Source organism: Anatilimnocola aggregata (assembly GCF_007747655.1).
In the GTDB taxonomy this organism is placed as follows: domain Bacteria; phylum Planctomycetota; class Planctomycetia; order Pirellulales; family Pirellulaceae; genus Anatilimnocola; species Anatilimnocola aggregata.
Map to the genome: position 1 here is coordinate 1,325,669 of NZ_CP036274.1, position 57,671 is coordinate 1,383,339.

Here is a 57,671-nt window from a genome sequence, read left to right on the forward strand (position 1 = left end):
TAGCGTATTCCTGCTCCCCGTCGCAATTTTCCTGGCCCCCGATTCGACAAATGCGAACGTCGGCGGCTTTCCCGCTTCGGTCTGGTGGATCTACTTTGCCGCGACCGTCTATTGGTTTGCCGGGCTCTCGGGCGGACCATCGTGGAATACTTGGATCGAAACGATCATTCCCAAACGGATCCGCACGAAGTTCTTCGCCTGTCGCACACGTACGGGTCAAGCTTTCACTTTGTTAGGTTTCGCCAGCGGTGGTTTGATTCTGCATTGGGCTAAAAGCCAGGGTCTGGTGCTGCATGCGTTTTGCGCGATCCTGTTTGTCGCCGCCACCTGCCGGCTGATATCCGGCCTGGCGCTGCTTTGTCAAAGCGAGCCGAATCGCGGCCGCATTAGCGATCGCCATGTGCCCATCCGGCAGTTGTTTGCCTCGACCGCCAAAAATGGCGGCACGCTCGTTTGGTATTTGCTGGCGATGCAAGTGGCCGTGCAAATCTCCGGGCCGTATTTCAATTCGTACTTGTTTCTCGATCAGCACATCTCGTACTTCGAATACATGCTGATGATCGGGCTGGGCTTCGCGGGAAAAGTGCTCGCCACTCCGTACTGGGGCCGCGTCGCGCAACAAGCAGGTGCCAAGCGACTCCTGTGGATTGGCGGCATCGCGATCATTCCCATTTCGTCGTTCTGGGTCATCAGCGACTGGTTCTCGGTCTGGCAATGGACTGTTCCCATCACGGTGCCCGGTTCCAGCGGGCACTGGGTCGTTACGGGCGAGTTCCTCTATCTATGCGCCGTGCAGTTGGTCTCCGGTTTCACCTGGGCCGCGTACGAACTGGCGATGCTGCTGATGTTCTTTGAAGCGATCCCGCGCCAAGACCGCACGGGCATGCTCACGTTCTACAACTGGGGGAACTCCGCGGCGATGGTCGTGGGGAGCTTTCTCGGTGCTGCGATTCTCACTTCCATGCACGAGTCCCATGCAGCGTTCCTCACGCTCTTCGGGCTCTCGTCGGTCTTCCGGCTGATGACGGTGGGGCTTCTCTATTGGGCTCCCGACCTTCACCTGCGTGCGGTTCCGCCAGCCGTCGTGCCCCTGGGTGCCGGCTCCACGCGCGCCTTGCTCGATCAACCGGTGCTCGTCACCATGCCCGCTGTGGCCAGCGCGAAAGAGGAGCAGGTGCAAGTGTTTAATCCAACTTCATCGCTGTAAAAAGTAGCAGCAGCCCTAAAATTTGATTGAAAAATGCACGGCCAGCTGGGTATTCTAAAGGCCCCGCTAACTTCCCTCCCCCCTGACTCTCCCCTGGTGGTGTTGCGAATGGATCGTGCTCGCGCGCGAGGCTTTACCCTCGTCGAACTGCTCGTAGTAATTGCAATTATCGGCGTCTTGGTCGCGCTGCTGTTGCCAGCGGTACAGGCCGCTCGAGAAGCGGCCCGCAGGGCCCAGTGCTCGAACAATCTCAAACAACTCGGACTGGCCCTGGCCAATTACGAAGACAGCTTGAAGATTCTTCCCCCCGGTGCCTTCTGGGCCTACGACCCACTGATGAATCCCATCAAGGGCTCGGCCATCTTGCACCTGCTTCCCTATATGGAACAGCAAGCTCTATTCGACAAGTTCGATTTCAAACTCTATCGGATCGAAGACCAGGCCACACCGCAAACGTTTCAAGAACTCGCCGGGACTTACCTCCCTTCGCTCCGCTGCCCCACCGACAACAGCCCCAAACGCTATGGCACTACCGCCCTCACGAATTACGGCGCGTCGCGCGGCCCCACGCGTGTAGAGACCAACCCCGCTTCTTCCTGCTCGCATCCCTACAACACTTTCGCCACCAACACGTCATCGGACCAGATCGACAACATTCCCGGCCCCTTCAGCCGGATGGGCGTCGTCCGCGGCGTGTCGATGCGTCTGAGCGATATCACCGACGGCCTGTCGTCGACGATTTTCTTCGGCGAAGTTCGCCCTGCTTGTTCGACTCACTTCTCGGCAGGGTGGGCCCGCTCCAATAGCGGCAATGGCTACGCCACGACGATCATTCCCATCAACTACGACTCGTGCGATCGAACCGGAACCAGGCCCGCCTGTAATCGGCATAACAACTGGAACACCGAAGTCGGCTTCAAGTCGCTCCATCCCGGCGGGGCGATGTTCCTGTTCGGTGACGGTTCGGTGCGGCTCCTCACCGACCGGATCGATCATCAGAACTATCAGTACCTGGGAAGTCGTTGGGACGGCCAGGTAGCCCAGCTGTAAGCGTGCGCTTTGCGTGAGGTCAGGGGTCGGCAGTCTTTGGCGAAGCAAGACTTCCCATTCGCTGAACCGCCTTTCGCCAAAGACTCCCGACCCCAGACTCCTCTCGCACGAAGCCTCTCGCCATGAACTCTGCCCGCTGCATCGCCGGACTCGTTGCCGGCGCACTCCTGATCTTCGTTGCCGGTTGTGATACCGGTCCACGGATGATTCCCGTTAGCGGCGTGGTTACTCTCGATGGCAAGCCAGTGAAAAATGCGGCCGTCATGTTCCTGTCGACGAGTGGTGGTCGCCCCGCGGAAGGAATTACCGATGCCGAGGGGCGCTACTCGCTCACCACGTTCAAGTTCGGCGATGGTGCCGTGGAAGGCCAGCATTCAGTCAGCGTGACCGGCGTCGAAAGCATTGGCAACCCTGGCAGTTATACGCCCGAAGGAATGATTTCGGGCAGCGGCACGCAACGGGAAATCTGGTTTGTCCCGCAGAAGTACAGCAATCCGGCCACTGCGGGAATTCAATGCGAAGTCAGCCCGTCGCAGAACAAGCACGACTTCGACCTGAAGTCAGTTGAGTGATTTGAGCAGCCAGCGAACTAAATCGCACCGAGCAGAATCATCACGCCCGCCAGCGAAATAGCAGCGCCCGAGAGTCGCACGAACAGCGGATCTTGCTGACCGCGAACGAACAGCAAGCCGGCCCCAACGCCAGCCAGATGCAGCCCGGCCGTGGCCAGGATGAAGCCCATCGCATACATAACAGGTTGCGTACTGCCGGGCATTTCGGTGCCGTGAGCATGACCGTGCAACAGGCCGAACAAGCCAATCACCACAGCTGCCGCGAGCAGCGGATACTTCCGGCCAAAGGCCAGCGCAATGCCTAGCGTCACCACCGTCAACGCGATGGCAATTTCAATTCCCGGCATAGCGAAGCCTGCAATCCCGAGGCCACCGCCGACGATCATCATTCCCAAGAACGCGGCCGGCAAAGCCCACATGGCCCGGCCGCCAATTTGTGTGGCCAGCAGCCCAACGGCGAACATGGCCAGCAAGTGATCGAGCCCGAGCAGCGGATGAAAGAAGCCAGCGTGCAATCCGCTGCCAGTTGGATCTGTGTGCGTATGCCCCGGATGTCCCCAAGCTGCCTGGCAAGTGACAACAATCAACCCTAGCACACTCACGGCGGTTCTCAGGTTCATTTCCGGCTCCGATGCATTCCCATTCGTTCGCCTCACCGACTTCAACAGCTACCAGGATAGCCTTTTTTCGCTCCTCTGGCACTATGAGTTTGTCGTTCGCGCAGTGCTAACGTCCCCGAGTTCTTCAACACCCTAGCTTTGCGCAATTCGCTGGCAAGCATTGTTGCCCCAACAACTTGCGCCACAAGTCGGCGATCGAGATTCATCCTATTCGTTGATAAACCCCCTTCGCCCCAGCTCGCAGTCGCAATTCTTGCATGCTCCACAGCCAAATCGTTCGCCGCGCAAACCTTGCTGACGAGTTCATCACTGCCAGCCCGCTTACTCACCATGCGCGCAGTAGACTCCCCACTTAAAAACAATCATTTATTAAGCTAGTGATGCGCAATTGTCAACTACATTTAGCACAAAAAGCGACTCGCTGAAATCGCGCAATTGTCCTGACAAGCATTGGCGGCGAATTGTGCTCCGAGAGTCGCTTCGGAACTCTGTCGCCACTCATCGCCTCGGCGAGGGCTTTCCTTGTGGGGTACGCTGATCGTCAAATTGCGTTAAGTAAGAGGTGGGTGCAATTCCTATGTGCCGTTCGTTGGTGGTGGTGAGGTAGCTTCCCGAACCCACCACGCTTCGGGTCGAAGCTGGATGTCGATCAGAAAGAGCGGAGCGTACAAAGGTCGCAGCGGCGCGGGACATTGAAAGGAATACGTGTTGTCCCCCTGCCTAACCGCACGCACCAGTGCCAGATAGCTGATCACATAGAGCACCGGCAGCATTAGCAGCACGGCTGCGAAGATCGGCATCGCTGAACGGGTAGTTGGCATGGGTGGATATTCTAAGGCCGACGATTCGACCTCGCGAATCTAGCGGGGCTTTTTCGTGCGCGGGTAGAATGGGGTAATGGATCAGAATGAACTCATCGCACAGATCACAAAGGTCGCCAGCAAGCATCAGGCGGCGGGAACGATCTGCTATCTCAACTATGACGAAGTTGCCGCGCCAGCAATTCGCCGCTGGGCATCATCTAATCGCCGTGGAGTGCCACAAAACAACTTGGAGCTTCGGATTCGCGATTTGGCAAAAGCTCTTACGTTGCCAGAAAAAAGTGGTCGCAGAACGGTTCACAAGTCTACCCTTGAGTTGGCGGCCGCAATCGCTGCGTGTATGCCAGATTATTCTGTCGCGTTACCTCCTTAAGTCCAGCGACCTAGCTAGCCCTCAATTCAACCCGACATCCTCATCTCTCGATTTGAGTTCCCCCTTCGCTCGCGAGTAGACTGTATCCTTCGCTTCTCCCACCGGTGGTCTGTTGCATGGCTACGTTAAATCCATTGAATCCGTTCCCGTCGCTTTTGGCGACGAATCGTCGCGATTGGCTGGCGCATGCGGCGAGTGGATTGGGCGCGATGGCGCTGGCGGCGATGCTGGGCGAAGATGCTGCGGCTGCGGGAGCGAAGGCGTCGACCGGGCTGCATCATGCTGCCCGCGCGAAGCGATGCATCCATATCTTTTCGCCCGGCGGTGTGAGCCAGGTCGATACGTTCGACTATAAGCCAGAACTGGAAAAGCTCGATGGTCAGCCCCTTACCGGCAAGGGAAAACTGGAGCCCTTCTTCGGCAAGATTGGCAAGTTGCAAAAGAGCTTCTATCCGTTCAAACAGTATGGCGAGACCGGCACCTGGGTCAGCGGCCTGCTGCCGCATATTGCCGAGTGCGTCGACGATTTGACGATCGTTCGCAGCCTGGTGGCGAAGAGCAGTTCGCACACGCCAGCCTGCTTTCAGATGAATACCGGCTTCACACTCAATGGCTATCCCAGCTTGGGAGCGTGGCTGTCGTATGGGCTGGGCTCGGAAACGCAGTCGCTGCCGTCGTTCGTGGTGTTGCCTGATCCGCGCGGCATTGTGAACGGCGGAGCCAGTAACTGGGGGAGCGGCTTCCTGCCCGCCCAGCATCAGGGGGTTGCGTTTGAAACCTCAAAGCCCGATCCAGTCACGAACCTGAATACGCCGGCCAACGTTTCGCCCGCGGCCCGTGCCGCTGCGATGCAAGTGCTGGAGCAGATGAATCGGCGGATGGCCGAGCAATATCCGCTCGACAGCGCTTTCGCCGCGCGGCTTCGTTCGTACGAACTGGCCGCGCAAATGCAGGCGAGCATTCCGCAGACCGTGGGCCTGGAAGATGAGTCGGCCGAGACGCACGCGCTGTACGGCCTCGATCAGCCTTTGACGGCCGGCTTTGGCCGCAACTGTCTGCTCGCTCGCCGCTTGATTGAACGAGGCGTGCGGTTCGTGCAACTCTACAACGGCGGCGCGCTCGGTTCGCCCCGCATCAATTGGGATGCGCACGAAGACCTGAAGCAGAATCATGATACGCAGGGAGTCCTGCTCGATAAGCCCGTCGCGGGATTACTCAAAGACTTGAAGCGTCGCGGGCTACTCGACGATACGCTCGTCTTCTGGACCAGCGAATTCGGCCGCACGCCGTTCACCCAGGGAGAGAACGGCAAGGGGCGCGACCACCACAACCTCTGCTTCACCGGCTGGCTCTGCGGCGGCGGCGTCAAGCGCGGCTACGCTTACGGCAGCAGTGACGAAGTCGGCTATCAGCCCGCGAGCGATCCCACCACAGTGTACGATCTGCACTCCACGGTGCTGCACCTGCTCGGCATCGATCACACCAAGCTCACCTGGTACCACAACGGCATCAACCGCCGCCTGACCGACGTGCATGGGCGCGTGGTGTTTGATCTGATTGCGTGAGTTCTATGAAGAAAGCCCTGCTCAAGAGAACAGGGCTTTCAGTTGGATCGATTCATTACTGATCGGGCTGAGCAACCTGACTTACCCCCCGAACCACTTTTTCAGCGTGTGCAGCGTGGTGGCGCGGCCAGCGCGGGCGATGCTGGTGGTGAGTGGGATTCGCTTGGGGCAGACAGCGACGCAGTTCTGGGCATTGCCACAGACTTGAATACCACCTTCGGCAGTGAGTGCTTCGAGGCGATCGCCGGCGTTCATGGCACCGGTGGGATGCATGTTGAAGAGCATCGCCTGGCTGATGGCGTGAGCACCCACAAACTCGCTGTCGAACGTTTTGTTCTTGCGAGCTTGGTAGGCCTCTTCCGTTTCCCCTTCGTCCCGCACAAGCTCGACCTTCAGATACTGCGGGCATGCTTCGAGGCAGCAGCCGCAGCTCATGCATTCGCTCAGCGGATAGGTTTGTTCCTGAATCGACGCGGGCACCTTCGGACCAGGGCCCAGGTCGTAGTAACCGTCGACCGGAATCCAGGCATTCACCTTTTGCAAGGCACGGAACAAGCGGCCGCGGTCGACGACCAGGTCGCGCACCACCGGGAACTTGGTCATGGGCTGGAGTTCGATCTCCGCCGGATGATCGGTGAGCAGCTTGTCGACCAGGGCCGAGCAGCTTTGACGCACCTTACCGTTGATGACCATCGTACAAGCGCCGCAGACTTCTTCCAGGCAGTTGCAGTCCCAGGCGACGGGCGCGACTCGCTTCCCTTCGGACGACGTTGCCTTGGCAGCAATTCGCTGCAGCACGCTGATGACGTTCATGTCCGATTCGTACTTGACCGTGTGACGTTCCCAGTAGCTGGGCTCGCCCGGCGCGTCTTGCCGCAAGATGCGAACTTCGAACGTATCGGGCTTGGCGGCCGGTTCGGCACCGTGGGCGTGACCATTGGAACCGTGACCGTTAGCGTGATGCGAGTCTGCCATGATGATTCTGCAAACCGTTGATGGAGAAAACAATTCAACTGAATTCGACTATCCACACGAACACTTCATTAGGTAGCCCGACGCGTCAGCGAGGGGATTTTCTACTTTTACGTTGTGCCGCAATTCTCCCTCGCTTATGCGTCGGGCTACTTCAGGAATCAACAACCAGTGCTAGTGAGCCCCGGCCAACGCGGGCTTGCCAGCCGCAGCACCGTTGCCATTCTTGGCCGCAGCTTGTTCCTTGGCTACTTGCCGTTCTTTCCACACTTTTTCGATCTCTTCGGCACCGACCAGGCCATACAAGCGAGGCCGCGGCGTGACGATCGAAGTATCGACATCTTCGTAGCTCAGCTTGACTTCCTTCCCATCCCAGGTGGCGATGGTCGACTTGAGCCACTTGCGATTGTTCTCGTCGAAGTTATCGCACCAGGCTTCGGCCTGACGACGACGTTCGGTCGGATCAGTGGCCGTGAGCGCGCTGAACGAGAAATCGGGCTTGTAGTGAGCGCCGCGGCTTTCATCGCGAGCCAACGCGCCCTGCAGGATGGTGAGTGCCAGCGGGAACATATCGATGAGGGACTTGGTGAAGACCACGTTCTGGTTGGTCCAGACACCCGAATCCGACAGCGAGCACTTGTGCGACCGCTCGTGCAGTTCCTTCACCTTGGCGACTGCATCTCGCAGCTGATCGTTGCGACGAACCACGGTCGCCGCCTTGGTCATTACATCGCCCAGTTCCTGGTGAATCAGGTACGGGTTCTCGCCACCAGCAGGACGCTTGAGGAGCCCTTCGTGGCGCGTCTTCTGTTGCTTCATGGCTCGTTCGAAGAGCGACGAAGGAAGCTCGGAAGCTGCCTGCTTAGAACCCTTCAGCAACGTCTCGATGCCCGGTGCCGTGATCAAGCCGCTGAAGATGCAACTGAGGAGCGAGTTCGCGCCGAGGCGATTCGCGCCGTGATATTGATAGTCGCATTCACCCATCGCGTAGAGATTGGGAATGTTCGTGATCTGGTTCTTGGGCGAGCCCTGCTGCAGACCGCCATCGGCACTCTTCTGATAGTCGACCCAGAGGCCGCCCATCGAGTAGTGAACCGCCGGGAAAATCTTCATCGGCGTGCTGCGAGGATCGACACCTTGGAACTTCTCGTAAATCTCGAGAATGCCACCCAACTTGCGATTCAGTTCCGCTCGAGGAATATGAGTCAGGTCGAGATAAACGGCTAGCCGATCCTTTTCGACGCTCAGCCCCTCGTTCACACAGATATCGAAGATTTCGCGGGTCGCGATATCGCGGGGCACGAGGTTCTTGTACTTCGGATAGCGATCTTCCAGAAAGTAGTAACGCTCGTTTTCGGGAATCGTCAACGGATCGCGAGGATCCTGCGGCTTGCGCGGCACCCACACGCGGCCACCTTCACCGCGGGCCGATTCGCTCATCAAGCGGAGCTTGTCGGCACCGGGAATGGCGGTCGGATGAACCTGAATAAATTCGCCGTTGCCGAACTTGGCCCCAGCTTGAAAACAACGGCTGGCTGCGCTGCCGGTGCAAACCATCGACATGGTCGAGCGGCCATAGATCAAACCAGGACCACCCGAAGCGACGATCACCGCGTCGGCGGGGAAGGCCCGCATTTCCATGGTCGTCAGGTCTTGGCCGATCGCGCCACGGCAAACGCCGTTGTCGTCGAGCACCGGGCCGAGGAAATCCCAGAACTCGTACTTCTTAACCTTTCCTTCGGTTTCCCAGCGACGAACTTGTTCGTCGAGACCGTACAGCAGTTGTTGGCCAGTCGTAGCGCCGGCGAAGGCGGTGCGCTTGAAGAGCGTACCACCGAAGCGGCGACGATCAAGAAATCCCTCCGGCGTCCGATTGAACGTCACCCCAAGGCGGTCCATCAGTTCGATGATCTTTGGTCCCCAAACGGTCATTTCTTTAACCGGGGGCTGATGCTGCAGGAAGTCACCGCCATACACGGTATCGTCCAAGTGCAGGTACTCGGTATCTCCCTGCTGGCGGGTCAGGTCGTTCACACTGTTGATGCCACCTTGGGCACACACACTGTGCGAACGCTTGACGGGTGTCAGGCTCATCAGGTCGACCGCGATGTCAAGCTCGGCCAGCTTCATCGCTGCAGCCAGGCCAGCCAAACCACCACCGACGATTAAAACGCGTTGCTTTGCCATGAGGGGGAAGGGGCTAGGGGCTAGGGGCTAGAGGCTAGAGGCTAGGGAACGGTGTGTTTCGCATTTCTTACTCCCTCTCCTCGGTACTCCGGGGAGAGGGCTAGGGTGAGGGGGCAGCCCCTCTTTCGACCCGACTATTTATCTTTCGTCTCTTCCGCTGGTTCAGCAGGCGGATTCACCGGTGCATGAGAACCACCAGCCTTGGCATGCGTTGCATGGTCGTGCCAGCGCTTCTGGTCAGCCGGTGTTACTTCACCGGACGCGACCTTCGAGTCGTACATCTTGTCTTCATCTTTGCGAATCTGTTCGATTTGTTCTTTGGTCTTGGTGGCAAAACCACCCAGCGCGCTCAAACCAACCACCGAGAGCCCTAGCCCGAATACGACGCAGGCGATTGTCGCACGGCGCTGGGCCGCAGGTGTGATCCAGACGCCCCAGGTAATGCCGAAGGTCCAAATGCCGTTCGCCAGGTGAAAGACGCACGACAGGATGCCAATGGCATACAGCAATTGTACGATCAGCGGCGAGAGGGCCTCAGCGGCCGTCGATGTGGCGTTGTATGGGCGGAACATGTGCCCACCCAGCGGAGCAGCCACCCCTTCGGTCCACCACTTCGAGTGGAACCAACCGTGCATGTGAAAAACATGCCACATAATGAACACAAAGGCGATCATGCCCGTGGCCCGTTGCAGGGTGTAACGGACGTTGCTGCCGTACTTATACGTGCTGCTGTTCGGGAGGCCACCGCGAATGATGACCACGCCGAAAATGGCATGGAACAGCAGCGGAATGAAGATGAACACCCATTCCACCACTGGGAGAATCTGACCCAAGCTGTGAATGGTGTAGACGTTTTTCTGGAACGTCAGGGCGCTATCGAGCACGGTCGAATTGGTGAGTAAATGCACCACCATATAAGCGCCGACGGGAATCACGCCGCTCAGCGAGTGGAGTCGCCGGAGCAGGAACTCGTTGCGAGAGAGAAAAGTTGACGGCGGCGCATCGTTCACGGCTGTCCTCGTTTTCCGCGGCTGTCTTGTTTGATTGGCCAGAATTCTCGGGCCAATTTGGTCGGGCTAAATGGTTCTGGCTGGCTTTTTTCGGGCTATCTCGGGGCCAAGTCTTCGGCCGCGAGGCAACTAGCTGGCACGGGCAGGGGGAACGACGAGCCACGAATGGAGCTAGACGTATCTCCAGCTGGGACAAGCGGTGGCGTCACTGCCGAGTGTTTTTCGCTTAGCGCCATCAGTATAGGCGTCCCCTGCACTTTGCCAACAGGGCGAAGGTGAAAGGCCCCCAGCCGGCCAGATTCACCCGACTGGCAACGACGCCGATCAATCGGGACTTGGAATCCCCCCGGAGAAAACCAAATACAGCAAGAACGTGCAGCCGGCGCAAGCGAGCAGGAGAATCGCAGCCAAGATCACGATGAAGACGACCGCCAGCGTGCGGGCCTTGATCGCCGGGGCAAGTTCCAACTCGCGCTGGTTCTGCACAGTCGGCGATTCGTAAGGATTCGGTTCCATTGGGCGGATTCTAGCCGGCCGGCCGCTTCATCGCGTGCGTGACAGGCGGGAGACCGCGGGCCCAGGCTGGCAGGTAGTATCCGGCGACGCAGAATTGCCGTACTCGATTATGCCGTCTAGGTTTATCAACACCCCCCTTTTGCGTGCATCGCATTCAAGCCGTTCTGCAGCAACGCTTTACGCCCAATTTGCCAACTCTGAAATCATCCTGTTTGTTGATTAACTGGTTGCTCTGGCAAATCATCAGCCCCGCGGTCGGGAGGTTTTTCGGGCCAACCGTTTCCGGAAAAAGGACTGCCCGAACTCGCCCGAAAACCAACGCCTGCCCCGGTCGTACTGGCATGACTGGTTACCAGAAACGGATTCTCGCACTGGCGCGAATTCTTCCCGCCGCGCAGCTACGCACCTTCCACCAAGTTGCCAAACAGCCATTTAACTTATGACGACTTAGTGCGCACTTGTCAAGTAACTGACGACGATATTATCGTCGCGCCCAGGATGGAGGTATTCTGCAGCTGGCCACCTTTCGCTTCCTTGGTTAGCCTCCGTCGTCTTACGAAGTAAGGCTCCTCGCCAAGCCTGGCGGGTGTCAACTCAATTTCGCCTCCAACTGCAACGCGGCCTTACCCCAGAACTGCTCGAAGTCCATCAGAGTCGTTCCATCCCTCTCGCACGAGAATGGCCAGCAGACACGGGAAGAACCCGTGCCACCCAACGCCGTGAACCCTTTTTAGGCAGCGGTCGTGAGGTAGCGGGCGCGATGGATTTGGGACTTGGTGGCGAGTAGGAACTCGGGAGAGCCAGCGGGCGGGTCGGGACGTTTTTTGCGAGGATAGTTGCGGCTGGATTTGTTGGCTCGCTCGTAGGTGTCGCGCACTGCTTGAGGGAGTTGGTGGGGGAGCGATTGTTGCCGAGCCAGCGGATGTCGATAGTCGCGCATCAGCCGCCGATACGTGCGCCAGACGCCCGCTAGGCTGAGTTGAGTAGGATCTAGTTGTACGCGCGTCGCTTGGACCTGAGCATCGAGCGCCATGCTCCATAGTCCCAGCAGCGACCACTCCAACTCCAAACGCGCATGCGCGGCATTGGTGCTGCGAAGTTTGCGGCGCTGATACGTTTGCTTCAAGTGGCGAAAGAAGAGTTCCACGCCCCAGCGACGACGGTAAACGTCGAGGACTTGCCCGCGCGATAATTCTTCTTCTCCGACGCTGGTGAGCAAGTAGACCGGATACTTTCCACCAGTGGCCACGACGAGGCGTAACACGAGCGGCGGCTGGCTGCGACGGGCAGCACGATCGGGCCAGAGATACACCGTGCCAACGACTTCGCGGGAGAAGCCCAGCTTGTACAGCAGACGCACATTCGAACCGACTCGCACCAGGAAATGGCGACCACTGTTAACAACGGCGCGCAGACAATCGTAACCCACGAAGCCAGCATCGGCGGTGATCAGGGCATTGCTCGGAAGTTCGTCGAGCATCGCCAACCAATGCTCGCGCTCGCTACTGCCGGTCGGACCGATTCGCCACGACCAAGGCAGTCCTGTGCCGACGTGAAACAGCAGGGTCAACCACATTTGCGGGACGCTTGCCTTGCGCGAGTGAATCGCGGTGCGCGGTTTCTGGCGACGATTGCGTTTGAGTTTTCGTCCCTTACCATCGCGAACCGGAGCATGTGCCGCCTCGTGTGACTTGCTTCGCGGCACGTCGACTCGGCTGCCATCAATGCCGAAGAGGACCAGGCCATGAACTCGCCAAAGGGTGGGTAATGCACGCTGCATCTGCCGTCGAAACGTCACCTGCAATACGCCGACCAGCAGCACCGTCCAACGCAGCAGCAACTTCATGAAGGCTTGCACCGAACTGGCAAACTCCTGTTGCGGCGCAAACAGAAATTGAGCTAATCTGCGGGCAGCAAAGAAGCGGTCCCCCAGCGTGAGTTCATCCGACCAAGCCCAGAGCAACGCCGTGGCCGCCAATTGCCGTGGGCCCCACGTGCAGTCGTCACGAAACCGAATCGCACCCCAGTCCCCCTCGCCGAGCAATCGCTCCAGTGACTGCTTGAGCTGATCCGCTTGGAACTCGGCAACGACAACCTGACTTCGACCTTGCTGACTTCGACTAGGGTCTTGATGCGACATTCCCGAATCCTTTCGGGTGAGCGGTGAACGATCCTTTCGCGGTGAGAAACGAAAGCATCGCCACTAACCTCAATCGCATCAAGACTTTTTCACTCTCGCCAAAAAGGGTTCACGGCGTTGCGTGCCACCCAACGCCGCAAATAGAATCTCATTGCACGATCAGATTAAATTGAATAAGTGAATGTTCAGCACGAATGCATGTCTCAAGTTCTAGATCCCAACGAAAGCGATTCTCGGAAATCTCTGACCATGTGCCGTATCGATTGCGATTTACCCAGTCTATCAGTGTCGTTCCATGTACAGTTCTATTTGCCTGACACTTATTCAGGATATTGAGTTCGTATACCCCCCTGAGCCATCCGTCGTCAAATGCCCGTCCCAAAACTCCACGACTCATCCATCTACCAAGCCTGTCTAGATCGTCTGCAGGCAATTCTGCGCTCGCGTATCCTGATACAACTCCACCGCACCAAAGCGGTGGAACAAACCCATAAGGGATAGTTGTCATCAGCGCATACGAACTCCCTAAACACCTTGCGCAGTCGATTGTTAGCTGACGCATTGTTGCTGCAATGGACTCATCACGCCCTTTCACTACCGAAATGTTTAAACACCCCTGCTGAAAGAAGGTGATTTTCTCGAAATCTCTTTGCAATAACGCTTTCGACGATTGCTCACTAATCGTAAACCCCTCAATTTCATCCTCCATGCAACGGCTGATATTTGCGACTGTAGCTCTGCCGCACCGCTTACTTTTTCCTCCCTTACAGACACTTAACGAAGTATTAGTGCCGTCCGTAAACATTAAGTCAGACCGAGCTCTCAGGAGAAATGTACGGAATAAATCTTTCTGAAATGATAATCCATAGAGACAGCAGCATACAACAGGCTGAGAATCATTCATAAATTACCTCATGGGTATTGCGCGAACACTTGATCTGGAGTTAAAACAAGCGGCATCCGCGTCCGCCCCTCTGGTAAGTCTCCCAAGGCCTTAGAAAACTTTCCCAATAACTCCTCGAAGTCAGTAAGTAGGTCAGGCAGGTACTCCTGCCTGACAGAACCAGAGTTAGATTTGTTCAACGCCGGCACATATGCTCACCCGCGTTCCCTAGCAGGTCAGGAGGCACGTAGTCAGACAAATGCCCGCTGCCGATGGTTGTGGGCGAGAATGGCTTTGTGGCAATTCTCACGAGTCGCTTTGTTTCCACGGTCTCAATGTTCGCACTACATGACTGACTGACCTACATGGCTGAGATGCGAAGTCCATTCGCTCTCCATACACCACGTCAGCACAATCGCCGTCAATTAGTAATCTATTCCAAATCGATTCACATAATTCGACTGGGGTAGCAGTCGCACATGCGTTTGTGAACTGGCTCATTCGCTGGACTCGTTGTTACGATCGAGGGTGGAAGCCAGCAGTCGTCGAACAAGCGCTCAATGTCATCTGGTTAACCCACTCGCTTGCGCGGGTAGACTGCGAATTCACCGGGGTAACAGTTCAACGGCCGCAAGCGGCCCGGTTAACCAGCTTTGGCAACCTAACATCCGTCGATAGTTTAGCTACTACCAGCTGGCATGTTACTTCGTTACCAGCCGTTTCATCACGTGGGTACTGGGCGGGGCGCTGCCGGCCCAGGCTTGAAGGTAGTATTCGACGACGGCCAGCACTTCGTCCTTTTGCGTGCCCCAATGCAGGTAGAGGCCGCGGAGCGGAGCCACGCGCGTCAGCCGATCGTCGGGCAGCAGCAGCAGCCCGTGGCGGCGAACTTCGTAGGAGCGAATGGCCGTCCAGCCAATTCGCCGCTCAAAGCCCAGGCAGCGTTCTTTGATGCCGGTGGCTCCGAGCGAAATCTGCACGGGGAGCCAATTGCGCCAGATGGCGGCGTAGCCAATCAGCCCGACAATCACCCCTGCCCACCATTGATCGAAACGCCAGGCCACCGCCAGGCCGGCCAGCAGCGGAATGAGCATAGCCACCCAAGCACCCAAGCCACGATCGCGCAGCGGCAGATGCCAGACCGTGACTTCCTCCGGCGCGACGCGAATGTGCAGGCTGATGCTGTGCTCACGCATGCGGCGACTCTATTGCCTGGGGAGCAGGCGTGGTTCGGTCAGCGGCCCAGGGGCTGAACCTGAAGTTGGGGCTGGAGCCGGCGCGGGTGGCAAGGGCTCGGGTTGCACGAGCGACCGCATCAGCGCGGGAATGGCGGCGGCTGCATCGGGACCGATGCGACCGAGCGTCCGGGTCGCCACCTTGCGAACTTCGGGATCCGGATCGTCGAGCAACGGTACCAGGTCGTTCACGGCACTCTTCGCATCTGAACCCATCCGGGCCAGCACTTCCGCGGCCTGAATTTTGATCTGCGGATCGGGGCTGCGCAGCGCCTGCTGCAGGTAGGGAATCGCTTGCTGTCCGATGCGGCCCAGCGCGTCAGCAGCGGCCTGCTGTTCGGTCCATTGTTCGAAGGGGATGATTTCGGGAGCCTGCGGCCGATAGACTTCCATCACCGGCGCTGGAACTGTGGGTGCCGCGCCGGTCGTCAGGCTCGTTTCGTACGTGGCCCGCTGGACGCCATCGAGAGAAGATTGAATTCCCGGCGTGCGCACTGGTTTGGGGGTCGGATAGGGATCGTAGCCGCAGCCAGCGTGCAGCAGACCACTGCCAGCCAACAGACTTGCCGCGAACCAGCGGTATTCCCCAGCCGAAATGAAATGCAACTTGAGCATGATTTCGCCTCCGCGACGCCTCTTCTCCAACCGCACGAACTCCACCTTTAAGCATGGTCGTTACGAGCCGCGTTGTCCATTGCCAAAGCCGGTCGCCGCCGGTTCAAATTAACCTCTCCGCAGCTATCGCAGCGGCGCAATCGGCATAATCGTCCGCTTTTCGCAGGGGTAGCCAATGTTTGCTACTTTCGCCGCCAAGGCAGCGGAAGAGTGCAATGCGATTGCAACCCAGTCGAATTCTTTCCAGCGAGTAGTCATCGCCCGCTGTGCTTGTCTCGCCCAAGCTTTCTTCTCGCTGGGCGGAGGATTACACTGGCCGGCGATCCGCTTTGCTTTTCCCCTCCATCAACGTTCACCTCCCCGGAACTTCATCGATGCGATTGCTCATTCAAACCGCGTTGAGCCTGCTGCTGGTCGCAGCGCTCGTTCTGCCCGCTGCCGCTGCAGATGCAAAACTGAAAGCACTGATTGTTGAAGGGCAGAACAATCACGGCAATTGGCCGCAAACAACCAAGATGATGAAGTCGTACCTGGAGAAGTCCGGGCTCTTCACTGTCGATGTGGCGACGACGGCACCGAAAGGGACCGATCCGAGCTTTAAGCCGGAGTTCAAGAAGTACGACGTCGTCGTCTCGAACTACAACGGAGCCGAGTGGCCGGAAGAAACCAAGACCGCGTTCATCGACTATGTAAAGGGTGGCGGCGGCCTGGTGATCGTGCATGCGGCGAACAATTCGTTCGGCAACTGGCGCGAATACAACGAGATGATCGGCATTGGAGGCTGGGGTGGCCGCAACGAGAAGAGCGGTCCGTACGTTTACTTGGACGCGGCCGGCAAACTGGTTCGCGATACTTCCCCGGGCAGCGGCGGACATCACGGCCCGCAGCATCCGTTTCAGATCATCGTCCGCGATGGGGACCATCCCATCACCCGTGGTCTGCCGCGCGAATGGATGCACATGAACGACGAACTCTACGACAAGCTGCGTGGCCCGGGCGAAAACATGCAAGTGCTCGCCACGGCGTTTGCGGACCCGAAGAAAGGTGGCAGCGGTCGCCATGAACCAATGCTGATGACGCTCGAATATGGCAAGGGAAAGATTTTCCACACGCCCATGGGTCACGGCAACGATTCGCAGGAGTGCGTGGGCTTTATCACCACCCTGCAGCGCGGCACCGAATGGGCAGCGACCGGCAAAGTGACCGTCCCTGTTCCCGACGATTTCCCCACCGCCGACAAGACCAGCCAACGGAAGTTTGAGGCAAAGTAATTGCAGATTGCAAATCGAAGATTGCAGATTGAGAAGATGATTCCCTCGCTTGTATTTCAATCTGCAATCTGACATCTAAAATCTGCAATCAATCACTCTCCACGAAAGTTAACACCCATGTTCTGCCGTTTGTTGTTCTCGTGCTTGTTGATTCTGCCTCTCGCCGCTTCCGCCGCGGGCGTTGTTTACGAAGGGACAGAAGGGCTCGGCAAGGGAAAGCATGTCGTCCTCGTCGCTGGCGACGAAGAATACCGCAGCGAGGAAGCCCTGCCGCAATTGGGGCAGATCCTGGCCAAGCATCATGGTTTCAAATGCACGGTGCTGTTTCCCATTGCCGAAGACGGCACGATCAATCCCGATGTCAGCAACATTCCGGGGCTCGAAGCGCTCGAGACTGCCGACCTGATGATCGTCGGCCTCCGCTTTCGCGACTTGCCCGATGACCAGATGAAGTACATGGCCGAGTACATCGAGTCGGGCAAGCCAATCATCGGGCTGCGGACGTCGACGCACGCCTTCAACATCCCGAAGGGAAAGACCTACGAGAAGTACAGCTTCAACTTTGGCGGCCAGGACTACACCAAGGGCTTCGGCCGGCAAGTGCTGGGAGAGACTTGGGTGAACCATCACGGCAAGCACGGCAGTCAGGCGACTCGCGGCATTTTTGCCAAGGGTCAGGAATCGCACCCGATCCTGATGGGAATTGCCGACGGCCAGATCTTTGGGCCAACCGACGTCTATACCGTCAACCTGCCCTTGCCGGGCGACAGCGTGCCGCTGGTGCTGGGACAAGTGGTCGACGGCATGAAGGAAGAAGACAAGGCCCTGGAAGGTCCGAAGAATGACCCCATGATGCCCGTCGCCTGGACCAAGACTTACACCACCAGCAGCGGCAAGAAGGCCCGCGTCTTCACGACCACCATGGGAGCCTCGCAAGACCTGCTCAACGAAGGTGTGCGGCGCATGATCGTCAACGCCAGCTTTTGGGCACTCGGCCTGGAAGGCAAGATTCCCGATAAGACCGTCGTCGACATAGTCGGCGATTACAAGCCCACCCGCTTCAGCTTCAAGGGATACACCAAAGGCGTGAAGCCAGAAGACCACGCTTGGAAGAAGTAGGGGAAATGCAGAAGTAAGAACGCAGAATGCAGAACGAAGATACCTTTGCATTTATTCTGCATTCTGCATTTTGCGTTCTGCATTCGAAGAACACCAATCGCCAGAGTTCATTGTTCCTCTCACTGCCAACTTCGTGGTCCCCACTGTCGGTTCGTCAAACAGCACGAGATTGGCTGGGCAGCCGACGTCGAGGCGGTGATTGGTCACGCCGATCAATGCAGCAGGCTGAGTGGAGGCCATTTCAACAGCAGTGGCGAGGTTCACACCTGCGAAGCGCATAACCTGTGCGACGCAGGTGTCCAGCAAAAGCGAAGCGCCGGCGAGAATATCGCGCTGGCCAGCCACGACCAGTTTGCCACTCGCCAACACTTCGAGGTCGCCCAGTCCTGTGGCATAGGTGCCCGGGGGCATGCCTCCCATGGACGTAACGTCGCTGACCAAAATGCAGCGCTGGGGACTCTTCGCGCGGATCATCGCTTTCACTACCGCTGGTGGCAGATGATGGCCATCGACAATCAAACTGGCGACTAAACGATCTTCGGCCAGTTGATCCCAAATGTAATTGGGATGACGCTTGATCTGTGGATGAGCACCGTTGCCCAAGTGGGTGCTCAGGCGAGCACCGGCATCGACGGCTGCTGCAATCTGGTCGCTATTGGCGTTGGTGTGGCCAATAGCTACGAGAACGCCCATCCGGGCTGCTTCGCGAATGACTGGAATCGCCTCGGCATATTCGGGCGAGATGGTCAGGAGTTTTATCTTTCCCCGCGCGGCGTCTTGGAACTTTTTGAATTCATCCAGCGTAGGAACGCGCACATGCTGAATCGGGTGAGCACCGCGCGGGCCATCGAGCGGAGAGATCCACGGTCCTTCGCAGTGAAAGCCCGGAATGCGCGCGGCAACTTCGGGCAGCTGGTCGATCGCCCGCGCCAGCACCGCGAACGAATTGGCCAACACCTGCTGGCTATCGGTGGTGCAAGTGGCGAGAAAACTAGTGCAGCCGCCAGCGTCCATATCCATGGCCACTTCGCGGACCTTTTCGATGGTCAGCTGCTGGTCGTTGAACTCCCGGCCCCGATAGCCATTGATTTGCAGATCGACAAAGCCCGGTGCCACAATCGGCAGGGTCTCCGCGGCCAGCGAATTCAGGGCCACTTGCCGGGCGGGAATAATGGAATCGATAGTTCTGCCCTTCACTGCGATTTCGACCGGGCGGAGCGAATCGTAGCGGCGGGCGACGATGGTCGGCATATTGGCAACAGCTTTTGGGGGGCGGGGAATATTAATCGCGGTAGTCTGCCTAGGCGTCAGACTCGCATAGCGTTGAAACGCTGGCTGCGCCATAATAGCGGCATGCGGGGACCGCTGCACGGTGCGGCATTGGCCGTCCTTGAATTTTGGAGCTATCGCCATGCGATTCATCTCGTTAGTCGTTTTGACCTCAATGCTGGTGCTTGCACCGGCAGTTTCTTATGCCGCGAACGAAGGCCAGGAAGACCTCGATAAAGCCATCGACCTGCAATTGAACGTGCAGTCGCTCGCCGACTTGGAAAAGGTCGTTAGCCTCGCAGAAAGTGCCCTCACCAAGGGGCTGGAAAAAGACAACGCCGAGTTCGCCCGGCAACTGCTGGCGGCCACGCTCTTTCAACATGCCAACCGGCTGAGCGCTGCCATCTTCGAACAAACGCCTCCCAGCCCGCGCTGGCCGTTCATTCGCAAGATTGCCCTGGCCGATCTCGAAAAAGCGCGCAAGCACGACCCGAAACTGCCCGACACGTTTCTGCTGATTGCCAAGTTGCAGATTTTGCCCGATGGCGATGAGAAGGCTGCTTCTGAAGCAATCGACGAAGCGGTTCGCTTGCTCAAGGCCAAGGATAATTCCAAGGCTTATGCCGATGCGCTCGTCCTGCGGGCCCAGATGACCGAAGACATGGACGCGAAGTTCAACGACTTCGATGCTGCCGTGAAGGCCGACCCACGCAACACCAGCGCGCTGCAAGCTCGGGCCCTGATGTATCTGGAAAAAGGCGAAAACGAAAAAGCCACGGCCGACCTGCAAGCCGCGGTCGAGTTGCAAAAGGATAATCCGCAAGTCCTTGGCGCTTTAGCCGAGGTAATGACGAATTTGAAGAAGTACGACGAAGCCCTCAAGCTGTGCGACCAGGTAATCAAGCTCAAGCCGCAAGAAACGCTGGGCTACAACCTGCGTGCTCGGGTCCACGTGCTCAAGGACGATCTTAAGTCCGGTATCGAAGACTTGAATCAGGCATTGAAGATCAATCCCGAAGATCTCCCGGCGCTCCTCATGCGCAGCGGACTGCTGGCTGCCGATGGCAAGCCGGAAGACGCTAAGGCTGATGTTGAAAAGGCTCTGCGGATCAATCCGAACGTACCGCAGTCAATCTTGATGAAGAGCCGGCTGGCGGCCCAACTTGGCAAATTTGGCGAAGCGATCAGCGATGTGCAAACGCTGCTCCGTTCCGATCCCAAAAACGCCGACTATCGCCTGCAATTGGCTCTCTACCTGCAAGGTGATAAGCGGCCCCGCCGGGCCCTGGAAGTGTTGAATGGCCTGATTGATGATGACTCGAAGGATGCCGACCTGTACCGCACCCGCGGCGATGTGCTGCTAAGTGTGAACAAGCACGCCGAAGCGATTGCCGACTACGAAGCAGCGTTGAAGATCGATCCAGAAGATACTGGCGTCTTGAATAATCTCGCCTGGGTTCTGGCCACTTCGGAAACCGAAAGCGTGCGCGATTCCAAGCGTTCGATCGAACTGGCCACCAAGGCCTGCGAACTCACCAAGTACGAAAAGGCCCACATCCTCAGCACCTTGGCCTCGGGTTATGCTGAGAAGGGTGACTTCGAAACGGCCATCAAGTGGTCGACCAAGGCCGTGGAGTTGGGCGAAGGCGAAGTCAAAGATCAGCTGAAGAAGGAACTGGAAAGCTACAAAGAAAAGAAGCCGTGGCGCGAAGCTCAAAACGTGGAAGAGAATACCAAGCCACTCGGACCAGCATCCAACGACCTGGAGACTTAGTACATGTCGGGCGGAAATCCTGCGGTGCTCGATCCCTCGACTGGCGACGGCACCGCCAACGGAGAAAACCTCGAGGATCGCGTCCGGTCGCTCCGGCTTTCTTCTATTCCGCAGGGAGGCGATTGGTTTCGTTCGCTAGTTCTCTTGGTCGTCGGCGCTGGCTTTCTGGGCATTTTGTTCTACCTGGTGCGCGAGACGTTGGAGGCGAATCGCGGTGCGGCGGCGCCCGGGGCGGTCGCCACGACAGCTGCGGAAAACAACTCCTCGCCCGAACAGCCGACCAGCAATGGTTCCGAAGCGGGCTCGAACAACGGTGCGGCAAATGTCCCCGCCGCTCTCAGCCGGCCGGGAACTACGGCGCTTGAGTCGCAGGGCTATATCATTCCCGCGCATCAAATCCTCGTCAGTCCGCAGGTCAGCGGGCGGATCATCGAGTTGCATATCGAAGAAGGTCGCCGCGTGGACAAAGGCGCGATTCTCGCTCGGCTCGAAAACACCGAGTATCAAGCGGACGTTGACCGCGCGAAGTCGACCGTCCGCGCTGCCAGCGAACGACTCCGCGAGTTAGAAAACGGCAGTCGTCCCGAAGAGATCGCTCAGGCCAAGGCCGAACTGGGTGAATCGCAGGCTCAGCTTTCGCAGCTTCGCAGCCAATGGGAACGCAACTCGGAATTGCGCAAGACGAATGCCATTACGCAGCAAGATCTCGAACAGTCCGAGAGTGCGTACCGAGCCATGGAAATGCGAATCGTTCGACTAACACAGTCGTTTCGCCTGATGGAGCTCGGCCCGCGCGACGAACAGATCGAAAACGCCCGCGCACTTCTCGAACAGGCGAAGGCCGAGTTGACCAAGGCCGAGTGGCGATTAGGGAACTGCATTATCAAGGCCCCGATCAGCGGCACCATTTTGAAGAAGAACGCCGAAGAGGGAAACATCGTGAACCCGATCGCCTTCAACGGTTCGTTCAGCCTGTGCGATATGGCCGATCTGTCCGACCTGGAAGTCGACCTCAACGTGCAGGAACGCGATATCTCAACAGTCTTCAAGGGACAGAAGTGCCGCGTACGTTCGCTGGCTTATCCTGAGCGAATTTACGAAGGCTATGTCTCGCGGCTCATGCCCATCGCCGACCGCGCCAAAGGGGCCGTACCGGTGCGCGTAAAACTTTCGATTCCACCGGAAGAAGAAGGTGTGTACCTGAAGCCCGAAATGGGCGCAACGGTCACGTTTTTGAAGGCTGAGGCAGCACCTACAGCGGCCCCACCCCAGTAGAATACAAACCGGCATTGGCCCAGCGCGCGGCGACTGACTGGCTCGGCCACCATTTCGATTCGTTCAGCCCCCTGTGATCCAGCTCGAGAATTGATCCAAGATGAAGTCTGGTCCGGCGATTGTCAGCGTGCAGGGAGTGCACAAGTATTTCACCCGTGGCAGCGAACGCGTGGACGTGCTCAACGGTTTGAATCTGGATGTGGCGCAAGGAGACTTCCTGGCACTGATGGGCCCCAGCGGTTCGGGCAAGACGACATTGCTCAACTTGATTGCCGGGCTCGATACGCCCAGCGAGGGGCAAGTCTGGGTCGGCGGCAACTGCATTTCGCAACTGTCCGAGGGTCAGCTGGCGCAGTGGCGCACGCGGCACATTGGCTTCGTCTTCCAGTTCTATCACCTGCTTCCCGTCCTCACGGCCTACGAGAACATCGAACTGCCGCTGTTGCTGCTCCCTCTAAGTGGGGCGGCGCGGCGAAAGCAAGTCCGTACGGCCCTGGAGTTAGTGGGCTTGAACAACCGCGAAAACCATCGCCCCGGCCAGCTTTCCGGCGGTCAGCAGCAGCGCGTGGGAATTGCCCGGGCCATTGTGACCGACCCCACGCTGATTGTGGCCGACGAACCGACGGGCGACCTGGACGCCAAATCGGCCGACGAGATTCTAAGCTTGCTGCAGGTTCTGCAGCGGACTCTGAACAAGACCATCATCATGGTCACTCACGACCCGCGGGCAGCCGAACGGGCCTCGCACGTGCAGCGGCTCGACAAGGGACGCCTGGTCGTCGGCAATGCTGCGGAGCATTAGGCGCTTTTGGCCCATGCCACATCACTTCCGCGGTTGCCAACGGGGCCGGAGATTTCTATACTGGTCGATTCGCCTGAGCTGGCCTGCTGTGCAAGCGCTTGTGCAGCTGGCGGAAGAGTACGGGCCATTTTTGCTTAAACATTGACGCTGCCGGTAGTTACTGCAGCCAATTTGAGCGACGAACATTGCTGGACGGCACCGCTGACGAGCGGCCGGGAGAAAGTCATGACGATCGATAAGAGTCTGAAGGTTAAGGGCAGCGGTATTCAGAACCGGAACGTGCTGACCCGCGCCGAACGCGTGACGCAGCTGATGGCTGCCGAAAAGTTCAAAGAAGGGGACAAGGTGCTCGGCCTGCCGAAGGTCCGCGTCTTCAAGCTCTCGCTGAAGAAAAAGAAGAAGGTCAAGACGGAAGAAGGGGCCGAAGCCGGGAAGGCTGCTCCTGCTGCCAAGGGTGGAGCTGCCAAGGGTGGAGCCGCAGCCGCCAAGCCAGCCGCCGGTGCTGCGAAGCCCGCTGCCAAGAAGTAAGCGACTCAGTTCCGTTGACAATCCTCCTCGCGTTTCGCGTGAGGAGTACTCCGTGCGCGGCAGCCTGCCGTGCGCGACGAGAACCAACTGCAGACCCCGCGAGGTTCGGCCATGCGCGTCAAGCTCGAGTACGGTCGCACGGGCCTCTATGCCGATCTGCCCGCAGATCGAGTCGTCCGCACGTTGCATTATAAAGATGCCCCGCCCCTCCCCGATCCGGTCGCTTCGCTGGCCAGCGTGCTGGCAGCGCCTCTGGGTACGAGGCCTCTCGCCGAATTAGCCGCCGGCAAACGTACTTGCTGCATCGCCATCTGCGATATCACAAGGCCAGTTCCCAACGAGTTGATCCTCCGCCCGCTCCTCGCCACGCTCGAAGCCAGTGGCATCGCGCGAGAGAACATCCTCATTCTGGTCGCCACGGGCCTGCACCGCGAAAGTACGGACGAAGAAGTGCTGGAAATGGTGGGGAGTGAGATCGCCGCGAACTATCGCGTTGAGAATCATCACGGCCAGGAGCGCGACGAACATACCTACCTGGGGGACAGCCCACGCGGCGTGCCGATTTGGATCGATACACGGTATGTCGAGGCCGAACTGAAAATCACGATCGGGCTGATCGAACCTCACTTCATGGCTGGCTACTCAGGTGGGCGTAAGCTCATCTGCCCAGGACTTGCCGCGCTGGAAACGGTGAAGGTTTGGCACGGGCCGGCGTTTCTCGAACATCCACGGGCCGAGAGTGGTTCGCTCGAAGGAAACCCGGTCCACGAAGAAAACACTTGGATCGCCCAGCGCGCGGGCTGCGACTTTATTGTGAATGTGGTGATCGATGCCCAGCGCCGACCGCTGAAGTTCGTCGCCGGCGATATGTTGCAGGCCTTCGCCGAGGGAGTAAAGTTTTGCAGCCAGGTCGTACACGACTATCTGCCCGAGCCCGTCGAGATTGTCGTCACCAGCGGGGCCGGCTATCCACTCGATACGACTTTCTATCAAGCCGTGAAAGGAATGAACGGCGCCCTCTCGATCATCAAGCCCGGCGGCACCATCATCCTCTGCGCGAGCATGAGCGAAGGAATCGGTAGCCCGCAATTTCAGCAGCTCTTTCGTGAAAACAGCACGCTGGAAGGGTTCATGCAGCGAATCACCGGTGAAGGTTACTTCGTGATGGATCAATGGCAGCTGGAAGAGTTGGCCAAGGTTCGCCGCAAGGCCCGTGTGAAAGTCGTGACCGACGGTCTGCCGGCTGAAACGCTGCGCGGCCTGTTCGTCGAATGGGCCCCGAGCATCGAGCAAGCCGTGGCCGAATCGCTGGCCGAATATGGCCCCACGGCGAAGGTCGCCGTCATACCGAAGGGCCCATACGTTCTTGCGCAATTAGCGTGAAGTGGTGGTCAACTACTTACTCTTCCTTCGCTCTTCGGCAGCTTCGAAGTCGGCGGTGATTTGAGCATCGGTGGGTTTCCAATTTCGGCCGGCAAGTTGCGGCTCAAAGTCGGGCTGCCCGGCGAGGGCGGCAAGGGCTTTCAAAACACGGAGCATGACGAGTTGCACGGCCTCGGGATCGTCTTCGCGGCCATAGTACTCTGAGATGTCGAGCAGCGGGCCAACGCGTACGACGACATTCGCCCGCATCAGGAAAGGGCTCCAGGCCGCGTTGCGATAGGGTGAGCCTTGAATGAAAACCGGCAGCAGGGGCACGCGAGAGTTCATCGCCACGACGGCTGCCCCAGGGCGACACGGCAGCAGAATCTGCTCGGTCATGTTGATGCGCCCTTCCGGAAACATGCCGACAATGCCCCCCTTGGCGGCGTGACGCATGGCGATCTTGGTGGCCGCCGTATCGATCCCGCCGCGACCGACCGGAATCACTTCGCAGAGCTTCAGGAAAAGGCCGAAAATGGGATGCACGCAGTATTCGCGGGCCACCATCCAATAAATTTTTCGATGGCAGGCGGTCTGCACAAAAAAGGGATCGACGCTGCTGCGATGATTGCAGACGATCACCGCGCCGGTCTCTTCGGGGATCGGCAATTTCGGCGGCAACTTAGCCCGCCATTGCCAGCGGGCAAACAGGTAACAAACACCCCAGAAAACGGCCTGGTGGGGTGCGAACCGGCTGAAGAGTCGCAGGTAAATCAACCAACCGACGAAGGCAGTAACAAGCACGCCCAGCGCGATCAGAATCCATTGCAGCGCGGTCACTTGGTACTCCAGAACAACTCAATTCTCCGCAGCTATTCGGCTACGTCTTCGTCCTTGGGTGGGCTCACGGGATAACTGCCGGGGGAATCGGTCGGCGGTGCGTCATCGCTCAGCATCGCGCGGCGGGCGGTTTCCAAATGCACATCTTCGTCTTCTAAGTGCACCTCGTCCATCTCCTTATCATCGACCGCTTTGCGCAGTAGGAGAAAAATCGCGGCAGCAGAGACGAAAAAGTAGCTGAAGGCTGCCGCAGTGGTGACCACTTCGACGAGGGAGACGAACAAACCAATGAGCCAGACGCCTGTATCGTGAGTGGCCGAGCCACCGACATCGCGGCCCGCCTGGGCCAGCGGCAGTTGCTCTTTGATCTGGGTGATTCGCTCGGCTCCCGCGCCCCAGGCGGTTCCCCAAAAACCGAACTCCACCGCCAGACCGGCGAACAGTTGCACTGCGGTCAAAGCCAGCGCGCCAAGGCTCACGGCCACGACCGCATAGAAGAAGTAGTGCAGCGGTTTGCCATAAACATAGGAAAACGCTTCGCTGAACGCCTGCAGCGCATCGCCATCGCGTTTGGCTCCCACGGCGGCAATCATCAGCGGCCAACCGAACAACAGGCCGACCAACAGCCAGGCTGCGACCAGGCCCAGCACAATCACCAACATCCAAACGAGGCCGGCAATCACCAGCCCAATCTCCAGGTTCATCAACCACCCCAGTGGCACAAGCAATAGGCCCAGGCCAAAAAGCGCGAAGAGGGGTGCAATCGGCGCGAGCAAGTATTGCAGATAACGCCGCAGGACATAGCGCACCGCATCGACCCAATCGTAGGCCTGCTCACTCCCCAGTTCGACAAGCGCCAGTCGCGTAATCACGCCGCCGACAAAGGTCCAGATGATGGTCGAGAGCAAAAACCCGAAGAGATAATAGACGACCTGATTCCAAGGTGTGGTGTAGTCGAACAGTTGCCGTACTGGCTCTGTCAAATGGGCATACGGCTGCAAAACCGTCCCCGTTGCACTGGGCAAATAACCGGCGGCTGTAAGGGGAATGTGCGCTGTGATTCGTTCCGACGGCAGGTAAGGCCAGCCGATGAAATCGGCGCGCTGCACGCTGTCGTATTCGACCTGCGTCAGAAACATGAAGCCGCTCGACCACCAGACGAACGAAGACAGGGCCAGCGCGCCGGTAGCGAGCATCAATGGGCCGGGAGCAATGGCCACGCGAAAGACACGCAGCAAAATGAGCCACGGAAAGACCTCGCGCCAGACAATTTTGCGCACCGCGATTCGCTCGTGCGCGGCGACCTGGTTTTCGTTCATAGCAGCCTCAATGGTGTCGTACCAAGTCGGTTCATCAGCGAGTTCGTTCGGGCGAACTCGGTGCAGTCAATTATGCTTCGCGTCGTTTGCCATCACCAATCATTTCGCTCCGTCGAGCAGCTTCAAGAACTCACGCATCAACGGCGCGTTATCATGCCAGGTGCGCGACGAGATGAGTTGGCCATCGATCACCACGTCGCGATTCACATACTTGCCGCCACCTTGTTCAACATCGAGTTGGCACTTGGCGACGGTGGCGACGTTCTTCCCTTGAATGATGTTGGCTGCGGTCAGGATTTCGACGCCGTGACAAACCGAGGCGATTGGCTTGCCTGCCGCGGCCATTTCGCGTGTGATGCGCAGCAAGTCTTGATCGTAGCGAATGTATTCCGGGGCTCGACCGCCACTAATGAACAGGCCGGCGAAGTCGGCCGCGCGGCAATCGCGAAAAGCCATCGTCGCCCGAATGAAGTAGCCCGGGCGTTCTTGGGTGATATCCCAGGGAATGCTGGAGTCTGGCGGAATCTCGTGAAGCACCGTGTGATAGAGCCGGGCTTCGGGACCAGCCACGACGACCTCGTACCCCGCTTCTTGCAGACGAAAGAAGGGATAGAACGTATCGAGCGCTTCGGTGGCATCGCCGATTGGCAGCAAGACTTTTGGCATGAGAGGTTCTCTCTAGAATTGAATTGCCCAGCCCCCGCCGCAGGGGCCGGGGTGAAGGGCGTTTTCTGCTACTCACCGCCGGTCAGATTAGCGAAGGCCGCAATTCGGGACCAGTAGCCGATGCCGCGCGAAGGGTGGTACGATGGGTCTTTGCCCGCCCGACGTTCACTCCTTCCTTTCCGCGTTCCAGCGAGCGTTTTGCCATGAGTTCCGCTCCTCCCGCAACTGCCTCTGCCGCCAATATCCCAGCTGCCAGCGTTCAGCAATTGCAGTCGTCGCTCGCCCAAGGGGGAGCAGCGGCGGTGCTGGTGCAGGCCGCCGAGCAGCTGCGGAAAGAAAAGCGGCACCACGAATTGTTTGAAGCCCTAAAGATGCAGCTGCGGTTGCGGCTGGGTTTGCCCCTGCAATCGAGCGAAGGGAGCGATGGCCTAAGCGAGCCGCTGCGCAAGGAACTCGAAGACGGTTTGATTGCTGCCTGCCGCGAAGTGGGGACGCTGTTGATTAAGGAAGGGAAGGTTCGCGAAGGGTACATGTATTTGCGCCCCGTCGGCGAACTGGCCGAAGCCCGGGCATTGCTCGAGCAGGTTGTGCCCGACGAAGACAACACCGAAGAGCTGATTGAAGTGCTGCTGCACGAAGGGGTCGATATTGGCCGAGGCTTTCAGCTGATGATCGATCAATACGGCACCTGCAGTTCAATCACCCAGTACGAGCAATCGGTGGCTCGCCGTCCGCGGCACGAACAACAGCCCGCCGCGCGCAAGCTGTTGCAAAAGGTGCATAGCGACCTGGTCGGCAGTGTGAAGCACGATATTGCTCGTCAGGAAGGAGGCACACCGCCAGAGAATACACTGCTCGAACTCATTCGCGATCGCGAATGGCTCTTCTTCGAAAATGCTTATCACATCGACACGACACATCTGGCCGCCACAGTTCGCAATGCCCGCGTGCTAACCGACCCCACAGACCTACGGATGGCTCTCGACCTGACCGAATATGGCCGTCGCCTCAGCCAGCAGTTTCAGTATCAAGGCGACGAGCCCTTCGCCGATCAATACCCGTCGAACGCGCTCTATTTTCAATCGCTGCTTGGCGAGAACGTTGACGAAGCCATTGCCTACTTTCAACAGAAGTCCGAACTGCTCGACCCGCAATATCACGGCAGCGTGCCGATTGAAACTTATGTCGAACTCCTCGCGCGATTGAACAAACCAGGCCAGGCGATTGCCGCCGCGATCAAGCTGAATCCCAAAACCGTCGCCCCCATCGGCATGGCACCTTCGCTCATCGAACTGGCTATTCAAGCCAAGCAGTTCGACGCCGTGCTCAGCCACTGCCAAGAGCAGGGGGACATTTTGGGTTATGCGGCCTGCCTGGCTGCGAAGGCGAAGTAAATAATTCAGTTGAAATGCATTCGCAGTATCTGGCTTGAGCGGCAGCGAGTCTTTGCCAGCTAGTCTTGGCCTTCACTGCTGAAAGAAAGTTACTCGCGAGGCTTAGCAATCGAGCCTGTCGAGTTGCAGCGAAGAGCACGACAAGCAAGATGCTTGATTCTCAGTAAAAACTGAACTTCTACTCCTTCAGCCGCCGGTGTTATGTTGCGTATGCCGGCGGCTTGATTTTCGCGAGCGTGCTAGCAATTGGAATGGCAGGGAGCCGTATTATGTCGCGCTGGATGATCGCTGGAATCTTGTTTTTTTTCGCGGCCGACCTCGCGCTGGCTCAGCAGGTGGTGCAACCAGCCGCTTATGACGCGCGGCCCGAATCGACTCCTGCCGATCAGGCCGTCGATGTTCCTCTCGATCAGCTCGGTAAGAAGTTCCGCCTCATCGGTAAGTTGCGCGTGCCGCTGGGCGACGTGGTCAAGGTGCAAGGCATCGTGGTGAATAGCCGGGCAAAGGGGTACGACAGCGGCATCAGCGTGCGGGTTTATCGGGTGAACGGACTGGCCACGCAGGAGTTCATTCAGATCAAGTTGAACGACTACTACGGCCGCGATGAGATTCCGAATCTCGAAGTCGGCAAGGCGTTCGAGTTCGAAGGTTTTGAAACGGGTGGTTTCGTCGGCATCCCGCCTGCAGCTTACAAACGGGCCGGTGCGATATTGGCAACTACCGATCAATACTTCTTGCACGAACTGACCGTCTACGAACAAACCGAAATCAAGCTGCAGCCTTTCTCACCCGCCGACTTCGTCGGACGCGAAGCCCTCATTCAAGGGCAAGCCACCAACGAAGGAGGCTCGGCCTACATCGCCGCTGGGAACTGGCGACTGCTCGTAGACAATGGCACGCCCTGGCCCCGCGCGACCGAAGGCAAAGTGGTCGAAGCCCGCGGCACCATTCGCACGTTGGGCAACAAGACGGGCACTTATCGCCTGGACAAAGGCGGCAAAGGCGCGAGCGCCCGACTCGTTCAACTGGCCGATCAACTGGGCAAGCAAGTAATCTTGCGTGGTACTCTCTCGACCAAAACTGCCGCTCCTTCTTTCTTCTATCGCGGCTCCGAAGTTCACCTCGAAAACGCCGCCAAACTCGCGAGCCAACTAGCAGCCGGTTCCACCACAGTCGAAGTCACCGGCCTCCTCGAACAAGGGCCCGTGAAAGTCGCCTCGCTCGACAGCCTCAACGGTGAGCAGATCATTCACCGCGGCTACATCCTCCGCAAAGCGACCCTCAAGCCCGCCGATGCCCTTTTGGCGATTGAGCGGGCCGAACCGCTGGAGTAGCTCAAAGCGAGTTGCCTCTCGCTCGAATGAAAGCAGGCACCAGCGACTTGTTCTGCATTCTCCGCTGCAAATCTTTCGCGAGTTCCGCAAACATCTCCTGGCACTGCGCGGCGACTTCTTCTGGAGTTTTTGGATTCGCTGCACCGAGCACCGGCAGGCGCTGCCGCCAGCGGAGGTCGTCGAGCAGTTGCGTGCGGAGGAAGTCGAACAGGTCGATGCCAGTGGGTGAGAGGATCCCGATGGAGAGTGACGTCGAGCGCTCGGTCGCGCTGGTGCGGTGCCAGTAGCCGGCAGGAATATAGAGCCAGTCGCCGGCTTGCAGCGTGCAGTGCAGAGCGGGCATGATTTCGCGCTCGTAGCGCATGTCGGCGGGAATCGTCTCGACGAGGGGCCACGGGTTGACTGTGTTCTTCCGCAGCCACCAGTCCTTCGAGCCTTCGGTCTGCAGGATAAAAACCTCTTCGGCATCGTAGTGCCAACTAAAGCCCGGCTGCTCGGCCGGCGTGCAGTAGATGTGTACGTCGATGGGAGCCAAAAACTCGGCTTGAAACTCAGCTGCGATCTTCGCCAGGACCGGGTCGTGCTTGTCGGCATGCCGCAGGCACAGCGTATAGCCCGCCGCGAGCGCCTCTTCGCCCAAGGCGGCACTGTTCACCGGCGGTCCTTCCCACGGTCGCCCCTCGCGCGTGACGAGCAGGTCCAATTCCGGCTGAGGCAAAAGTTGCTGGCAGGTCGTAGCTGCGTCCCAAGCAATTACATCCAGGCAGCCACCCGGTCGGGCGAATGGCGTGCGAAAAAAGTGTTCTTCCAAAAAGGTAGCGGCGGAAACGTCGCCCAGCAGTCGCTGCAAAATCATGCTCGCGGTCCTCCGCCGCCAGCTTAACAAAGGAGTGTGGATCTGTTGCGCGGGCGGTCAAAGTTTGCTCAACATGTTGCTCCTCTGCCCAACTGTCGCCAGGCGAAACTGCAAAACGAGAAGAAACGGCCTGAAATAACCACTATTTCGCCCGTGGTGACAATTGGCACGGCACGTGCAATCTGGGGTGACGCAATTCGCCAGGCGCGAGGCGAAGCAAACTGGTTCTTCAGATCACGCACCGTTCGGGGGTTACAGACATGGCTACGTTAGGTTCAATCATCGTGTGGGCAATCTTCGGTCTCGTGGTTGGGTTGATCGCGCGAATGCTCTATCCCGGTCGCCAATCGATGGGGCTGATGATGACGATGCTGCTCGGCATTGCCGGGTCGCTCGTTGGCGGGTTCATCTCGTGGGGCCTGGGATTCCGGCCCGAAGATGGTGCCTTCCGCGGTGCCGGTTGGATCATGTCGATCGTCGGCGCGCTGATTGTCGTCTGGCTCAGCTTGTATGCTTCGTCGCGCGGCACCGGTAGCTATCGCGGCGCGTAATCTGGCAGCTATTCGCGAAGAACGTTCAGGCCAATAACTCGCGGATGGGTTTGCCCTCCGCGAGTTTGATCGGCCGGCCTTGATCGGAAACGTTTTTCGTTTCCGGATCGATACCTGCCGCTGTGCAGAGTGTGGCGAGTACGTCGCCGACGTCGACTTTCCCTTCTTCGACGGTTTCGCCATCGTCGCTGGTCTGGCCATAAGCCTGGCCACCTTTGATTCCACCTCCCGCGAGCACACACGACCAGGCTGCAGGGAAGTGATCGCGGCCACCTTGCATGTTAATCTTCGGCGTGCGGCCGAATTCGCCAATCCAAAGTATGGTCGTCGAAGCCAGCAGTCCACGGTCCTGCAGTTCTTCCATCAGTGTGCCCCAGCCCGCGTCAAGTTCAGTCGAGAGGGTCTTTACGGCGGCGAAGTTCGCGATGTGCGTATCCCAGCCGATTCGATTCTCGGCCAAGTCGCCCAGCGAGACTTCGACAAACGATACGCCGCGCTCGATCAACCGGCGCGCCATCAAGCAGCCCTGACCGAATCGGCTCCGACCATAGGCGTCGCGAACTGCGGAGGGCTCTTGAGTCAGATCAAAGGCTTCTGCCGCGCGGCTGTCCATCAACTTGAGTGCCCGCTGATAGACCGTGTTCTGAGCTACCGGCACCGGCCCGCGATGCGTGGCGAGAAAACTCGCTTGCAACGACTTCCATAGTTCCAAGCGCTCGTTCATCTCTTGCTTGCTGACGTGAGACGGCGGCACCAGGTCGTCGACCTTCATCTCCGCATAGCTCGCCGTGCCGGGCATCGGTGGCTGCAGTGAATCGTTCGCGCCAACAGTCAAGGGCGAATAACGGGGACCGAGAAAGCCGGGACCAAACGCCTGCGGATTGAACGCCCGATAGGGAGCAATCGCCACATTCTGCGGGACGGCGTCTTCCTCGCTGCCGAGGGCCTTCGATAGCGACGAACCAATGCCCGGATATTGAATCGGCCCTTGGGGTTGATGCCCGGTTCGCATCAAGTAGGTTCCGCGACCGTGATCGCCCTCCTTGGTGCTTAGGCTCCGAATCACCGCCAGGTGATTGGCCAACTTGCCAAGCTTGGGCAAATGCTCGCTGAACTTGAGGCCCGCCGCAGCGGTTGCCACTTCTTTGAACTCGCCGCCGTTGGCATGGCCGGGCTTCATGTCGAAAGTATCGGTCTGCGTGGGGCCGCCCGTCATCCAGAGCACGAGGCAATGCCGCCGAGTCTTCTGCGGTTCCGCCTGCTTAGCGTCTGCTGCGTGCAGGGTCGTTGCCAACCCGCTGCGACTGAAGCCCAACAAGCCCAGCCCGGCTGCCTGCAACCACAGACGTCGCCGTGTGGAAAACTCGGCTGGAAACATCGCGAGCGCTCCGAGAGAGAAGAGTAAGTACCGATCTCACTCTCTATTGGGACCGCTCTGCCGGCGCAATGCAAGTGCCAGCCGTGGAGACGCCCGCAATTCGCCGGGCAATCAAGCCGTGGCAGCGTGCCAGATCCAAAGGGCGAGCAGGCCGATGACGGAGGCGAAGACGGCTTGATACTCGCGATTGTAGAGCCACTGGCGAAACGAGAAGCCGACGAGGTTCGGTCGGCTCCAACGCGGGATGAAGCGGGGCGTCGATTGTTCGTAAGCTTGCCACGCATCGGGAAAGTTGCGGGCCATGTGAATCTCTTCTTGCCGCACTTTGTTCAGGTACATCGCCAGCAGCGGGCCGAGGACCATCCACATGGCGATCCAGTCGCGCAAGAGAATGCTAAAGCCGAGCATCATCAGGAACGAGCCGATGTAGAGCGGATTGCGCACCAGGCCATAGGGGCCCGACTTGGTGATTTCCGAAGATTTGTGCAGGGTGCCGGCAGCCCACGAACGAACAAACAGGCCGATCAACAACAGTGCTTCACCCGCGAGCGTGGCCCAGTTGGTGAGATTGAGCACATCGCAGGGACGCGATTTCCAAAGGAGCACATCGCACACGATGAGTGTGGTGAAGACCACCAGCGTCACGCCCATCCGCCGCCTGGTCGCCAGCTGAAAGGCCACGTGCCACCAGCGGCGGGACAAAGTACCCCACGAGGGATTGCTGACTGCTTCGTTAGCGGGTGCCGCTGCGGAGTTCATGGGGCAGGCTTTCACTTGAACCGCGGGACAGGTACAGCTGCGGGCATGACATCATTTCAATGACATTGCGGGCGGATATATCTCAATTAGTTCGCAGGAAAACAAGTTCAATCCGGCTGCCCTTGATAAAATCAGGAGGGGCAGCGCACTCGGCAGGTTAGGTATCAACAACGGAGCACGCGTTGCTATCGTCGTCACGCTACTTTCATCGGCGCTGCTTCCCGCTGGCATGCAGATTGTTTCGCGATCTGCGCATATTCCCCCGCCCTCCAATTAGGTTGTTGTTGAGCGCGGGGGTGGCTTTTAGAATTAGCGACGTAAACCCCACCGTTATTTCCCAGTGCTCAACCCATTGCGCTCGCCCAGGATCGATATGTCCGCCACCCCACCCACGATTCGCTTCATCATGCTGGGCGGCTTTCTCGGAGCCGGCAAAACCACGGCCATCGGTCGCCTGGCGTGGCACTATCAGAGTCAGGGGCTGAAAGTGGGGATTGTGACGAACGATCAGGCCACCGACCTGGTCGATACGCAAAGCTTGCGAGCCCAGGGTTTTGAAGTGGGAGAAGTTCCCGGGGCTTGCTTCTGCTGCAACTTCAACGCGTTGACGAAGACGGTGGCAGACCTGAGCGCCGACGAGCGGCCCGATGTCATCCTGGCCGAGCCCGTGGGAAGTTGCACCGACCTGGTCGCCACTGTCATTCGTCCCCTGCAACAACTGTTTGCCGCTCACTTCGATGTCGCGCCTTACGGAGTGCTGCTGAAGCCCAGTCACGGTGGGCGCATCTTGCGGAACGATGCCCGCGCCGGTTTCTCGCCGCAGGCGGCCTACATCTTTCGCAAGCAATTAGAAGAAGCCGATTTCATCGTCATCAATCGCGTCGATCAACTCCCGCCAGCAGAAGTCGAAGAGTTGACTCGGCTGTTAAACTCCGCTTATCCCGGCACACCGGTGCTGCGAACATCGGCCCAGTCGGGCGAGGGCTTTCCGGCGCTCGTCGAACTGGTCGATCAGAAAGGGCGGTTCGGTCAGCGGAAGATGGAGCTTGACTATGACGTGTATGCTGCCGGCGAAGCGGAACTCGGTTGGCTCAATAGTAGCCTGAAGATTTCTTCGAACGAGCTCATCGATCTCGATCGCCTGCTGATGGAGATTGTGACGACCCTGGAAGCTTCGTTCCGCGAGCTTAACGTCGAAACAGCTCACCTGAAAACGATTGGCCTGGCTGATGGCGTGTATGCCGTTGCCAATCTGGTAAGCAGTTTTTCGGCACCAGAGTTGTCGCTCCCCTCGAAGGCGAAAGTGCGCGAGGCGCAGGTGATCGTCAACGCGCGGGTGGCGACGTTGCCCGCGGTGCTGACGGAGCAAGTTGCTGCGGCCCTGGAAAAGGTTTTCCTGCAGCATCGGGCTACATTGCACGTGCAGCAGACGCAATCGTTCCAGCCCGGGCGGCCAGTGCCGACGCACCGGCTGGAACCCAGCCCGCAGTAGTTGCTACTTGGGCGAGTAGGCTTCGGCGAAGCTCTTCTTCTCGGCTTCGGCCCGTTCGACTTGTTCTTGAGCTTCGGCCAGTGCGGCCTGAGCATCAGCAGCGGCCTTGGCCTTGGCTGCCAGGGCATCGTCGATTGCCTTCTGATCGGCTTGGACCTTAGCAAGTTCTGCTTGCAAGGCGGCGAGCTTATCGGCGACGGCCTTGGTCGCAGCTGCTTTTTCAGCAGCTTGCGTTGAGAGAGCATTGCGCTCCGATTCGGCCTGCGTGGCCACCGTCGACTTGGCGGCCACTTGCTGCTGAGCCTGCTGCGCTGCTGCGGCCAGTTTGGCGTTCATGCTTTCGAAGGCCTCACGATCGGCCTGTGTCTTCGCCACTGCGGCAGTGGCAGCAGTCACCGCTTGCTGGGCGGCTTCGACGGCGACCTTCTTGGGAGCGGCAGCGGTTTCGAGATCGGCTTTCTCTTTGGTGAGCTTGTCGATTTCGGCCTTGAAGCCAGCCAGTTGGTCGATGGCGGCCTTGTGGGCAGCGGTGGCCGTTTCGACTTGCTTCTTGGCAGCAGCCGCTTGTTGCTTGGCGGCTTCCAGAGCGGCGGTCTCGGCGGCGACAGCGGCGGCCATCTTGGTCGCCGCTTCGGCTTTCATCGTTGCTGCGGCAACAGCCTGTACCCGTTCGGCTTCGACCTTGGCCGCAGCAGCGGCGCTGGCAGTCGCTTTTTCGGTGAGTGCAGGAGCTTCTGCTGCTTTGTCAGTCGTCGCCTTCTCGGCAGCCGCTTTGTCGGCCGCAGCTAGATCAGCAGCGGTCTTTACAGCCGCGGTCTTTTCGACCGCGACTTTATCCGCGGCAGCCCTTTCGTCCGTGGAGAGCTTGGCAGCCGCTTGAGCGTCCGCAAGTTTCTTCGTTTGAGGATCGATGGTGGCAGCCGATGTCTCCACGAGCTTAGCTGCGGCCAAACGATCTTGTTCGAGCTTGGCAATCGCGGCGACATGCGCCGTGTGCTTGTCGGCTGCAATCTTGAGCGCAGCGTCCTTATCGGCAACGAGCTTCGTTGCGGCAGCCAATTCCGCCTGAGCCTGCGTGAGCGCGGCTTGCTTCACCGGAACCGCAGCTTGCGCGGCGGCGAGTGCCTGATCGAGCGGCAATGGATTCGGAGCCAGGACGTACAACTCTTTGGCTTCCGTGGCATCCCAGGCCTTCAAGTTGCCGAGCCAATCGCCACCGAGAACACGCTTGCCGTCGTAGGCCATCACAGCCTGCAGAGCCAGTTCGGGGAAGTTCGGATAAGTCTTGATCGCCGCCCCATCGCCGCCCCACAGCTTCACGCTCTTATCGCGGCCAGCAGTGGCGATGCGACCATCCTGCGCATAGTTCACACTGAAGACACCGCCAGCATGAGCGGGCCAATTCTTGATCGAGTTGCCATCGTTCATTTCCCAAAGCCGCACGGTGCCATCTTCGCTGCCGCTGGCGAGCAGGTTGGAATCGGGCCGCCAGCTGACGGAGTTGATTGCACCGGTGTGACCGCGCAAGCCAAGATACTCACGAGCAGTTTCACCTTCCCACACAAACAGGCCGCCACTGCGGTCACCCGTCGCGAGCAGCACGCCATCGGGACTGAAGCGAACAGCTTGCACCCAGTCAGTGTGCTTCTTCACTTCGTGCAGCAACTGGCCGGTTTCGGTCGAGTAGACCCGAACGATCTTGCTTGGCCCGCCGAGAGCGACGAGTGAATGCGTGTTGTTAATGTCTGCTGCCAGGACGGCATCGAGTTCTTCGCCGACTTTGGCAATGCGTTTGCCGGTCTTCACATCAAACAAGACGACGAGACCCGAGTGACCACCGCGACCGCCGCCGACCAGCAGCACGCTACCGTTGCGGCTGAACTGCAAAACGTTCGGAATCCCTTCGGGAAAGGGCAACACGCCGAGCAGTTCGGCCGTGTCGGTGTTGTAGAGCGACACCTGCTTCTGTCCGGCGACTGCTGCCAGCGGAGCCCACGGGCTGGTCGCAAGGGCCGTGATCGCACCAGGTCGCTGAGTAAACAATACCGGCTGCTTGAGCAGCCCCTCAGGCATGGCGATCGGCCCTTCTGGCTTGCCGCTCGCACTGACGCTGGCCAGCGCCAGGTTGTTCTTCTTTTTGATGTTGGCCTTCGAGCCGCTATTTTCGAGCGCGCCCTGGTCGATCCACTTGCTCAGCAGATCGAGCTTGGCCACCGCCAACTTGTCTTGCATGGGGGGCATCTTCGGCTCTTCGCTGTGGCTGGTCAGAGCGAACAAGCGCGAGCTTCCCGTATCGCCGGCAATGACTACTTCGCCGCTGCTGCCACCTTCCATCGTCTTGGCGTAGCTATCGAGTACCAGGCCACCCTTGGCCCGATCCTGGGCATGGCAGGCAAAGCAGTGGTCGCGAAAGATCGGACGAATGTGATCTTCGTAAGTGATCTTCGCTACAGTCGGCTCCGCGGGCTTGGCCGGAGCTTGAGCACAGGCAGAAGCTACCAAGGCACCGCCGAACAAGGCGACCGAACCCAGCGATTGAACGAGAAGCGAAAGACGGGCCATAACCAAAACTCCGGACACTGACAGCTAACCAAAAGAGCTTGCAACTGAGCCGGAAGCGTGAGCACCGGGAGTTGTCCAGCTCAGGACCTCGCATAGCTCCGGGCGCTTTCGCTTCCGGCTCAGCATCAATCCATCGTACTTAGTGATTGAACAAAAACTCGCGCGAATTCAGAATCGCCCAGAAGACGTCTTCCAAACCGGCGGTGGGAGTTTCGGACGCGTTGACCGTTGTCATCAGCCGTTCCACTTCCTCGGGTTGCGGCTTGCGCGACAGGCAGCGGACGTAGAGCGATTCAATGATCTCGGGAGGCGTTTTTTTCTCGGCAACCAACTTGCGAACGATGCCGCCGGCCGCAATCTTCCCTTGCACGGTTGACCCGTTAATCATGTGCAAAGCCTGCGAAAGAGTCGGATCGGTCTTCGAATCCGCAGCACAGACGGTGTCGCGGGGCGCGCGGCCGAAGGTCGTCAAGAAGTAATTGCTGGTGCGTCCATCGGCAATTTGCACCGCGCGGGCGCCCACCGGCAGGCCGCGAAATTTATCGGGGGCACCGGTGACCTGGCTGATGCAATCGAGCAACATTTCGGCGGGTATACGGCGGACGTTGCCGTGCGCGAAGTTGCGGGAGTCGGTCATGTTCGATTCATTCCGCTCGACCGAGCGCTGATACGTCTGCGAGTTGCAGATGTCGCGCACCAGTTGCTTGAAGTCGTACTTGTACTCGATAAGCTTCTTGCCAAGCTTTTCGAACAATTCAGGATTGCTGGCTGGGTTGCTGACGCGAATGTCGTCGACCGGCTCAATAATTCCCTTGCCAAAGAAGTGGGCCCACACCCGGTTGGCCACGCTGGTTGCGAAGAACGGATTTTCGGATGAAGTCATCCAATCGGCGAGGACCGCGCGGCGATCCTTCCCGGCGACATCGGCCACCTGACCGCCGAGGAATTTCGGTGCCATGTTCCTGCCGCCTACCGGATGTTTCACTTCGCCACCGCCGCTGTTGAAGACGATGATCTCGCGGTAGTCTTCGCTCTGCTTGCGACCAATCTGCGAGAAGAACGCCGCAAAACTGTAGTAATCGTCCATCGTCCAGCGATCGAACGGATGGTTGTGACACTGAGCGCACTGCGTTCGGATGCCAAAGAAGACTTGTGCGACATTCTCCGCAGTTTTTAGCGTGTCGCGTTCAATTTGATAGAAGTTTGTCCCCGGACTCTTAAAGGTACCTCCCGAAGAGCTCAGCAGGTCGCGAACCATTTTGTCCAGCGGGACATCGTTGGCAACTTGATCGGTGACCCAACTCGAGTAGAGGAAGATCGACTTGTAGCTGACCTGGTTGCTCGATTTCATCATCAAGAGTTCGGACCACTTCATGGCCCAGATTTCAGAGAATTCCTTCCGTTCGAGCAGGCGGTCGATCAGTTTGGACCGCTTGGCCGGATCGGCATCGCCCATGAATGCGAGGAACTCTTCTTCTGTCGGCAGCGTGCCCGTAATATCGAGCGAAACGCGGCGAATGAACTGTTCGTCGGTGCAGAGGCCGCTGGGGAGAATGCGCACCTTCTTGAGCTTGGCACCGACCAATTCGTCGACATAGTTGCCGGTGATGGCTGGCGGCGTGTACATCAACTCCTTCGGCAGGACCAACACCTGGTTGCCGACGGTGTGCGTTTCGAACCGCGCCATCACAAAGGCTTCGCCACGAGCTGCAGCCGTGACCAGACCATCCTGAGTGATCGGCGCGCTGTTGTCGTTATTGGTCATGAAGGTCGCGAGCGAGGTGATGTCGCGATCGGTACCGTCGGCATAGCGAGCCCGGGCGATAAACTGCTGCGTGGCACCTTCACCTTCGAGGACTGCACTTGGCGGATAAAGATCGACACCGACCACGGCGGGCGTGGGAGCGGCATCGTTCGGAGCGCCGGCTTCGAGCCAGCGGAGCAGCGTGGCGTAATGCTCGGTGTCGTCGCCAAACCGCTTGCCGCCGGTATGCGGCACGCTGCCGATGGACTTCTCCATCAGCAGGCTATCTTTGGGGGAACCGAGGTTGATGCGACGGGCACCCGCTTCGCGCGTGAGGCGGTGGTAGTCACCTTGAGGATCGAAACCGAACAGCGAAAGACGGAAGCCGTCTTTACCGCGAGCTGCGCCGTGGCAACTGCCGGTGTTGCAACCGCCCCGCATGAAGACTGGCATCACGTCGAGCTGAAAGCTGATGCCGCGATCGGCAGCCGCGTCTTTCACTTCGATGGTCGCTTCCGCCTTCAGCCCTTGATACTCGGCGCTGAGCGTCGTGTTGCCGTCGGTCGTGGGAAACAGGGTGTTGCGGTCGAGCTTGCAGAGCTTATCGTCGCCCAGCTTGATCGACGATTGGGCCGTGACATCCAGCGTGACGCCATCTTCGCGCGTTGCCACAATGACAAACCGCTGCAGATCCTGCTTGGTGCTCAGGTGCACATCGGGCGGATAGACGTTGAGCGCCGTGATCTTTCCCTCAGCCATCGCCGCGGTGGTAGCCGCCAGCGAAATGCCAAGTGACAGCCCCAGGCTTTTCCACCAGCCAAAGTATTGCTGCGACACGTGAATCTCTCCGGTATGAAATGATCGTTTGGTTTGTTGAGTGTTTCGTGTGTTGCAAGTGGCTGAACCCGGTGCGGCTCAGCCACTCACCCCGGTCCTCTCCCCAGAGTGCTGGGGAGAGGGAGTGAATACTGCAGACTATTTCTTTTCAGCTTGTTCTTTTTCGAGCCGCAACTGTTCGAGTCGCGACAGCCGCTTCTTTTCTGGCGGCTTCTCGGTCGTGGGCATTGGCATGGGCGTGGGAGTCGTGGCTGGCTTTGGCGCGTCGACCTTGGGAGGCAGCGGAGCATCGATCCGCAGTTCACCCGGGCCGAGCGTGTGGGCGACTTCTTCGCCATCTTGCTGGAACTTCGAAATGGTCATCAGCGTGGTGTACTTGCCGGGACGAGCATCTTTGATGACGGTCACCGGGAAGACGATTTCGGTGGTGTCCTTGGTGAACTTCACCGGTGTGGAAGTGGCACCGTTCGGCAGACCAACCAATTCGCAGGTTGCCTCACCAGGAAAGTCCATCAGCTTTTCGACCTTGGCGACGAACTCCGTCGCCTGACCTTGTTCGCAAACACCTTTATCGAAGGTGAACTTGAAGTATTGTTCGGCGATGGTGAGGTCGATGAACTGCGTGGCAACTTCGACCTTACCACCTTCGTGCGGTCCCGTGCCGAGGGCGACGATTTTCGAAACACCCAGCGCGGCATTGGCGTTGGCTGTCATGGGAATCACGGTTTCATTTTGATTCTCGGGAATCACGGCGCTTACCGATGAGCCAACACCGTTCGGGTTGTAGAGCAACTTGACGGCGATGGGAGCGGTGTAACCCATGGCCCGCGTGGCAACGACTTTGAGCGACATGCTGCCGTTACGAACGAGAGGGACCTTGGGTTGCACGAGGTCGATCTTGAACGGGGAGTCAGCCGCCAGCGCGACAGCCATGCGGTCGGCATTGTGCCCCCAGACGTCGTTGTTGTTTTCGCCGCGAATGAGCATCGTCCGCTGATCGAAACGGCCTTCCATCGTGATGGCGGGATCGGCGGACTTCGGATGCAGATAGGCGAGAGCGCCACTGGGATTCGCGTCGGCGGCAGCGGTGAAGAGGACAGGAACTTCGGTCTTGCCAGCTGTAAACGGAAGGGCCTCCAGCGTCATGCCGGGAGGGAGTGTGGTGCTTTCTAGCGTGAAGTCGCCGCTGAAGTTCTGCCGCTGGGCGTTGACCATTAGGGCCATGCGATTGCCGCGATGCACGATGAGCGTGGTCGGAATGTATTGCACTTTTTCTGGCAATCCGACCACGACTGTCGGCTTGATTTCGGTGATCTCAACGCGATAGACGTAGCTCGGACCGCCGCCGTTCAAGTGGTCGCGCACCGAGACGAAATAGTCGCCATCGGCGGGCGAATTAAACCGGGCGTAGCTATCGGGACCACCGCTGTCGTCGTTGTTGGTGATGTTAGCTCCCTTGGCATTATGAATCACCAGCACCGAATCGAGTGGTGAACGCAACGGCTTGCGGGCGTAAACGCGCACGTCGAACTGCTGCCCCTTCTTCGCGGTGAACTTATGAAAGTCGATATCGCCGGGCTGTTCGATAATGCCATTGAGCGCCAGCGGAGCAGGGCCACCGGGCGAGGCTTGTTCAAACGTGTTGTTGGGCTCGACTTCCAAAGCGTTGGCCAGGTCGATGACGCGAACTGGATTGGGCGAAGGAGAAATACCCTGATCGTCCTGGGCGTAAACACCGGGCTGGCCATCGTTAGTGCTGGGGATGGTCATGCTGGTCGTGAATTCACCGGCTGCGTCACCGATCCATTTGGCTTGAATCTGCTCGCCCGGCCGGCCACCAGCTGGATAGACCGCGGTGGGGCGAGGGAACGAACCGACGTGCAATCGATAAGCGGCACCACCGCCACCGAAGGAACTCTCGCGAACCTGTATGACGTACTTGCCTTCTTCGGGAGCTACGATCGAACAGAGCGAGTCCTGGTAGAGAAGGGATGCGTCGTCGCTGCGAGCGAGTTCGAAGCGGGCTTCGTTCAGAATGGCCACGTAGGGATCGAACTGCACATTACCGAGACGCAGACCTTCGCACTCGACATTCAGTCGCTGACCCTTCTTGAGTTCGACCACGTAGTTATCGAGATCTTCGTTGGCACACGTACCGCTGATGGTTACGTTCATGGCCACTTGCTGCGGCGCGGTGAACAGATTGTTCGGTTCGACTTCGGCCACTTCCGGCATGGGACCGACGGTGAACGTTCGCATGTTGCTGATGCCGCCGGCAGAAGCCAAACGAACGGCGTGAATGCCCAGGCGGCAATCGGCTGCGATGGCCAACTTGGCGACAACCTTATTGTCCTTGTCGGGCGTGAGAGACTTCACCTCAATGCCAGGCGAATAAAACAGCAACTGCTTGGCATCGCCCAGGCGACTGCCGTTGAAAGTGACGTCGACTTCCGTCCCGCGCTGCACCCCGGTGGGAGACATCTGACCGATGTTAGGCTCGACCGCTTGAACAACGGCGGTCAGCAGTGAACCAGCAGCGACCAGAAGGGCGAGAGTGCGCAGCCCAAAACGAAGACGATTCATACCGGAATCTCGCTAAGCGGGAAGTTGCCTTGGAGCGGGCGAAGGAAACCACATTGGCCAGGCGGGAAGTCGCGGGAGTGTGCGAAAATTCGGTGCGAATTAGCGCCTGGCGACGAGGCCAATGAGCATGCGGGCAAGTTAAATGAAACGCGGGGCGACAAATTCTACAACTTGCCGCCCCGCTGTATTGTAATCGAAAAACTAGGCGAGCAAGCCCTTAATCACCTTGCCACCGTCGACAATTTCAATCGGGCGATCGCCGGGCGACATCAGTTCCTTGTCGGCGACAATGCCGAGTTGGTGATAGATGGTCGTGGCCAGATCTTCCGGACCAACGGCATCGGTTTCTGGTTCCGAAGCGGTCGCATTCGAGGTGCCGTAGATCGTGCCACCCTTGATACCGCCACCGGCCAACATCACGCTGAACACCTTGGGCCAGTGATCGCGACCGGCGTCCTTGTTGATCTTCGGTGTGCGGCCGAATTCGCTTGAGACCATGATCAGCGTGCTGCTGAGTTGGCCGGAGCGATCGAGATCCTTAATGAGCGCCGACAAGCCTTGATCGAGCGAAGGCAAGGCGTTCTTCATGCCGCGAGTGATCTGGGCGTGCATGTCCCAGCCACCGTAGGTCAAGGTTACAAAGCGAGCACCGGCACCCACCAGGCGGCGAGCCATGAGCAAGCGCTGGCCGGCCGTGTTGCGGCCGTATTCATCACGCACAGCGGCCGATTCGGCTTCGATATTGAACGCTTCGCGAGCTTGCTTCGAGCTGATGAGGCTGTAGGCCCGTTCGTAGAACGTGTTCATCGCGCCGATGTTGTCCGACTTATCACGCTTGGTGAAGTAATCGTTGACGGCATCCAGGGCCGAGCGACGGCGCGTGAAACGCTCTTCGGTCACCTTCTCGGGCAAGCTCAGGTCTTGCACCTTGAACCCGGCACTGGCTGGGTCGGCACCCAAGCTGAAGGGAGCGAACGACGAACTGAGATAGCCGTTGCTGGCAAATTCGTTCGGCACGCTGGGAATGCAGACGTAAGGAGGCAGGTTATTCCGCGGGCCATACTCGTGGCTGACCACGCTACCCATGCTGGGATAGTTCAAAGCCGGGCTGGGGCGATAGCCGGTGAACATGTTGTGCGTGCCACGTTCGTGGGCCGCTTCGCCGTGCGTCATCGAGCGGATGACGGCGATCTTGTCGGCCAACTGCGACAGCTGGGGCAACGTTTCGCAGAACTGCTCGCCTGTGTTCGTCTTGATCGGGTTCAGTTCGCCACGATATTCGATCGGAGCATATGGCTTCGGATCGAACGATTCCTGATGGGCCATACCGCCCGGCAAGTAGATATGAATGATGCTCTGGGCCTTGGCTTGCACAAAGTCGTAGTGCTTTTGATCAGCCTGAGCCGATTTCATCCGGAAGAAATCGGACAAGGTCAGACCTAAGCCACCAACGGCGCCGACCGTTAGCATGGTCCGGCGACTCATTTGATTGCCATCGCACTTCATAACTGTTCTCCAAGGAAGGAATTGCAAGCGGTGTAAGGGTGGGGACAGAACCGGCGGATCAACTTTTTCTCAGCGAACGGTATTTCTTAGCAAACCGTAAGCCAGCGGGAAAATTGGCGAGCGAGTGCCAGTTGAATATGACTGGAACGTCGCCGTTGTTTCATGCTGGCAGGCTGGAAAAAATGGTTGGCAGCAATTGCTGCTCAGGTAAGTGGCTGCACAGGAGAGCGGACTTTTGTGGGAGGGAAATTGAAAAGATCGGCGCACACCCATCCATTCAATCTAATGGGTGAAATTAACCGAGTCTGCGGCGCTTGTCAAACGAAGTTAACCGAATTTGGTGGTTGAAATTCTCGCGGGCAGCTTGCTGTTCGTAGGAAAACGCCCTGCGGACCAAATCGGTAGCCACTTTCATTGTTTCGGCAGCTCGATGTCGAACGTGTTCTGCCCCGACTTTACCGCGCACATCAATCCTGACGTTTCAGCCCGTTCGTAATGGTCTGGAAAGAGCCGCGGTGGGGCCTTCGTTTCGCTGCTATCAGTTGGGCCCGGTTGATTTACTGCCACCTTATATTCGCCGACTGGCGCGCCGTCATCTTTCGCATGCGTCGACAGGCGGTAGTTGCCTGCCGCATCGGTGACTCCGGTCGCGCGAACATGCTTCACCGGGTCGGTAAAGGTGACATTGAGATTCGCCGCAGGCTGCCCCTCGATGGTGACCTTGCCCTGCACGTCCCCCATGCCGCTGCCACAACCGACGGTTCCCAGGCCAGCCACCAGCAGAGCAGCAAACAGGCAAAGCCTCTTCGGCCGGCGATCGACAAACATGAAATTTCGTCCCTTAATGTGCTGGAATTGGATAACTTCGCTGCGACGTAAATCAGATCGGGCGCGAGTTTGATTTCAACCTACTTGTTCATTATTTGGCCGCTTTATTGAACGCGCGCTGCCATCTCTCTCGAGATAGGCGAAGATCTGTGTTCAACAATTCGGCAATTGTTGAATACCCACCGGTACTTACCGAACAAGACTTACGTCATTTCGAGTTGCCGGTTAGTCAATGTTCGGAATGACTTCGCCATCGCGCCGGTCGCCGAGCAATTTCAAGATCGACCGATCCACCGTTTGCCGCAGTCCACGCACGGAACCGTCGCCAAACACAAACATGCATACTCCCGGATGCCAACTGCCAAACATCTTATAGCGCTCGGTCGAAAAGTTGTCTTGCGGCCCGCGAGAAAGGGAAGCTACGTGATCCATGTCTCGCACGCTGTGGCATTCGTACCAGGTCGTCTGCTCGGTGATGTAGATGTTGCCATCCGAACTCCCGCCGGTGTTTCCTCCCTTGTACATATCCTTCACATAAACATGCTTTTCGCCCAACATCGCGGTGTTACTTAGGCCGTCGGTAACACTCTTCATCGCTGTCCGTGATTCCCACATGGTACCGTTCGCTTTGCTGGCAGCCCCCACCAGCATGCCGAACAAGACGGTATCCGCCGATTGATGCTGGTGCTGGAAGTTGGCGGTCGCCACGCTGCAGAACGCGTAATCGCCGGTGGCACCCACTTGAGGATTGGCGTCCGACTTTCGTTTGGATTCGCGCCCTCGCGTCGGGCATTGATAGACCTTCAGGCTCGCTCCATCGAGCGCCGCAGCAGCGGGATTGGTGCTGAGGTCGTACTCGGTCGTCGTATCAAATTTTTCGTACAGAGCTTTCTGTTCGACATACGGCAGCAGCACGATGAAACCGGTTCCCGACTTGTAAATGGAACCAGGTCCACCCAAATGCACCGGCGGCAATTTCAATGTCGTATCGTGAAAGTTGTGAACCGCTACGCCCAATTGCTTCAGGTGATTGCTGCACTGCATTCGTCGGGCAGATTCGCGCGCGGCCTGTACCGCGGGCAGGAGCAGGGCCACCAAAACCCCGATGATCGCAATCACCACGAGAAGTTCAACAAGCGTGAAAGCAGCGCGTCGGCGACAGGGACGCTGGGGCATAGAAACCTCGGCATGGCTGGGATCGGCACGAACGTGCAACCGCAGTATCAATCTGGAGAATAGACTCGAAGGAACAGTTCCGTCCTCTGAGCGAGGCCGATTGTAAACCGAGGCCGATTGTAAACTTCGTGCCCGAAATAAACAACAAAATCGGGATCTTTTTTCGGCAGCAAGTGAAGCATCACCGGCGGCGCTTCGCGCCCGGCTTTCCTGCCCTTGGCTGGCGCACCTTTCTGCTACAATAAAAAAGTCGGGTTTGTCCACCGACCATTTCTTTCTGCTGGATCCCTCGCTGATGAGCACTCTGACCGAAGCGCTCCGCATTTTGCACCGCATTCACCAGCAAATTGCCGATTTGCAGGACCGTTTGCAGCGTGGTCCCAAGCAGGTCCGGGCCGCGGAAGCGAACGTCAAGAAGTGCGAAGCCGAACTGGCGACCAGCAAGGATGTCTATCGCGCCGCCAAGATGAGCAGTGACGAAAAGCAGCTCCAACTCAAGCAGCGGGAAGCCAAACTGCTCGACCTGCAAGGGAAGTTGAATACCGCCAACAGCAACAAAGAATATCAGTTGCTGAAGGACCAGATCGCGGCCGATAAACAGGCCAGCAGCGTCTTGGCCGACGAAATTCTGGAATCACTCGAACGGCTGGACGTATTGCAGGCCAACATCAAGTCGGCTGAAGAGGCACTGAGCAAGAATCGCGACGAAGAAGCAAAAGTTCGCGCGCGAGTCGGCTCGCAGCAGGAACTGCTCGAAGGAGACTTGGGCCGTTATAGCAACGAACTGGCTGACGCCCAGAATCTGATCGAGGGGGACTTCAAAGACAACTACCTGCGACTCTCGAAGTCGATGGGTGCCGATGCCTTGGCCCCGGTCGAAGGCGAGACCTGCGGCGGTTGTAACCAATCCCTGACGCCTCACTTGATCGATCAACTGCGACTGAACAAGCCGGTCTTCTGCAAGTCCTGCGGCCGACTACTCTACATTCCCGAGTAGCAGCTATGGCTAGGAATTGACGTCGCTGCTCTGTCGCATGTCTGCTGTTTGCGCTGCTGAATCACCGCGCAGGTAGCTGAGTAGTTCTCGCACGTCGACCGGTTTGAGCATGTGCAAGTCGATTCCTGCCGCGCGACTATGATCGCGATCGGATTCGCGCCCGTAGCCCGTCACGGCAATAATCACGATGTCTTCTAAACCTGGAATTGCGCGCAGCTCGCGCGCGACGCTGAAACCGTCTTTCTGCGGCAGTCCAATATCGAGCAGGATGACATCTGGCCTGAATTCTCGCGCCATGCACAGCGCCGTACGTGCGTCGTAAGCAACGCGCGCTTGATGGCCTCCCAAGCGGACCAAGAGGAGCGCCAACGAGTCAGCGGCATCGACGTTGTCGTCAACAACCAGGACCAGCAGTGGCCGCTTTGCCGATGATTCCGGACCCGAAGAGGTCATTTTCTGCTTTCGTGAATGTGAGGCTAGGATTTGCGCATGAGCGAGCTCGCCCCTAAGATGGAAGGAAGTTTAGATTACGATGCGCTAGCTTTGCGCACGTGTCAGTCGGAAACCGTACAGAGTCCAGGGAAATACGGAAATACAATCACCGCCACGAGTTGCCAACTTTCGGGTTCGAGCTTGTGGATTTAACTTTCTTCAACTTACCTATTTCTCTCGGTTTCCATCGAGAGGCCAGCGACTTCCTGCCAAAATCGCCCGGCAATTGAGGTACTGCCTTAGACAAAGAGGGATCTCGTTCCATGTCGGGAAATCACTTGCTCGCACGTTTGCCCAGGGCTGACTTGGAACGTCTCGAGTCTCAGTTGCAGTCGGTCAAGTTCGAGCCCGGGCAAGTCTTGTACGAAGCCCGTGCGCCGATTGTCTATTCGTACTTTCCAGTCCGCGGCACGCTCTCGGCCGTCGTTGTGATGAGCGACGGTCGCATGATCGAAGTGGCCACAGTCGGCAACGAAGGAATGGTCGGCTCCCCCAATCTGTTTCAGTCGCCGTCGTCACCGAATCGCGTCTTCGTCCAAGTGCCCGGCTACGGGCTGCGAATAGAAACGAAGGCGCTCGAACGGGAAGCGCGGCAGTCGAGCACTTTGCAACGACTGCTGGTTCTCTATCACTCCGCTTATCTGTTTCAGATGTCGCAATCGGTCGCGTGCAACGGTTTGCATTCGCTGCTAGAGCGTTGTTGTCGTTGGCTGCTAATGACACATGACCGGGCGGAAGAAGACTCGTTTCAACTGACGCACGAGTTTCTGGCGACGATGCTCGGTGTGCGCCGGTCGAGCGTGACCGAAGCGCTGCAAAGCTTGCAAGAGAAAGGTTTAATCAGCGGTACCCGGGGCAAGATCACCATCGTCAATCGCGAAGGTTTAGAAGCCGGCAGCTGCGAGTGTTATCGCGCGGTGACTGAAGAACATAACAAGCTGCTCAATTCTTAATTCGCTCTGACTGCTCAGCTCGAGAGCCAAGAACGAAAAAAGCCCCCTGGCGAACCCAAACACCAGGGGGCAACTGGAGCAAGCTGAAGACACGCTTCAGGCTGCTCCGCTTAGCACGGCGAGGCAACTACGGAAGTTGTTCGATGTTGCCCCGTTCGGTTGCTTCTTCCTTCGGCTGTTCCAGCCGCACGAAGACAAACGTCGACGATTTTTTCGGTCCAAAGTGGACCAGCACAGGCGTTTCATCTTGCGTCAGGTTGTACAGACCCGTTTCGAAGACGATGTCCTTGTCGTTATCGACCGAGAAAGCCAGGCGTTGAGTTTCCTTATCGACTCGACCGCTCAGCGAGTAGACTTCGTCGTCCTTCTTGTTGAACAACGTGCCGCTCACAAAACCCTTCTTATCGACGGCCAGCTGAATAAAGCGGGTCGGTTCGATCTTCTCGGCCTTGACGCCACTCTCGTCCGCTTCGACCACTGCGAACGTTCCTAGACCCAGCCAGTCTTCACTGACCGTGGCAGGGACTTCTTCTGGATCGACCGTCGCGAGATTGGCAGCCGACTGAGCATACTCTTCAGCTGTACCGACATTCGTGCCATCGACGTAGACGTAGTTGTCTCGATAGACGACGTTTCCGCCGACGCCGTAGTCATAGTAGTAAGGCGAATTCCAACCGCCCCAGCCACCATACCAACGGTTCACACCAACCCAACCCGGCGAACCCCACCAGTAACCGTAGGGACGACCACCCCAACCGTAGTTGAAGTAGCTGTAGGGTCGATACACATAGTGACCGGCCCACCAACGGTTATTGAAGTAGGGGTAACGATTGCCGCCCCAGTAGTTGCGAACGCCATTTCCATAACCGCCCCAGTAACCGTTGCGGTTCGGGTTGTTATTGAGGTAGTTCGCCCCGATACCCACACCCAGTGCAGTTCCGATGGTGCGGCCCAGGTTCGCATTCAAACGACTATTTCGCGAGAAATCGTTGTTGTACCAACTTGGCCGAATTGCCGAGCGACCGTTCACACCGGGGAAGTTCCCCCGCACATTGCCGTTCGCACCATTGCGAATGTTGAGGAAATCGTTGACACGAGCGCCCGCGTTGACTCGGCCGTCGGCACCAATGCGACCACGGCCATCGGCCCCGATCCGACCATCGATACCACCCCGACCAACTCCGGGAACGTTCCCACGTACGCCAGCATTCGTTCCAGCATTGACACCAGGCAGAATGTTGCTGCGAATGGGCGAGTTCACGCGGCCGTTGAGTGCCGAGTTAACGTTGGCCCGGATGTCACCCTGGCCGCGAATGTTGGCACCGATGCCGGCATTCGTGTTGCCGCGGATATCGTTCCCGCGGATGCCATCGCGAATACCCGGGTTCGCGTTCGCTCCAATATTGCCGCGAATCGAACCTTGCGTTCCAGGTGTCGTGGGTCGAAGCGATGTCCGTGGATTCGCACCCACGTTGGCTCCGGCACCAATACCCGTGTTCGGTCGAACCGTACCAGGCAAGTTTGCCCGCACACCGGGGTTTGCACCAATTCGTGGTGCCACGTTCGCATTCACGCGCGGGGCAGTATTAACACTCGCCCGCGGCGCTGTGTTCACGCTGGCTCGCGGCGCGACATTAATCCGCGGCGAGGTATTCACGCTGGCGCGAGGCGCGGTGTTCACTCGCGGAGCAGTATTGACGCTGGCTCGCGGTGCAACACTGGCTCGAGGAGCAGAGTTGACCCGTGGTGCCACGCTGGCTCGGGAAGGAGCACTGGCGCGAGGCGCACCACCGCCACTCATGCGGGCTCCGCCGCCACTAAAACCACCACCGCCGCTTCGAGATCCGCCGCCGCCACCGCCGCCACGATTTCCACCACCACCACCGCCGCCTCGTTGAGCCGAAGCTTCGAGAGGTATCATCACGGCCAGCAGTACGGCGACTGCTAAATGCCAGTAACTTCTCATTTCAAATCCCCTTTTGAACGAATCCAATAATTGTGCTGCACTTGCAGGCGTGCAGTTCTTTGACACAGACTTGCGTTAACCATTGGGAGCAGACTGCCACCAGGAACAATCTGTTCGCCAAAGCACAGTTTTGCGAATCGCATGCCAGGGGTGGCCATTCGGCAGTGGGGATGTGCGCAATTTCGTTTGCCCCACTCCGAAATTGACGTAAATCGCCCGCAACAAGCAAATAACGACGTGCGAATTACGGCGTTTTAAGGTGGAGAAAAGTGTGATTTCGGGAGCTTTACGCTCAAGTAGCGCCTTGCGGCCAAGCAGCGCGCTCGCGCAGCAATCACCGCGCGTTGATTCAAGAGTATGCGCGATCGCGCATGAGATTGGCTGTGATCAGACGTGTTAGCGCGCGAAGCGCTGTTGAATCTGCGCCAATTCGGCAGCTAACTGTTCAACTTCGGCAAGGCTGTTGTAGAGATAGAAACTCGCGCGACAGCTGGCAGAAACGCCCAGCCGCGCGTGTAGCGGCATCGCGCAGTGATGACCCGCACGGACGGCGATCCCTTGCACATCGAGCAGTCGCGACAAATCGTCGGGATGAACGCCGTTCATTACGAAGGTCACGATCCCGCTCTTCTGTTCAGGATCGGGTCCTAGGATGCGCAGGCCGGGAATCGCGGAGAGAAGTTCATGCGCGCGGCGAGTCAGTTGCCGCTCGTGCCGCATGATGTTCGCCAAGCCAATCTCCTGAAGATACTTCACCGCCGCACCGAGACCGATTGCTTGGACGATCGGCGGCGTTCCGGCTTCGAACTTGTGCGGCAAAAGCGCCGGGGTGAAGCCCTCGCGCGTGACCGTGTTAATCATGCTCCCCCCACCGAGAAACGGCGGCATCTGAGCCAACAACGCCTCTTTGCCATACAACACGCCGATGCCGGTGGGCCCGAGCATTTTGTGCCCGCTGAAGACCAGAAAGTCGCAGTCGAGCGCCTGCACATCGAGCGGTTCGTGAGGCGCGGCCTGCGCGGCATCGACCAGCACGACAGCTCCCATGGCGTGCGCTTTGCTGATGAGTTCGCGAAGCGGATTGATTGTGCCGAGCACATTCGAGATGGCGGTGATCGCGACAATCTTGGTTCGCGAAGTTAGTAGTTGATTGAACGCATCGAGGTCGAGCAGATAGTCGTCGGTAATCGGTGCCCAACGAATGATCGCGCCGGTACGCTCGGCAATCTGCTGCCAGGGGACAATGTTCGAGTGGTGCTCCATCTCGGTGAGCAAAATCTCGTCGCCCGCTTGCAGCTGAGAACCACCATAACTTTGCGCGACGAGATTAACGCCCGCCGTCGTGCCGCTGGTGAAGATGATCTCGTTCCGCGACGCGGCGTTAAGCAATTGCTGGATGGCAGTGCGGGCCTCTTCAAACCGGGCCGTCGATTCCGCTGCCAACGTATGGCCACCGCGATGGACGTTGCTATAGCCCGTTTCTTCGATCTCGCGCATCGCTGCGAGCACAACCAACGGCCGCTGGGTGGACGCGCCATTGTCGAGATAGATCAGCGGTTTCCCTTGATCGAGCTGGCGTTGCAAGATCGGAAACTGCGCGCGGATTTTCTCGACATCGAGTAGCGCAGTCGAATCGACGGTCGTGAGAGGAGACGCAAGACGCGAGGCGTGTGACGAGGGGACGACAATTGGTTTGGTTGGAGGAGCGGGAATTTGGATTGCGGTTGGTGCGGCGATTATTCCACCTGGCGATGCCTCGGCCAATTCAGCCAGATCGCGAATGCGGCGGATCATCGAGCGCAGGCCACTGCTCCGCTGCATGCCGATTAGCTTGCCCAGCCCGGCCCGCTCGATCGTTTCGTCGATTGGGTAAGCGAGAATCTCTTGTGGCGTGTGCCCGTTGTAGACAGCCAGTACAAACGCCATTAGCCCGCGGACGAGAGCGGCATCGCTGGTCCCTTCAAACCCCAGTTCCTTAGGATCAGCTTGTACGCGAGGAACCAGCCACACTTGCGACATGCATCCCAGCACGCGATTCGGCTCCGTCTGCCACTCGACGGGGAACGCGGGGAGCGTATCGCCGAGCTCCATCAGATATTGCAGCCGCTCTTGACCCTCAAGGTCGTCGAGCTCGCTGATGATTTCCTCCAGGCTGATCGTGCCGCTCATCGTGCTTTTTGTTTCTTAGCTTTCGTTTCGGGGCTTTCGTTTCCGTGCCTGCAATGCTGGCACGGTTTCTACCGTCAATCGAACGTGTTTATTATACGGCCCGCGTCCCGGGAGGTCAGGGAGGCGGGATGCTGGAACTGCTCTGGGCGCAGGGAGGCTGGTTCTCTAACCTCCCGCAAAAATCACCCCCTCTGTCTGCAAGGACGAGTGCCCATGCGCTGCGCCACGATCGTTTGTTCCGCCCTGCTCACGATGGTTGTTTGCGGCGCACTGCGCGGCGAGGATTTCCGGATCGATACCGAGGTCTTCATCGGTTCGGAGAAGAAGCCAGTCATCGAAACACTTACCATCTTTGCCGATGGCGACATTTTCGACTTCCTGCTGACCAAGCCCGCCGAGATTACGGTCTTTAATCCCAGTCACGGCAAATTGACACTGCTGAACATCGAAAAGAAGCAGCGGGCGGTCATCACGACCGAGGAACTGCTCGACGCGGCGATCTCGGTGCAGACCGAAGCCCTCAAGTCGAAGAACCCCGTGTTCGTCGCCGCGGCCAAGCCCGGCTTTCAAGTGCAGACGGAAAACTTCGAAGAAAACAACAACAAGCTGACGCGACTCAAGTTCGAGAGCAAGGTAATTCAGTACAACGTGATTGGCGAAGCGCCGCGTCATCCCAATGCGGCCCGCGATTTCAGGTATTTCGCCGATTGGTACGCCCGGTTGAACTCGGTTCGCGCGGGAAATCTGCCAGCTGGTGCGCGACTGGAATTGAACGAGGCCCTGTTCAAACAGGGACTGCTGCCCACCCGAATCGAGCGGATCATTCCCGCGGGCTCGTATGGTCGTCAGATTGAAGTCCACAGCAAGCACCTGGTGAACTGGCGGCTGTCGTTCGATGATCGCCGCCGCATCGAAGATGCGACCACCGACCTGGTCAACTTCGAACTCGTGACGTTCGAGCAATACTGCCGGCCGGCAACCCCCGGGCAAGCAGTTGCCGGCAAATAGCCAGGCCGCGTGTTGGCTAGGTAGCCCGCCGCGTCAGCGAGGGGGCTATGTTGATGTCCCGTTCCGCTGCGAGGAACGGCTGCTCTTGCTTTCCCCTCGCTGACGCGTCGGGCTATCTGAAGAGGCACTTCGCTCCGCAACCCGCTCCTACTTGCCAGCGCGAATGGTTAACAAAAAAGCCGGTGCCGTGACCTGACTTGTCACGCCTCAGGCGTCTAATGGGGCAGACGCTCTTTTTCAGCTTGGTAGGACATGTTCAGTCAGTTTGGCTAAACTGCCAAGCTTGCAGCGCGCCGCTCGTCGCAACATGCGCAACAAGTGCTATTCACTTAGGTAAAACACTTCCCCTTAGCGGGCGTTCCAGGGTAACTGGCAGTTGGCAAATTGGGCTACCCGCAATGGTCGAGCGACCGTTTTTCGAAGTGGAAATTTCCGGAAATTGAAGTTGGCGATAAATGGGGCGATTGAATCAGTAAGTTGTTTTGGGGAAACGACTTATGGGATGCTTAAAAGTTGCGAGTAACGGAAATTTCCTCATTCGGAAACTTGCCAAAACCGGGCAGCATCTGTGAATCACTCCCATCGCCTAACGGAGCGGAATCTTCCGTAGATGTTTTCTGCAATTAGAAAATATTGGCTTGCGAAAGCGGAAATAGATCGCCCATTGCAGGCGATGGGTGCTAGCCGGGCGCACCCGCGGGCGGGCTCAGAATCTCGCAAATCAGAAATCGCCGTTCCTTTGACGAGCCTGCAGAAGCCAATTATAATAGCGGGGCTAGGCCCGTTTATTTGTGTCAAACGGGTCTGTGCGCTTGTGGGCAATTTGCTGGCAGACGCATTGATCTGCGGCTGTCACTCAGAGACTGAGGGAGCTTTCGCGGTATGAAAAAGACCGAGGCTAAAGAGTTCAAGAGTATGCTCGTCACCCTCAGGGCCCGGCTGCGTGGCGATGTATCGGCCCTGGCCGATGCCGCTCTCGGCATGACCCGCAGCGAATCGAGCGGTGATTTATCCCGCATGCCCATTCACATGGCCGACATGGGAACCGATGCTTTCGAGCAAGAGTTCACCCTCAGCTTGATGGAGCACGACGGCACGACGCTCGATCAGATCGAAGCTGCCCTTGAGCGGATCGAGGGCGGGCTCTATGGTGTTTGCATCGAGTGCCAGGCCAAGATTCCCAAGACCCGGCTTCAAGTCCTTCCGCAGACTCCCCACTGTGTCAAGTGCGCCGAAAAGCAGCCGAGCCGCTAAGTCAGTTGCCACCAGCAACCAGCGGGGCGATATGAAGTCGCCTCGCTCCTCTCCTCACCCGGCGGCCACAATGGAATCTGCCGCAGCCCGGCCCCTGCTGCCGAACGATTCGCTCGGCAAGGTTCCCACCAGCCGATATGTCGTTTTCTTTTCGATTGCGATCATCGGTCTGATTGCCGACCTCGTCACCAAGCAAGTGCTGTTCGCCTGGTTGGGCCTGCCCCAGCAAGACAAGTACTTTTGGATTGTGAAGGATTACGTCGGCTTTCAAACGGCCGTTAACCGTGGCGCGTTGTTCGGCATGGGTGCCGGCTATTGGTGGCTCTTCTCGCTGCTGTCTGTCGTCGCGGCCGTGGGAATTGTTGTTTGGCTGTTCTACTTCCGCGCGGCTCACGATCGTCTGCTGAACGTGGCGCTGGCCTGCGTGATGGCGGGGATCTTTGGCAACTTGTACGACCGCCTGGGATTGTGGGACGCGACGGGCTTGGCCGCTGAATACGAGCATGGCGTGCGGGATTGGATCCTGTTCCGCTACCGCCAATATACGTGGCCAAATTTCAACATTGCCGATTGCCTGCTGGTGTGCGGAGCGGGAATGTTGATGCTGCATGCCTGGCTGGGGCCTCGCTCGGCTGAAGAATTGCCGACGCAGCAGCCGATTAAAAAGTCACAACCATCGTGAATCATTCGCAATCGTTGGCGACATGAGGTAAGGTAAGGTTGTTGACCGAATTGGGCGCTTGGCAACAGTTCCTCTCAATCTCGGTAACAGCACCTTCCAGCCAGCGGAGAGCGTTTATGTCGCACGACGTGCGCATTATCGCCGCCAGCGAATTCCTGCAAACGACCATCGAAGGTCGCATCGACGTCGCTAGTAGCGAGCAGATTCTCAGGCAAATTGCCGCCGCCTGTCGCGAGCACGATCAACATCATGTGCTGATCGACGCACGGCAAGTTCCCGAGCGAAGCTTGTCGGTCATCGACCTCTACGAGTTGGGAAGTGGCCTGCAACGCTACGGCTTCGATTCGTCGCATCGCGTGGCAATTGTTTATCTGCCCCAGCCCGATCGGATAGACACTGGCGAGCGAGCCAAGTTCCTGGAACTGGTGGCAGTCAATCGTGGTACCAACCTGCGAGTCTTCGACAAGGTCGAAGATGCCTGGGCGTGGCTGAGCGAGGAAGGCTCTAGCGGTGGCGGAGCCGAGCTGACGACGAGTCCAGCTTCGGCCTGTTGAGACTAGCGCGGCGACTGGGCCGGCGGATCATTAGTCGGATGGATAGGTTGCGGACTCCCCCTTGATTTCGGACAGGGCGTTGCAAGCGGCGCGTTGCTCAGCTTCCTTCTTGTTGCGGCCCCAAGCCCCTTGATAACGCTGGCCGCCGACTTGAGCCACGATCTTGAAGCACTTGCTGTGGTCCGGGCCTTTTTCGTCGAGCAAGTGATAAGTGGGTGTGCTGCCGAATTCGCGCTGAGCCAATTGCTGCAGCAGCGACTTGTAGTTGCCGCCGAGCTCGCCCGCCGCGGCGAGTTCCAATTCGGGCGCGATGAAGGCGGTGACAAACTGCCGGGCAGCCGGTTCGCCACCATCGAGATAGATCGCCGCGATCAACGATTCAAACACATCGGCCAGCAGCGAGGGCGGAACCGAAGGATGGCTCGACATTCCTTTGCCAAGGACGAGGAACTCCTGCAATCCGAGTGCTTCGCTGACCTTCGCACACGTTTGCCGGCTAACCACGACCGACTTGACCTTGGTCAAATCACCTTCGAGATAGTCGGGAAACTGCTGAAATAAAACATCGCACACGACGAAGCCCAGGATGGCATCGCCGAGGAACT

General features: G+C 58.3%; 49 protein-coding genes (2 of these 49 running past the window's edge). 22 read left to right on the top strand and 27 right to left on the bottom strand.

Going from position 1 to position 57,671, the window contains the following annotated elements:
* The 3 genes from ETAA8_RS05145 to ETAA8_RS05155 form a co-directional block, all read left to right on the top strand.
* Window positions 1–1,207: the 3' portion of an MFS transporter gene (locus tag ETAA8_RS05145; RefSeq protein WP_202921568.1), read on the top strand. It extends 293 nt beyond the left edge of the window; only the last 1,207 of its 1,500 coding nucleotides appear in the window; the start codon falls outside the window, past its left edge; it ends in the stop codon at window positions 1,205–1,207.
* A 108-nt stretch (window positions 1,208–1,315) separates the two neighbouring features.
* Window positions 1,316–2,257 carry a DUF1559 domain-containing protein gene (locus ETAA8_RS05150; protein ID WP_145085859.1) on the top strand — a complete coding sequence of 314 codons (942 nt, stop codon included), beginning with the start codon at window positions 1,316–1,318 and terminating at the stop codon, window positions 2,255–2,257.
* A gap of 122 nt (window positions 2,258–2,379) precedes the next feature.
* Entirely contained in the window at window positions 2,380–2,829 is a 450-nt protein-coding gene (locus ETAA8_RS05155) for a transthyretin-like family protein (protein ID WP_145085861.1), read from the top strand.
* A 17-nt stretch (window positions 2,830–2,846) separates the two neighbouring features.
* On the opposite strand, the gene ETAA8_RS05160 is transcribed toward ETAA8_RS05155, so the two are convergent.
* Window positions 2,847–3,449, bottom strand: coding sequence for a HupE/UreJ family protein (locus ETAA8_RS05160; RefSeq protein ID WP_145085864.1), 603 nt, complete (start codon window positions 3,447–3,449; stop codon window positions 2,847–2,849).
* Between the two features lie 575 nt (window positions 3,450–4,024).
* A complete protein-coding gene (locus ETAA8_RS05165) occupies window positions 4,025–4,270 on the bottom strand; it encodes a hypothetical protein (RefSeq protein ID WP_145085867.1) in 246 nt (81 codons plus the stop codon).
* Between the two features lie 76 nt (window positions 4,271–4,346).
* Between ETAA8_RS05165 and ETAA8_RS05170 the strand changes: the two genes are divergently transcribed.
* Window positions 4,347–4,643 carry a hypothetical protein gene (locus ETAA8_RS05170; RefSeq protein ID WP_145085870.1) on the top strand — a complete coding sequence of 99 codons (297 nt, stop codon included), beginning with the start codon at window positions 4,347–4,349 and terminating at the stop codon, window positions 4,641–4,643.
* A gap of 116 nt (window positions 4,644–4,759) precedes the next feature.
* Entirely contained in the window at window positions 4,760–6,208 is a 1,449-nt protein-coding gene (locus ETAA8_RS05175) for a DUF1501 domain-containing protein (RefSeq protein ID WP_145085873.1), read from the top strand.
* Window positions 6,209–6,289: 81 nt separating this feature from the next.
* On the opposite strand, the gene sdhB is transcribed toward ETAA8_RS05175, so the two are convergent.
* From sdhB to ETAA8_RS05215, 8 genes are all read right to left on the bottom strand, one after another.
* Entirely contained in the window at window positions 6,290–7,183 is an 894-nt protein-coding gene (sdhB, locus tag ETAA8_RS05180) for a succinate dehydrogenase iron-sulfur subunit (RefSeq protein ID WP_145085876.1), read from the bottom strand.
* A 171-nt stretch (window positions 7,184–7,354) separates the two neighbouring features.
* Window positions 7,355–9,367 carry a succinate dehydrogenase flavoprotein subunit gene (gene sdhA, locus ETAA8_RS05185; RefSeq protein WP_145085879.1) on the bottom strand — a complete coding sequence of 671 codons (2,013 nt, stop codon included), beginning with the start codon at window positions 9,365–9,367 and terminating at the stop codon, window positions 7,355–7,357.
* A gap of 134 nt (window positions 9,368–9,501) precedes the next feature.
* Window positions 9,502–10,377, bottom strand: coding sequence for a succinate dehydrogenase cytochrome b558 subunit (locus ETAA8_RS05190; protein ID WP_202921569.1), 876 nt, complete (start codon window positions 10,375–10,377; stop codon window positions 9,502–9,504).
* Window positions 10,378–10,701: 324 nt separating this feature from the next.
* Window positions 10,702–10,893, bottom strand: coding sequence for a hypothetical protein (locus ETAA8_RS05195; protein WP_145085882.1), 192 nt, complete (start codon window positions 10,891–10,893; stop codon window positions 10,702–10,704).
* Window positions 10,894–11,623: 730 nt separating this feature from the next.
* A complete protein-coding gene (locus tag ETAA8_RS05200; RefSeq protein WP_145083689.1) occupies window positions 11,624–13,033 on the bottom strand; it encodes a transposase in 1,410 nt (469 codons plus the stop codon).
* A gap of 148 nt (window positions 13,034–13,181) precedes the next feature.
* Entirely contained in the window at window positions 13,182–13,742 is a 561-nt protein-coding gene (locus ETAA8_RS05205; protein WP_145085885.1) for a hypothetical protein, read from the bottom strand.
* 875 nt (window positions 13,743–14,617) lie between these two features.
* A complete protein-coding gene (locus ETAA8_RS05210) occupies window positions 14,618–15,112 on the bottom strand; it encodes a hypothetical protein (RefSeq protein WP_145085888.1) in 495 nt (164 codons plus the stop codon).
* A 9-nt stretch (window positions 15,113–15,121) separates the two neighbouring features.
* A complete protein-coding gene (locus ETAA8_RS05215) occupies window positions 15,122–15,766 on the bottom strand; it encodes a HEAT repeat domain-containing protein (protein WP_145085891.1) in 645 nt (214 codons plus the stop codon).
* A gap of 374 nt (window positions 15,767–16,140) precedes the next feature.
* Here ETAA8_RS05215 and ETAA8_RS05220 point away from each other — a divergent pair, with 374 nt between their 5' ends.
* On the top strand, window positions 16,141–17,037 hold the full coding sequence (locus ETAA8_RS05220) for a ThuA domain-containing protein (RefSeq protein ID WP_145085894.1): 897 nt from the start codon (window positions 16,141–16,143) through the stop codon (window positions 17,035–17,037).
* Window positions 17,038–17,154: 117 nt separating this feature from the next.
* Window positions 17,155–18,156, top strand: coding sequence for a ThuA domain-containing protein (locus tag ETAA8_RS05225; RefSeq protein ID WP_145085898.1), 1,002 nt, complete (start codon window positions 17,155–17,157; stop codon window positions 18,154–18,156).
* A gap of 51 nt (window positions 18,157–18,207) precedes the next feature.
* Here the strand turns inward: ETAA8_RS05225 and ETAA8_RS05230 are convergent, their stop codons facing one another.
* Window positions 18,208–19,407, bottom strand: coding sequence for an N-acetylglucosamine-6-phosphate deacetylase (locus tag ETAA8_RS05230; protein WP_202921570.1), 1,200 nt, complete (start codon window positions 19,405–19,407; stop codon window positions 18,208–18,210).
* A gap of 160 nt (window positions 19,408–19,567) precedes the next feature.
* On the opposite strand from ETAA8_RS05230, the gene ETAA8_RS05235 reads away from it, so the two are divergent.
* The 5 genes from ETAA8_RS05235 (at window position 19,568) to larA (ending at window position 25,187) form a co-directional block, all read left to right on the top strand.
* Complete coding sequence (locus ETAA8_RS05235; RefSeq protein WP_145085904.1) at window positions 19,568–21,199, top strand: tetratricopeptide repeat protein; 1,632 nt, start codon at window positions 19,568–19,570, stop codon at window positions 21,197–21,199.
* Window positions 21,200–21,202: 3 nt separating this feature from the next.
* Window positions 21,203–22,474, top strand: a complete 1,272-nt coding sequence (locus tag ETAA8_RS05240) for an HlyD family secretion protein (RefSeq protein ID WP_145085907.1) — start codon at window positions 21,203–21,205, stop codon at window positions 22,472–22,474.
* 100 nt (window positions 22,475–22,574) lie between these two features.
* Window positions 22,575–23,276 carry an ABC transporter ATP-binding protein gene (locus tag ETAA8_RS05245; protein ID WP_145085910.1) on the top strand — a complete coding sequence of 234 codons (702 nt, stop codon included), beginning with the start codon at window positions 22,575–22,577 and terminating at the stop codon, window positions 23,274–23,276.
* A 225-nt stretch (window positions 23,277–23,501) separates the two neighbouring features.
* Window positions 23,502–23,804, top strand: coding sequence for a small basic protein (locus ETAA8_RS05250; protein WP_145085913.1), 303 nt, complete (start codon window positions 23,502–23,504; stop codon window positions 23,802–23,804).
* A gap of 111 nt (window positions 23,805–23,915) precedes the next feature.
* Window positions 23,916–25,187 (top strand): nickel-dependent lactate racemase, encoded by a 1,272-nt coding sequence (gene larA, locus ETAA8_RS05255; protein WP_145085917.1) that lies wholly within the window; start codon window positions 23,916–23,918, stop codon window positions 25,185–25,187.
* A 12-nt stretch (window positions 25,188–25,199) separates the two neighbouring features.
* Here the strand turns inward: larA and ETAA8_RS05260 are convergent, their stop codons facing one another.
* From ETAA8_RS05260 to ETAA8_RS05270, 3 genes are all read right to left on the bottom strand, one after another.
* Complete coding sequence (locus ETAA8_RS05260) at window positions 25,200–26,006, bottom strand: 1-acyl-sn-glycerol-3-phosphate acyltransferase (protein WP_202921571.1); 807 nt, start codon at window positions 26,004–26,006, stop codon at window positions 25,200–25,202.
* 32 nt (window positions 26,007–26,038) lie between these two features.
* Window positions 26,039–27,325, bottom strand: coding sequence for a hypothetical protein (locus tag ETAA8_RS05265; RefSeq protein ID WP_145085923.1), 1,287 nt, complete (start codon window positions 27,323–27,325; stop codon window positions 26,039–26,041).
* A gap of 99 nt (window positions 27,326–27,424) precedes the next feature.
* Complete coding sequence (locus ETAA8_RS05270; protein WP_145085926.1) at window positions 27,425–27,991, bottom strand: DJ-1/PfpI family protein; 567 nt, start codon at window positions 27,989–27,991, stop codon at window positions 27,425–27,427.
* 203 nt (window positions 27,992–28,194) lie between these two features.
* Between ETAA8_RS05270 and ETAA8_RS05275 the strand changes: the two genes are divergently transcribed.
* Entirely contained in the window at window positions 28,195–29,385 is a 1,191-nt protein-coding gene (locus tag ETAA8_RS05275; RefSeq protein ID WP_145085929.1) for a hypothetical protein, read from the top strand.
* 269 nt (window positions 29,386–29,654) lie between these two features.
* The gene (locus tag ETAA8_RS05280; RefSeq protein WP_145085932.1) at window positions 29,655–30,719 is read left to right on the top strand and encodes a hypothetical protein; all 1,065 of its coding nucleotides are present in this window, start codon (window positions 29,655–29,657) and stop codon (window positions 30,717–30,719) included.
* Between the two features lies 1 nt (window position 30,720).
* Here ETAA8_RS05280 and ETAA8_RS05285 read toward each other — a convergent pair whose 3' ends face one another.
* Entirely contained in the window at window positions 30,721–31,575 is an 855-nt protein-coding gene (locus tag ETAA8_RS05285; protein WP_145085935.1) for a JmjC domain-containing protein, read from the bottom strand.
* A 260-nt stretch (window positions 31,576–31,835) separates the two neighbouring features.
* Here ETAA8_RS05285 and ETAA8_RS05290 point away from each other — a divergent pair, with 260 nt between their 5' ends.
* Complete coding sequence (locus ETAA8_RS05290; protein WP_145085938.1) at window positions 31,836–32,126, top strand: GlsB/YeaQ/YmgE family stress response membrane protein; 291 nt, start codon at window positions 31,836–31,838, stop codon at window positions 32,124–32,126.
* A 25-nt stretch (window positions 32,127–32,151) separates the two neighbouring features.
* Here ETAA8_RS05290 and ETAA8_RS05295 read toward each other — a convergent pair whose 3' ends face one another.
* Together ETAA8_RS05295 and ETAA8_RS05300 are read right to left on the bottom strand one after the other, a co-directional pair.
* Window positions 32,152–33,504, bottom strand: coding sequence for a DUF1501 domain-containing protein (locus ETAA8_RS05295; protein WP_145085941.1), 1,353 nt, complete (start codon window positions 33,502–33,504; stop codon window positions 32,152–32,154).
* A 111-nt stretch (window positions 33,505–33,615) separates the two neighbouring features.
* Entirely contained in the window at window positions 33,616–34,263 is a 648-nt protein-coding gene (locus ETAA8_RS05300) for a methyltransferase family protein (RefSeq protein ID WP_145085943.1), read from the bottom strand.
* Window positions 34,264–34,636: 373 nt separating this feature from the next.
* Here ETAA8_RS05300 and ETAA8_RS05305 point away from each other — a divergent pair, with 373 nt between their 5' ends.
* A complete protein-coding gene (locus ETAA8_RS05305) occupies window positions 34,637–35,755 on the top strand; it encodes a GTP-binding protein (protein ID WP_145085946.1) in 1,119 nt (372 codons plus the stop codon).
* 3 nt (window positions 35,756–35,758) lie between these two features.
* On the opposite strand, the gene ETAA8_RS05310 is transcribed toward ETAA8_RS05305, so the two are convergent.
* From ETAA8_RS05310 to ETAA8_RS05335, 6 genes are all read right to left on the bottom strand, one after another.
* Window positions 35,759–38,317 (bottom strand): WD40 domain-containing protein, encoded by a 2,559-nt coding sequence (locus tag ETAA8_RS05310; protein WP_145085949.1) that lies wholly within the window; start codon window positions 38,315–38,317, stop codon window positions 35,759–35,761.
* Between the two features lie 139 nt (window positions 38,318–38,456).
* On the bottom strand, window positions 38,457–40,820 hold the full coding sequence (locus tag ETAA8_RS05315) for a DUF1549 domain-containing protein (RefSeq protein ID WP_145100192.1): 2,364 nt from the start codon (window positions 40,818–40,820) through the stop codon (window positions 38,457–38,459).
* A gap of 216 nt (window positions 40,821–41,036) precedes the next feature.
* Window positions 41,037–43,481, bottom strand: coding sequence for a PPC domain-containing protein (locus ETAA8_RS05320; RefSeq protein WP_145085952.1), 2,445 nt, complete (start codon window positions 43,479–43,481; stop codon window positions 41,037–41,039).
* A 201-nt stretch (window positions 43,482–43,682) separates the two neighbouring features.
* The gene (locus ETAA8_RS05325; RefSeq protein WP_145085955.1) at window positions 43,683–44,987 is read right to left on the bottom strand and encodes a DUF1501 domain-containing protein; all 1,305 of its coding nucleotides are present in this window, start codon (window positions 44,985–44,987) and stop codon (window positions 43,683–43,685) included.
* A 411-nt stretch (window positions 44,988–45,398) separates the two neighbouring features.
* Window positions 45,399–45,815, bottom strand: coding sequence for a carboxypeptidase-like regulatory domain-containing protein (locus ETAA8_RS05330; RefSeq protein WP_145085958.1), 417 nt, complete (start codon window positions 45,813–45,815; stop codon window positions 45,399–45,401).
* A 225-nt stretch (window positions 45,816–46,040) separates the two neighbouring features.
* Window positions 46,041–46,991, bottom strand: coding sequence for a DUF1559 domain-containing protein (locus ETAA8_RS05335; protein WP_202921906.1), 951 nt, complete (start codon window positions 46,989–46,991; stop codon window positions 46,041–46,043).
* Between the two features lie 295 nt (window positions 46,992–47,286).
* Here ETAA8_RS05335 and ETAA8_RS05340 point away from each other — a divergent pair, with 295 nt between their 5' ends.
* The gene (locus ETAA8_RS05340; RefSeq protein ID WP_145085964.1) at window positions 47,287–47,988 is read left to right on the top strand and encodes a zinc ribbon domain-containing protein; all 702 of its coding nucleotides are present in this window, start codon (window positions 47,287–47,289) and stop codon (window positions 47,986–47,988) included.
* A gap of 9 nt (window positions 47,989–47,997) precedes the next feature.
* Here ETAA8_RS05340 and ETAA8_RS05345 read toward each other — a convergent pair whose 3' ends face one another.
* Window positions 47,998–48,441 carry a response regulator gene (locus ETAA8_RS05345; protein WP_145085968.1) on the bottom strand — a complete coding sequence of 148 codons (444 nt, stop codon included), beginning with the start codon at window positions 48,439–48,441 and terminating at the stop codon, window positions 47,998–48,000.
* A 302-nt stretch (window positions 48,442–48,743) separates the two neighbouring features.
* Between ETAA8_RS05345 and ETAA8_RS05350 the strand changes: the two genes are divergently transcribed.
* Window positions 48,744–49,433: a Crp/Fnr family transcriptional regulator gene (locus tag ETAA8_RS05350; RefSeq protein WP_145085971.1), complete on the top strand. Its 690-nt coding sequence runs from the start codon at window positions 48,744–48,746 to the stop codon at window positions 49,431–49,433.
* Window positions 49,434–49,560: 127 nt separating this feature from the next.
* Here the strand turns inward: ETAA8_RS05350 and ETAA8_RS05355 are convergent, their stop codons facing one another.
* On the bottom strand, window positions 49,561–51,399 hold the full coding sequence (locus tag ETAA8_RS05355; protein ID WP_202921572.1) for a hypothetical protein: 1,839 nt from the start codon (window positions 51,397–51,399) through the stop codon (window positions 49,561–49,563).
* A gap of 396 nt (window positions 51,400–51,795) precedes the next feature.
* Entirely contained in the window at window positions 51,796–53,568 is a 1,773-nt protein-coding gene (locus tag ETAA8_RS05365) for a SufS family cysteine desulfurase (protein ID WP_202921573.1), read from the bottom strand.
* A 213-nt stretch (window positions 53,569–53,781) separates the two neighbouring features.
* On the opposite strand from ETAA8_RS05365, the gene ETAA8_RS05370 reads away from it, so the two are divergent.
* The 4 genes from ETAA8_RS05370 (at window position 53,782) to ETAA8_RS05385 (ending at window position 57,066) form a co-directional block, all read left to right on the top strand.
* On the top strand, window positions 53,782–54,576 hold the full coding sequence (locus ETAA8_RS05370) for a hypothetical protein (RefSeq protein ID WP_145085977.1): 795 nt from the start codon (window positions 53,782–53,784) through the stop codon (window positions 54,574–54,576).
* An 882-nt stretch (window positions 54,577–55,458) separates the two neighbouring features.
* The gene (locus tag ETAA8_RS05375; RefSeq protein WP_145085980.1) at window positions 55,459–55,830 is read left to right on the top strand and encodes a TraR/DksA family transcriptional regulator; all 372 of its coding nucleotides are present in this window, start codon (window positions 55,459–55,461) and stop codon (window positions 55,828–55,830) included.
* 31 nt (window positions 55,831–55,861) lie between these two features.
* Window positions 55,862–56,512 carry a signal peptidase II gene (locus ETAA8_RS05380; protein WP_238397681.1) on the top strand — a complete coding sequence of 217 codons (651 nt, stop codon included), beginning with the start codon at window positions 55,862–55,864 and terminating at the stop codon, window positions 56,510–56,512.
* Window positions 56,513–56,628: 116 nt separating this feature from the next.
* Window positions 56,629–57,066, top strand: coding sequence for a SpoIIAA family protein (locus tag ETAA8_RS05385; RefSeq protein ID WP_145085983.1), 438 nt, complete (start codon window positions 56,629–56,631; stop codon window positions 57,064–57,066).
* Window positions 57,067–57,096: 30 nt separating this feature from the next.
* On the opposite strand, the gene rnc is transcribed toward ETAA8_RS05385, so the two are convergent.
* A protein-coding gene (rnc, locus tag ETAA8_RS05390) for a ribonuclease III (protein WP_202921574.1) crosses the window boundary here: on the bottom strand, window positions 57,097–57,671 show its 3' portion. 190 nt of this gene lie beyond the right edge of the window; only the last 575 of its 765 coding nucleotides appear in the window; the start codon falls outside the window, past its right edge; its stop codon occupies window positions 57,097–57,099.

Excerpts from the sequence above, each read along its gene's own strand:
- ETAA8_RS05150 (WP_145085859.1), top strand. The coding sequence starts at position 1,316 with ATGGATCGTGCTCGCGCGCGAGGCTTTACCCTCGTCGAACTGCTCGTA.
- ETAA8_RS05155 (WP_145085861.1), top strand. The coding sequence starts at position 2,380 with ATGAACTCTGCCCGCTGCATCGCCGGACTCGTTGCCGGCGCACTCCTG.
- ETAA8_RS05160 (WP_145085864.1), bottom strand. The coding sequence starts at position 3,449 with ATGAACCTGAGAACCGCCGTGAGTGTGCTAGGGTTGATTGTTGTCACT.
- ETAA8_RS05165 (WP_145085867.1), bottom strand. The coding sequence starts at position 4,270 with ATGCCAACTACCCGTTCAGCGATGCCGATCTTCGCAGCCGTGCTGCTA.
- ETAA8_RS05170 (WP_145085870.1), top strand. The coding sequence starts at position 4,347 with ATGGATCAGAATGAACTCATCGCACAGATCACAAAGGTCGCCAGCAAG.
- ETAA8_RS05175 (WP_145085873.1), top strand. The coding sequence starts at position 4,760 with ATGGCTACGTTAAATCCATTGAATCCGTTCCCGTCGCTTTTGGCGACG.
- sdhB (WP_145085876.1), bottom strand. The coding sequence starts at position 7,183 with ATGGCAGACTCGCATCACGCTAACGGTCACGGTTCCAATGGTCACGCC.
- sdhA (WP_145085879.1), bottom strand. The coding sequence starts at position 9,367 with ATGGCAAAGCAACGCGTTTTAATCGTCGGTGGTGGTTTGGCTGGCCTG.
- ETAA8_RS05195 (WP_145085882.1), bottom strand. The coding sequence starts at position 10,893 with ATGGAACCGAATCCTTACGAATCGCCGACTGTGCAGAACCAGCGCGAG.
- ETAA8_RS05200 (WP_145083689.1), bottom strand. The coding sequence starts at position 13,033 with ATGTCGCATCAAGACCCTAGTCGAAGTCAGCAAGGTCGAAGTCAGGTT.
- ETAA8_RS05205 (WP_145085885.1), bottom strand. The coding sequence starts at position 13,742 with ATGGAGGATGAAATTGAGGGGTTTACGATTAGTGAGCAATCGTCGAAA.
- ETAA8_RS05210 (WP_145085888.1), bottom strand. The coding sequence starts at position 15,112 with ATGCGTGAGCACAGCATCAGCCTGCACATTCGCGTCGCGCCGGAGGAA.
- ETAA8_RS05215 (WP_145085891.1), bottom strand. The coding sequence starts at position 15,766 with ATGCTCAAGTTGCATTTCATTTCGGCTGGGGAATACCGCTGGTTCGCG.
- ETAA8_RS05220 (WP_145085894.1), top strand. The coding sequence starts at position 16,141 with ATGCGATTGCTCATTCAAACCGCGTTGAGCCTGCTGCTGGTCGCAGCG.
- ETAA8_RS05225 (WP_145085898.1), top strand. The coding sequence starts at position 17,155 with ATGTTCTGCCGTTTGTTGTTCTCGTGCTTGTTGATTCTGCCTCTCGCC.
- ETAA8_RS05230 (WP_202921570.1), bottom strand. The coding sequence starts at position 19,407 with ATGCCGACCATCGTCGCCCGCCGCTACGATTCGCTCCGCCCGGTCGAA.
- ETAA8_RS05235 (WP_145085904.1), top strand. The coding sequence starts at position 19,568 with ATGCGATTCATCTCGTTAGTCGTTTTGACCTCAATGCTGGTGCTTGCA.
- ETAA8_RS05240 (WP_145085907.1), top strand. The coding sequence starts at position 21,203 with ATGTCGGGCGGAAATCCTGCGGTGCTCGATCCCTCGACTGGCGACGGC.
- ETAA8_RS05245 (WP_145085910.1), top strand. The coding sequence starts at position 22,575 with ATGAAGTCTGGTCCGGCGATTGTCAGCGTGCAGGGAGTGCACAAGTAT.
- ETAA8_RS05250 (WP_145085913.1), top strand. The coding sequence starts at position 23,502 with ATGACGATCGATAAGAGTCTGAAGGTTAAGGGCAGCGGTATTCAGAAC.
- larA (WP_145085917.1), top strand. The coding sequence starts at position 23,916 with ATGCGCGTCAAGCTCGAGTACGGTCGCACGGGCCTCTATGCCGATCTG.
- ETAA8_RS05265 (WP_145085923.1), bottom strand. The coding sequence starts at position 27,325 with ATGAACGAAAACCAGGTCGCCGCGCACGAGCGAATCGCGGTGCGCAAA.
- ETAA8_RS05270 (WP_145085926.1), bottom strand. The coding sequence starts at position 27,991 with ATGCCAAAAGTCTTGCTGCCAATCGGCGATGCCACCGAAGCGCTCGAT.
- ETAA8_RS05275 (WP_145085929.1), top strand. The coding sequence starts at position 28,195 with ATGAGTTCCGCTCCTCCCGCAACTGCCTCTGCCGCCAATATCCCAGCT.
- ETAA8_RS05280 (WP_145085932.1), top strand. The coding sequence starts at position 29,655 with ATGTCGCGCTGGATGATCGCTGGAATCTTGTTTTTTTTCGCGGCCGAC.
- ETAA8_RS05285 (WP_145085935.1), bottom strand. The coding sequence starts at position 31,575 with ATGATTTTGCAGCGACTGCTGGGCGACGTTTCCGCCGCTACCTTTTTG.
- ETAA8_RS05290 (WP_145085938.1), top strand. The coding sequence starts at position 31,836 with ATGGCTACGTTAGGTTCAATCATCGTGTGGGCAATCTTCGGTCTCGTG.
- ETAA8_RS05295 (WP_145085941.1), bottom strand. The coding sequence starts at position 33,504 with ATGTTTCCAGCCGAGTTTTCCACACGGCGACGTCTGTGGTTGCAGGCA.
- ETAA8_RS05300 (WP_145085943.1), bottom strand. The coding sequence starts at position 34,263 with ATGAACTCCGCAGCGGCACCCGCTAACGAAGCAGTCAGCAATCCCTCG.
- ETAA8_RS05305 (WP_145085946.1), top strand. The coding sequence starts at position 34,637 with ATGTCCGCCACCCCACCCACGATTCGCTTCATCATGCTGGGCGGCTTT.
- ETAA8_RS05310 (WP_145085949.1), bottom strand. The coding sequence starts at position 38,317 with ATGGCCCGTCTTTCGCTTCTCGTTCAATCGCTGGGTTCGGTCGCCTTG.
- ETAA8_RS05315 (WP_145100192.1), bottom strand. The coding sequence starts at position 40,820 with ATGGCTGAGGGAAAGATCACGGCGCTCAACGTCTATCCGCCCGATGTG.
- ETAA8_RS05320 (WP_145085952.1), bottom strand. The coding sequence starts at position 43,481 with ATGAATCGTCTTCGTTTTGGGCTGCGCACTCTCGCCCTTCTGGTCGCT.
- ETAA8_RS05325 (WP_145085955.1), bottom strand. The coding sequence starts at position 44,987 with ATGAAGTGCGATGGCAATCAAATGAGTCGCCGGACCATGCTAACGGTC.
- ETAA8_RS05330 (WP_145085958.1), bottom strand. The coding sequence starts at position 45,815 with ATGTTTGTCGATCGCCGGCCGAAGAGGCTTTGCCTGTTTGCTGCTCTG.
- ETAA8_RS05335 (WP_202921906.1), bottom strand. The coding sequence starts at position 46,991 with ATGCCCCAGCGTCCCTGTCGCCGACGCGCTGCTTTCACGCTTGTTGAA.
- ETAA8_RS05340 (WP_145085964.1), top strand. The coding sequence starts at position 47,287 with ATGAGCACTCTGACCGAAGCGCTCCGCATTTTGCACCGCATTCACCAG.
- ETAA8_RS05345 (WP_145085968.1), bottom strand. The coding sequence starts at position 48,441 with ATGACCTCTTCGGGTCCGGAATCATCGGCAAAGCGGCCACTGCTGGTC.
- ETAA8_RS05350 (WP_145085971.1), top strand. The coding sequence starts at position 48,744 with ATGTCGGGAAATCACTTGCTCGCACGTTTGCCCAGGGCTGACTTGGAA.
- ETAA8_RS05355 (WP_202921572.1), bottom strand. The coding sequence starts at position 51,399 with ATGAGAAGTTACTGGCATTTAGCAGTCGCCGTACTGCTGGCCGTGATG.
- ETAA8_RS05365 (WP_202921573.1), bottom strand. The coding sequence starts at position 53,568 with ATGAGCGGCACGATCAGCCTGGAGGAAATCATCAGCGAGCTCGACGAC.
- ETAA8_RS05370 (WP_145085977.1), top strand. The coding sequence starts at position 53,782 with ATGCGCTGCGCCACGATCGTTTGTTCCGCCCTGCTCACGATGGTTGTT.
- ETAA8_RS05375 (WP_145085980.1), top strand. The coding sequence starts at position 55,459 with ATGAAAAAGACCGAGGCTAAAGAGTTCAAGAGTATGCTCGTCACCCTC.
- ETAA8_RS05380 (WP_238397681.1), top strand. The coding sequence starts at position 55,862 with ATGAAGTCGCCTCGCTCCTCTCCTCACCCGGCGGCCACAATGGAATCT.
- ETAA8_RS05385 (WP_145085983.1), top strand. The coding sequence starts at position 56,629 with ATGTCGCACGACGTGCGCATTATCGCCGCCAGCGAATTCCTGCAAACG.